General features: G+C 38.4%; 51 protein-coding genes (1 of these 51 running past the window's edge). 18 read left to right on the forward strand and 33 right to left on the reverse strand.

What is annotated here, in order from left to right; genetic code table 11:
• Positions 1 to 137: 137 nt before the first annotated feature.
• The 4 genes from WAA15_RS21810 to WAA15_RS21825 form a co-directional block, all read right to left on the reverse strand.
• Entirely contained in the window at positions 138 to 776 is a 639-nt protein-coding gene (locus WAA15_RS21810) for a hypothetical protein (RefSeq protein WP_337044965.1), read from the reverse strand.
• Positions 777 to 940: 164 nt separating this feature from the next.
• Positions 941 to 1,840, reverse strand: a complete 900-nt coding sequence (locus WAA15_RS21815; RefSeq protein WP_337044966.1) for a hypothetical protein — start codon at positions 1,838 to 1,840, stop codon at positions 941 to 943.
• 453 nt (positions 1,841 to 2,293) lie between these two features.
• Positions 2,294 to 3,004 carry a hypothetical protein gene (locus WAA15_RS21820; RefSeq protein WP_337044967.1) on the reverse strand — a complete coding sequence of 237 codons (711 nt, stop codon included), beginning with the start codon at positions 3,002 to 3,004 and terminating at the stop codon, positions 2,294 to 2,296.
• A gap of 2 nt (positions 3,005 to 3,006) precedes the next feature.
• Entirely contained in the window at positions 3,007 to 3,579 is a 573-nt protein-coding gene (locus tag WAA15_RS21825; RefSeq protein WP_337044968.1) for an RNA polymerase sigma factor, read from the reverse strand.
• Between the two features lie 696 nt (positions 3,580 to 4,275).
• Here WAA15_RS21825 and WAA15_RS21830 point away from each other — a divergent pair.
• From WAA15_RS21830 to WAA15_RS21840, 3 genes are read left to right on the forward strand one after another with little or no spacing between them, the layout of a single operon-like run.
• The gene (locus WAA15_RS21830; RefSeq protein ID WP_337044969.1) at positions 4,276 to 4,716 is read left to right on the forward strand and encodes a response regulator; all 441 of its coding nucleotides are present in this window, start codon (positions 4,276 to 4,278) and stop codon (positions 4,714 to 4,716) included.
• 40 nt (positions 4,717 to 4,756) lie between these two features.
• A complete protein-coding gene (locus WAA15_RS21835; protein ID WP_337044970.1) occupies positions 4,757 to 5,362 on the forward strand; it encodes a biliverdin-producing heme oxygenase in 606 nt (201 codons plus the stop codon).
• The gene (locus WAA15_RS21840; protein ID WP_337044971.1) at positions 5,340 to 7,598 is read left to right on the forward strand and encodes an ATP-binding protein; all 2,259 of its coding nucleotides are present in this window, start codon (positions 5,340 to 5,342) and stop codon (positions 7,596 to 7,598) included. The genes WAA15_RS21835 and WAA15_RS21840 overlap by 23 nt, the downstream gene beginning before the upstream one ends.
• A gap of 80 nt (positions 7,599 to 7,678) precedes the next feature.
• Here the strand turns inward: WAA15_RS21840 and WAA15_RS21845 are convergent, their stop codons facing one another.
• The 3 genes from WAA15_RS21845 to WAA15_RS21855 form a co-directional block, all read right to left on the reverse strand.
• The gene (locus WAA15_RS21845) at positions 7,679 to 10,141 is read right to left on the reverse strand and encodes an outer membrane beta-barrel family protein (protein WP_337044972.1); all 2,463 of its coding nucleotides are present in this window, start codon (positions 10,139 to 10,141) and stop codon (positions 7,679 to 7,681) included.
• Between the two features lie 39 nt (positions 10,142 to 10,180).
• Positions 10,181 to 11,035 (reverse strand): SMP-30/gluconolactonase/LRE family protein, encoded by an 855-nt coding sequence (locus WAA15_RS21850; protein WP_337044973.1) that lies wholly within the window; start codon positions 11,033 to 11,035, stop codon positions 10,181 to 10,183.
• Positions 11,036 to 11,102: 67 nt separating this feature from the next.
• Positions 11,103 to 11,285, reverse strand: a complete 183-nt coding sequence (locus tag WAA15_RS21855; protein ID WP_337044974.1) for a hypothetical protein — start codon at positions 11,283 to 11,285, stop codon at positions 11,103 to 11,105.
• A 78-nt stretch (positions 11,286 to 11,363) separates the two neighbouring features.
• Between WAA15_RS21855 and WAA15_RS21860 the strand changes: the two genes are divergently transcribed.
• On the forward strand, positions 11,364 to 11,921 hold the full coding sequence (locus WAA15_RS21860) for a hypothetical protein (protein WP_337044975.1): 558 nt from the start codon (positions 11,364 to 11,366) through the stop codon (positions 11,919 to 11,921).
• A 66-nt stretch (positions 11,922 to 11,987) separates the two neighbouring features.
• On the opposite strand, the gene WAA15_RS21865 is transcribed toward WAA15_RS21860, so the two are convergent.
• From WAA15_RS21865 to WAA15_RS21915, 11 genes are all read right to left on the reverse strand, one after another.
• Positions 11,988 to 13,649 carry a L,D-transpeptidase family protein gene (locus WAA15_RS21865; RefSeq protein ID WP_337044976.1) on the reverse strand — a complete coding sequence of 554 codons (1,662 nt, stop codon included), beginning with the start codon at positions 13,647 to 13,649 and terminating at the stop codon, positions 11,988 to 11,990.
• Positions 13,636 to 14,331 carry a murein L,D-transpeptidase catalytic domain family protein gene (locus WAA15_RS21870; RefSeq protein ID WP_337044977.1) on the reverse strand — a complete coding sequence of 232 codons (696 nt, stop codon included), beginning with the start codon at positions 14,329 to 14,331 and terminating at the stop codon, positions 13,636 to 13,638. The genes WAA15_RS21865 and WAA15_RS21870 overlap by 14 nt, the downstream gene beginning before the upstream one ends.
• Positions 14,332 to 14,615: 284 nt before the next feature.
• Positions 14,616 to 15,263, reverse strand: a complete 648-nt coding sequence (locus WAA15_RS21875; RefSeq protein ID WP_337044978.1) for a hypothetical protein — start codon at positions 15,261 to 15,263, stop codon at positions 14,616 to 14,618.
• Between the two features lie 108 nt (positions 15,264 to 15,371).
• Positions 15,372 to 16,814 (reverse strand): RagB/SusD family nutrient uptake outer membrane protein, encoded by a 1,443-nt coding sequence (locus tag WAA15_RS21880; RefSeq protein ID WP_337044979.1) that lies wholly within the window; start codon positions 16,812 to 16,814, stop codon positions 15,372 to 15,374.
• A 20-nt stretch (positions 16,815 to 16,834) separates the two neighbouring features.
• The gene (locus tag WAA15_RS21885; protein WP_337044980.1) at positions 16,835 to 19,990 is read right to left on the reverse strand and encodes a SusC/RagA family TonB-linked outer membrane protein; all 3,156 of its coding nucleotides are present in this window, start codon (positions 19,988 to 19,990) and stop codon (positions 16,835 to 16,837) included.
• Positions 19,991 to 20,229: 239 nt separating this feature from the next.
• Positions 20,230 to 20,520, reverse strand: a complete 291-nt coding sequence (locus WAA15_RS21890) for a YciI family protein (protein ID WP_337044981.1) — start codon at positions 20,518 to 20,520, stop codon at positions 20,230 to 20,232.
• Positions 20,521 to 20,539: 19 nt separating this feature from the next.
• Positions 20,540 to 21,211: a carbohydrate-binding protein gene (locus WAA15_RS21895; protein ID WP_337044982.1), complete on the reverse strand. Its 672-nt coding sequence runs from the start codon at positions 21,209 to 21,211 to the stop codon at positions 20,540 to 20,542.
• A gap of 664 nt (positions 21,212 to 21,875) precedes the next feature.
• Complete coding sequence (locus WAA15_RS21900; RefSeq protein WP_337044983.1) at positions 21,876 to 22,580, reverse strand: hypothetical protein; 705 nt, start codon at positions 22,578 to 22,580, stop codon at positions 21,876 to 21,878.
• A gap of 24 nt (positions 22,581 to 22,604) precedes the next feature.
• Positions 22,605 to 23,384, reverse strand: coding sequence for a DUF4097 family beta strand repeat-containing protein (locus WAA15_RS21905; RefSeq protein WP_337044984.1), 780 nt, complete (start codon positions 23,382 to 23,384; stop codon positions 22,605 to 22,607).
• A 133-nt stretch (positions 23,385 to 23,517) separates the two neighbouring features.
• Positions 23,518 to 24,267 (reverse strand): HEAT repeat domain-containing protein, encoded by a 750-nt coding sequence (locus WAA15_RS21910; RefSeq protein WP_337044985.1) that lies wholly within the window; start codon positions 24,265 to 24,267, stop codon positions 23,518 to 23,520.
• Entirely contained in the window at positions 24,251 to 24,769 is a 519-nt protein-coding gene (locus tag WAA15_RS21915) for an RNA polymerase sigma factor (RefSeq protein WP_337044986.1), read from the reverse strand. Before WAA15_RS21915 ends, WAA15_RS21910 begins: the two co-directional genes overlap by 17 nt.
• A gap of 401 nt (positions 24,770 to 25,170) precedes the next feature.
• Here WAA15_RS21915 and WAA15_RS21920 point away from each other — a divergent pair, with 401 nt between their 5' ends.
• Positions 25,171 to 25,491: a DUF2975 domain-containing protein gene (locus tag WAA15_RS21920; RefSeq protein WP_337044987.1), complete on the forward strand. Its 321-nt coding sequence runs from the start codon at positions 25,171 to 25,173 to the stop codon at positions 25,489 to 25,491.
• 3 nt (positions 25,492 to 25,494) lie between these two features.
• Positions 25,495 to 25,719 (forward strand): helix-turn-helix domain-containing protein, encoded by a 225-nt coding sequence (locus tag WAA15_RS21925; RefSeq protein ID WP_337044988.1) that lies wholly within the window; start codon positions 25,495 to 25,497, stop codon positions 25,717 to 25,719.
• Between the two features lie 54 nt (positions 25,720 to 25,773).
• On the opposite strand, the gene WAA15_RS21930 is transcribed toward WAA15_RS21925, so the two are convergent.
• Genes WAA15_RS21930 through WAA15_RS21940 form a run of 3 tightly spaced genes read right to left on the reverse strand, consistent with a single transcriptional unit; the run spans position 25,774 to position 29,281 of the window.
• Entirely contained in the window at positions 25,774 to 27,681 is a 1,908-nt protein-coding gene (locus tag WAA15_RS21930) for a hypothetical protein (protein WP_337044989.1), read from the reverse strand.
• Between the two features lie 36 nt (positions 27,682 to 27,717).
• A complete protein-coding gene (locus WAA15_RS21935) occupies positions 27,718 to 28,620 on the reverse strand; it encodes a DUF58 domain-containing protein (RefSeq protein ID WP_442892821.1) in 903 nt (300 codons plus the stop codon).
• Between the two features lie 13 nt (positions 28,621 to 28,633).
• Positions 28,634 to 29,281, reverse strand: a complete 648-nt coding sequence (locus WAA15_RS21940; protein WP_337044990.1) for a septal ring lytic transglycosylase RlpA family protein — start codon at positions 29,279 to 29,281, stop codon at positions 28,634 to 28,636.
• 231 nt (positions 29,282 to 29,512) lie between these two features.
• Here WAA15_RS21940 and WAA15_RS21945 point away from each other — a divergent pair, with 231 nt between their 5' ends.
• Positions 29,513 to 29,863 carry a DUF3276 family protein gene (locus WAA15_RS21945; RefSeq protein ID WP_337044991.1) on the forward strand — a complete coding sequence of 117 codons (351 nt, stop codon included), beginning with the start codon at positions 29,513 to 29,515 and terminating at the stop codon, positions 29,861 to 29,863.
• A 507-nt stretch (positions 29,864 to 30,370) separates the two neighbouring features.
• A complete protein-coding gene (gene ychF, locus WAA15_RS21950; protein WP_337044992.1) occupies positions 30,371 to 31,474 on the forward strand; it encodes a redox-regulated ATPase YchF in 1,104 nt (367 codons plus the stop codon).
• Between the two features lie 67 nt (positions 31,475 to 31,541).
• Here the strand turns inward: ychF and WAA15_RS21955 are convergent, their stop codons facing one another.
• Positions 31,542 to 32,744, reverse strand: coding sequence for a carboxypeptidase-like regulatory domain-containing protein (locus WAA15_RS21955; protein ID WP_337044993.1), 1,203 nt, complete (start codon positions 32,742 to 32,744; stop codon positions 31,542 to 31,544).
• 122 nt (positions 32,745 to 32,866) lie between these two features.
• On the opposite strand from WAA15_RS21955, the gene WAA15_RS21960 reads away from it, so the two are divergent.
• Positions 32,867 to 33,403 carry a hypothetical protein gene (locus WAA15_RS21960; protein WP_337044994.1) on the forward strand — a complete coding sequence of 179 codons (537 nt, stop codon included), beginning with the start codon at positions 32,867 to 32,869 and terminating at the stop codon, positions 33,401 to 33,403.
• A 57-nt stretch (positions 33,404 to 33,460) separates the two neighbouring features.
• Here WAA15_RS21960 and mog read toward each other — a convergent pair whose 3' ends face one another.
• From mog to WAA15_RS21985, 5 genes are all read right to left on the reverse strand, one after another.
• Positions 33,461 to 33,985 carry a molybdopterin adenylyltransferase gene (gene mog, locus WAA15_RS21965; RefSeq protein WP_337045062.1) on the reverse strand — a complete coding sequence of 175 codons (525 nt, stop codon included), beginning with the start codon at positions 33,983 to 33,985 and terminating at the stop codon, positions 33,461 to 33,463.
• 106 nt (positions 33,986 to 34,091) lie between these two features.
• Positions 34,092 to 34,610, reverse strand: coding sequence for a DUF421 domain-containing protein (locus WAA15_RS21970; RefSeq protein ID WP_337044995.1), 519 nt, complete (start codon positions 34,608 to 34,610; stop codon positions 34,092 to 34,094).
• A gap of 47 nt (positions 34,611 to 34,657) precedes the next feature.
• Positions 34,658 to 36,172 carry an MFS transporter gene (locus tag WAA15_RS21975; protein ID WP_337044996.1) on the reverse strand — a complete coding sequence of 505 codons (1,515 nt, stop codon included), beginning with the start codon at positions 36,170 to 36,172 and terminating at the stop codon, positions 34,658 to 34,660.
• Between the two features lie 27 nt (positions 36,173 to 36,199).
• Entirely contained in the window at positions 36,200 to 37,045 is an 846-nt protein-coding gene (locus WAA15_RS21980) for an SDR family oxidoreductase (RefSeq protein ID WP_337044997.1), read from the reverse strand.
• A 101-nt stretch (positions 37,046 to 37,146) separates the two neighbouring features.
• On the reverse strand, positions 37,147 to 38,625 hold the full coding sequence (locus tag WAA15_RS21985) for an alpha-amylase (RefSeq protein WP_337044998.1): 1,479 nt from the start codon (positions 38,623 to 38,625) through the stop codon (positions 37,147 to 37,149).
• A 426-nt stretch (positions 38,626 to 39,051) separates the two neighbouring features.
• Here WAA15_RS21985 and WAA15_RS21990 point away from each other — a divergent pair, with 426 nt between their 5' ends.
• From WAA15_RS21990 to WAA15_RS22005, 4 genes are all read left to right on the forward strand, one after another.
• The gene (locus WAA15_RS21990; RefSeq protein ID WP_337044999.1) at positions 39,052 to 40,032 is read left to right on the forward strand and encodes a YihY/virulence factor BrkB family protein; all 981 of its coding nucleotides are present in this window, start codon (positions 39,052 to 39,054) and stop codon (positions 40,030 to 40,032) included.
• 22 nt (positions 40,033 to 40,054) lie between these two features.
• The gene (locus tag WAA15_RS21995) at positions 40,055 to 41,248 is read left to right on the forward strand and encodes a DUF748 domain-containing protein (protein ID WP_337045000.1); all 1,194 of its coding nucleotides are present in this window, start codon (positions 40,055 to 40,057) and stop codon (positions 41,246 to 41,248) included.
• A 33-nt stretch (positions 41,249 to 41,281) separates the two neighbouring features.
• On the forward strand, positions 41,282 to 43,432 hold the full coding sequence (locus WAA15_RS22000) for a catalase (protein ID WP_337045001.1): 2,151 nt from the start codon (positions 41,282 to 41,284) through the stop codon (positions 43,430 to 43,432).
• A 178-nt stretch (positions 43,433 to 43,610) separates the two neighbouring features.
• Positions 43,611 to 44,522 carry an SMP-30/gluconolactonase/LRE family protein gene (locus WAA15_RS22005; protein WP_442892822.1) on the forward strand — a complete coding sequence of 304 codons (912 nt, stop codon included), beginning with the start codon at positions 43,611 to 43,613 and terminating at the stop codon, positions 44,520 to 44,522.
• Positions 44,523 to 44,594: 72 nt separating this feature from the next.
• Here WAA15_RS22005 and WAA15_RS22010 read toward each other — a convergent pair whose 3' ends face one another.
• Both WAA15_RS22010 and WAA15_RS22015 read right to left on the reverse strand, forming a co-directional pair.
• Entirely contained in the window at positions 44,595 to 45,938 is a 1,344-nt protein-coding gene (locus WAA15_RS22010; RefSeq protein WP_337045002.1) for a RagB/SusD family nutrient uptake outer membrane protein, read from the reverse strand.
• A gap of 72 nt (positions 45,939 to 46,010) precedes the next feature.
• Positions 46,011 to 49,088, reverse strand: coding sequence for a SusC/RagA family TonB-linked outer membrane protein (locus tag WAA15_RS22015; protein WP_337045003.1), 3,078 nt, complete (start codon positions 49,086 to 49,088; stop codon positions 46,011 to 46,013).
• An 831-nt stretch (positions 49,089 to 49,919) separates the two neighbouring features.
• Between WAA15_RS22015 and WAA15_RS22020 the strand changes: the two genes are divergently transcribed.
• Positions 49,920 to 50,552 (forward strand): 4'-phosphopantetheinyl transferase family protein, encoded by a 633-nt coding sequence (locus tag WAA15_RS22020; protein ID WP_337045004.1) that lies wholly within the window; start codon positions 49,920 to 49,922, stop codon positions 50,550 to 50,552.
• A gap of 1 nt (position 50,553) precedes the next feature.
• On the opposite strand, the gene WAA15_RS22025 is transcribed toward WAA15_RS22020, so the two are convergent.
• Positions 50,554 to 51,390, reverse strand: coding sequence for a transglutaminase-like domain-containing protein (locus tag WAA15_RS22025; RefSeq protein WP_337045005.1), 837 nt, complete (start codon positions 51,388 to 51,390; stop codon positions 50,554 to 50,556).
• A gap of 182 nt (positions 51,391 to 51,572) precedes the next feature.
• Between WAA15_RS22025 and galE the strand changes: the two genes are divergently transcribed.
• Both galE and rfbB read left to right on the forward strand, forming a co-directional pair.
• The gene (galE, locus tag WAA15_RS22030) at positions 51,573 to 52,586 is read left to right on the forward strand and encodes a UDP-glucose 4-epimerase GalE (protein WP_337045006.1); all 1,014 of its coding nucleotides are present in this window, start codon (positions 51,573 to 51,575) and stop codon (positions 52,584 to 52,586) included.
• Positions 52,587 to 52,621: 35 nt separating this feature from the next.
• Positions 52,622 to 53,686 (forward strand): dTDP-glucose 4,6-dehydratase, encoded by a 1,065-nt coding sequence (rfbB, locus tag WAA15_RS22035; RefSeq protein WP_337045007.1) that lies wholly within the window; start codon positions 52,622 to 52,624, stop codon positions 53,684 to 53,686.
• Positions 53,687 to 53,784: 98 nt separating this feature from the next.
• Here rfbB and WAA15_RS22040 read toward each other — a convergent pair whose 3' ends face one another.
• The 3 genes from WAA15_RS22040 to rpsU form a co-directional block, all read right to left on the reverse strand.
• On the reverse strand, positions 53,785 to 54,705 hold the full coding sequence (locus tag WAA15_RS22040; RefSeq protein WP_337045008.1) for a bile acid:sodium symporter family protein: 921 nt from the start codon (positions 54,703 to 54,705) through the stop codon (positions 53,785 to 53,787).
• 55 nt (positions 54,706 to 54,760) lie between these two features.
• Positions 54,761 to 55,645, reverse strand: coding sequence for a tyrosine-type recombinase/integrase (locus WAA15_RS22045; RefSeq protein WP_337045009.1), 885 nt, complete (start codon positions 55,643 to 55,645; stop codon positions 54,761 to 54,763).
• A gap of 111 nt (positions 55,646 to 55,756) precedes the next feature.
• On the reverse strand, positions 55,757 to 55,951 hold the full coding sequence (rpsU, locus tag WAA15_RS22050; RefSeq protein ID WP_337045010.1) for a 30S ribosomal protein S21: 195 nt from the start codon (positions 55,949 to 55,951) through the stop codon (positions 55,757 to 55,759).
• A gap of 162 nt (positions 55,952 to 56,113) precedes the next feature.
• On the opposite strand from rpsU, the gene WAA15_RS22055 reads away from it, so the two are divergent.
• Positions 56,114 to 57,037 carry a Ppx/GppA phosphatase family protein gene (locus WAA15_RS22055; RefSeq protein WP_337045011.1) on the forward strand — a complete coding sequence of 308 codons (924 nt, stop codon included), beginning with the start codon at positions 56,114 to 56,116 and terminating at the stop codon, positions 57,035 to 57,037.
• A 213-nt stretch (positions 57,038 to 57,250) separates the two neighbouring features.
• Positions 57,251 to 57,671, forward strand: the 5' portion of a protein-coding gene (locus WAA15_RS22060) for an SDR family oxidoreductase (RefSeq protein WP_337045012.1). The gene runs 386 nt beyond the window's last position; the window shows 421 of its 807 coding nt (coding positions 1-421); the start codon lies at positions 57,251 to 57,253; its stop codon lies off the right edge, out of view.

The following is a 57,671-nucleotide window of genomic DNA, read 5'->3' on the forward strand; positions in this document are numbered from 1 at the left end:
CAGTTCATCTTCCCCTTTTTTTTACAAAGATAGCTACAGCATTACATTTATACGACTACCAAAAACTAATGGGTGCCTAGTTTTATGCTAAGCACCCATGAATTTATTTTGTTTTTTATAATTATCAATATTTTTTTTTATTCAGTTGGCGGCGGAGGTGTTTTGGGGCCGCTTGTGCCAGGGGTCGGGTTGCCCCCAAAGCCATCAGAACGGCTGTGAGAAGTGCCTTTTTGACCAAGTATCTGTAAACTTCTTACATCAAAGAATGATTTTTCGGCATACTTTTGGGTCTCGTCAACTACAAGTGTTATTTTTATTTGTGTTACGCCGCCTAAGACATTATAATTTTCGTCCGAAACGGGTTTGAGGGTAATTCTAACTGGAGAATTAGTTTCTTGGCTATCAAAGGTGAGAATGGGCACTATAATATTATAGAGATTTTTGCTGTTGAGGGTATCGCTCACTTGAGCCGGATTCCCGAAAAGCTGATAATGCAGCCAGAAATTGTTGTGGCTGTTATGAATACTGATAAAGGCATTATCAAACTGGTTGATAAATAACTTTACATCGGCTGAAATAATGATGCTAGAAAAAAGATTGGTGAAGTTTAAATCTGCCAGTTCGTTTATAAGCGGTGAACTTAACGAATAGGCAACCATGGGGTTGTCTTGGTCTGACATCCTGAGAACGCCATCTTTTAAAGAGACTACATCTTTAAAGTGTTGAGGTCTTTCGATTTTCCAATTTTCAAAATCGGCTTTCCAGATTTGTTCCATTTTTTAAGGGTTTAGCGTTTATAAATTTTATTTACTCAATTGAGCCTAAGTGGTTGGGCATAGAAAAAAACAAACTTATAACCGGCAAATTTTCTTTGTCGGGTTAATTTAAAAATAGTTTGATTATTGAAAACAGACATTACAGTTTCTGACTGGAGCAGTTTTTAGGTTCTTGCACTAACTTTTTCGATAGCAGACGGAGTAACTCTGAACAAACCTAAGAAGTGTTTGTAACGCCCGGTATCACATTGCATAATGTTGGTAATAATGCTGCCAGAGAAATCCAGATTACTTACGTTGCATTGTCCGTTCTTGTGTGACCACACACCTGACGAATCGCGTCTGAAAAAATGATAATCATTGATTTTATTAGCAGAAATATCAGAAAGCGGTGAAGCCGAAAACAAAGCGATGCAGTATTCTGTACTATAATCAGAGATGGCTTGAATTACTTGTAGGCCATCTTGCAGGCAGTTGTAAATGATGTTGCCGAAGGGAGTCCGGTTTGGGTCGGTTCCATAAGGCTTACTCATTCCTTTAATATTCAGAGCATAAGTATAGCAATTGTTGTTAGTCAGCAATTGCAGGTTATTGTTCCATGTTTCGGGTTCAAAAGTGGGAGCCGATAAAAAGTCTGTTGAAGTGTTAGCAGGAACACTGTTAAAATTAAGAGCAGGCAGGTTTTGGTGTGAGGTATACTTGGCCTTTATACCAGCTTCTTGGTGCTTTAAAGAATGGTTTTGAAAGGGAGGTTGACTAATAAAATAATTAATTTGTTCGGTCTCAAAATGCTTGTTTATGATAGACCAGCTAATGTTATTGTTATAACCATTTGCGGCAATACCTTGTTTGATAACTATGTAGTCGGGTAGGTTTTCGTAGCTACCTTCCAGTATAGTAACTGACATACCGTTGTAACCTGTTATACAAACAAACGGGAGAGAGGTGTCTTTTTTGTCGGTCTTTTTCCTTAGAGATTCCAATGTGCTTATAGCCTCTTTTTCAATTAATTCGTACGACTTAATTTTATTAAAAAGAGCAATAGAAATTTTTATTCTTAACATACTTCTAAACAGGTCTTGGTCAAATGCTTATTTAAAATTGTGGGGAGGGTATAAAGCCTCAGTACTGTAAAGAAACGTTCTTTACAGTACTTATTTCATAAAGCTGACAATCGTTTAGACAAATACTACCACAATGGTATTTTATACCCTTATGGCTGGTTTAATAATCGGCACAGCAATGGCTAATAAGCGTTTAACTAAGTCTCACTAATTGTAAAAATTCTAGCAAAGTCGTATAAGGGCTACATCAGAATTAGATTTCTGTTATACGCTCTATTAGTCGTACATGTTAGGAGATAGGTAAACATAAATTTCAAAAAAAATTAAAAGAATATTTTTTACACCTGTATTGTATAAAATATCAGCGAAGTTTGAAAAGAATACATACAAAAATGCCACAAACAAAATATATGTTTGTGGCAAAGTGGCACACAAAGGTGCTATAAAAGGCTTTTACAAATGACGTTTTTCTAATTCCTGCCAGCCTTCCAGTTTTTCGGCTTTTATTTTTTCAACTAGCTTTTGCGCTTCATTGAGGTCATTGCCTTGTTTACGTTGTAGTAATGCAAGAGCATGATAAAAAACTCCCGGATTCGACTGCAAAGTTTGTTGCTCAAGGGTTGTAAAGCGTTCAATAGCAGTGTTATAGTTTTGTAGTCGTAAGTAGGCAATACCCGCATATTTTAAAGCATCGGTGTTGTTATGCTGGGCAAGGCTGTCGAATATAACGCTGGCTTTTTCGATTTCACCTTCGTTAAAGAGGCCTATGGCACGTTGTAGGTCGTCTTTTTCTGTCGACATCGTGCTACTTAGAATCATGAAGTTCTCACGAATGTAGGTATCTGCCAGTTCCTGCAAATCCGGTTTCGAGAAGTACCACAAGCTAAGGGCAAAAATAAAAACCGCGGCCACTGCCGACAACCAGTAGGTTGCCTGTTTTCGTTGCACCAAAAAATGCTGTTTGGGTTTTCTGCGTAATTTTTCAAACTCGGCCTTGCGCTGATTTCTATGAATCTGCATAAATCCATACTTTGTTTTTACATACAAGGCTACTTCTTCCGCAAATGCTTTGTCGGTAGCACATCTTTGTTCAAATTCCAGCCGCTCCTGAGTATTTAATTCATTATTAAAAAAGCTTTCAATGTAAGCTAATTCGTGTTTCATGGCTAAAAAATTTTTCTAAGTTTGTCGATACACCTCATACGGCTCACCTTTACTACATCGACAGAGTTATAAGATAATCTGGCCATGATTTCTTTGTCTGAAAAGCCATTGGCCCAAAGCAATAGTGATTCCTTACATTTTTCGCCTACTGATTCCAATCTTTGTAGTAACTTATCTTCTTCTTCTTCTTCAATAATTTGCTGAATAATATTTTGGGTATTATCACTCATCATAAACATTATTTCGGAAAGCAAAACGGTGTCGTAAGTTGGAGATGCTTTGTTAGTCGTCTTTTTTCTGAAAAAGTTAACACATTGATTAGAAAAAATCTGATATATATATGTTTTCAGAGAAGAACGTCCTTCGAAGCGTTGTTGTACAATATGGTCAATCACAGTTAAAACTGCATCTGAATAAACAGAGGCCGCTTCATCTTCTTCTAGATTATGTTTCCTAACACCTTCGTTAATTAAATATGAATATTTTTCGTAGAGCTTGTTCTCATGTTTTTGCCTTTCTCTCCCCCCTTGTAAGATGCCTTCAATGATATTTGAGTCATCAGCATTATTAAACATAATCAAATACTTATAAAATGGCTAAATGAATTCCCTTTAAAGATAAAAGATTATTATGGATAAATCCAAGACATTAAATAATTAAAGCAAATCGTCTCTGGTGCGCAAATGGTAAATACAACAAAGCTATTGTTATTGTTAAATCGGTACGATGACGAGCATTCTATTAACTTAAATCTCTTCATGAATCCCTAAAAGCCTCTGAAAAACAAAAAATATGATGGAAAACACATTGACCAAATCATAAGGGTTGCGCTTCTGAAAATAACACTAACAGGCTATGAAATACTGTTGGCGAACAGTGAGGCGTTTAGCTTATATCAATCAAATAGCTTTTAGAAACTTTAACAACATTTTGTAGCAACTTTTGTTATATAGCTTACGGCCCTTTATTAATTGCTGGCTTTTAAGGGTTTTTCCTGATTATTTTCGTATCATACGGTATAGCTTAACAAAGGTGTTCAAAAGTATTAGTGCAGGGTGTGTGATAGTAAAACCATGCTTTTATAGAAATATTGAAAAGAGCGTAATTGGTATAGGAAATCATAGTTTTGGACTATTTTTTCGGTGGTTTACAGGCTATTGATAGGAATTTTAAAATTAAAATTTATAACTTACGTATGATTCTTTAGTAAGGTATAATAATATTCTGAATCAGTATTAAGTTTTATTAGTATTGCCTCGTTTTTTTACTCCATGAAAACCAAAAACTATAAGATTTTTTATACAGATGACGATACTGACGATAAAGAAATTTTCAGAGAAATCATCAGTGAGATTCATCCTGACTCTTCCATTGAGTTCCAGAACGATGGGTCTGAATTATTAAGCCTCCTGAATAAAGAACCCATAAATCCTGATATTTTGTTTCTTGACCTTAACCTGCCTCAGACCGACGGCTTTCAGGTTTTAAGTGAAATCAGGAGGGATACCAAGAATAAAAACCTGCCAATCGTGATTATTTCTACCTCTAATGATATAGATTCTATCATGAAAGCAAGAGAATCAGGGGCAACTTTATATATTTGTAAACCTAATTCTTACAGTCAGCTTAAAACTATTCTTGCAGAATTGCTTAGTTTTAACTGGACATCATATTTAGGTTCACAGCATTTTAAAGAATTTGTTTATTGTTAGAGCAAATTCTTTCTGACTCTTAACAATGAAATAGTTGTTTATGAACCAAGAAGAAAATATTATTACTAAAATCCGAATTCACACAGCGCAACTTCATTCAGAACTGGAAAAAACATCTTTGTCGGCCTCGTTAATGGCTGAAAACGTATCTCAGCAAGACTACATCGCTTATCTGCAACGAATGAGAGAAGTAGTAGCTTTTTATGAAAAGAATGTATTTCCGGTTTTATCTGACACGCTGAACGATTTTCCTCGTCGGGAAAAACTGGTACTAATCGAGCAAGACCTCAATTATTTTTTGTCTCAGAGTACTGTTTTTAATACATTTACTGCACAAACTGTCATTCATGACTCTGTTCCTTATGCTTTAGGCTGTATGTATGTAATGGAAGGCTCTACGCTAGGAGGGAAAATAATACTGAAGCACATCAATAAAACCTTAGGTATAGCTCAGGCAGCAGGTGGAACTTATTTTACAGGCTACGGAGATAATACCGGGTATTTCTGGAAAACATTTTTACAAACATTAAGCGATTATTCGATGCAGAATGCTTGTGACGAAGAAATAATAAAAGGTGCTAAAGATACTTTTACAGCAATTAAAAATTACTTTGAGCAAGCGCATGAAGTTGAAAGATATAGTTAATCGTGAACTTGTAAACCTGACCAATTGCGAGCAGGAACCTATCCATATTCCGGGAAGTATTCAGCCGCATGGTTTCCTGATTGGCTTCACTAACGACTTCATTATAAGATATTGTAGTGAGAATATTAAGGTATTTATAGACCTTAATATTGAGGATGTGCTACAAAAACCTGTTGAATTTATTATAGGTGCTAATCAGTTACCCGAATTTCAGCATTATATCAAGAACCTGGAAAATAAGTTAACTACGCCTTTTATTCTTACTTTAGGTAATACCCAGTTTCAGTGTGTAATAAGCCAGAGTAATGATTTATTGATTGGTGAGTTTGAACCTGTTTCTGAACACATACCCCGCGTTTCGACGGTTTATGACCAAGCCATTAATTTTGCTAAATACATGAGTCAGGCCATGACCTTACAGCAGTTATGCCATAGTGTAGCGGCTGAAATCAGGTCATTAACGGGCTATGACCGCGTAATGGTTTACAGGTTTGATAAAGATTATAACGGCGAAATCTTTGCCGAAAGTAAAACCGATGAGCATGAGCCGTTTTTGGGTTTGCATTATCCGCACACCGATATTCCGATACAAGCAAGGCAACTGTATATCAAAAATTTGCTCAGGCTTATTGTAGACGTTAATTACTCGCCAGTACCGATTTTTACCAGAGAAAACACCGATAACAGTGGTTTAGACCTGAGTTACGCAACCTTACGAAGTGTGTCGCCAATTCATATCGAATACCTGAAAAATATGGGTGTGAGTGCTACGCTTACTATTTCGTTGCTGCATAATGGCCGACTATGGGGGCTTATAGCCTGCCACCATTACTCTGCCAAATATATTGACCACTACACCCGTGTAGCTGCTCAATTGCAGGGGCATTTTCTTACATCCCAGATTCAGGTGCGCGAAATGGCCGAAGAATATGCCGTATCGGCCAATATTAATAGGTCACTCGAAGCACTCCTTAACCAGACATTTGAGCCTAAAAGAGAGTCGTTGCAGGAATTAGTGCAACAACCGCAAATACTGGAAATTTGCCATGCTAGTGGGGTTGCAGTTATATTGAATGATGTGGTGTATAAAGCGGGTAAAACCCCTGACAATGCCTCTATTTTAGCAATTTCAGAATGGGCCGAAAAACAGGCATCTGCCGGAACTTTTGTAACGAGTGTTTTGCCTGATTCTTTGCCGGAAGCAGAAGCATACTGCGATACCGCCTCTGGTATTTTGTATTATCAGCTTGGAACCATCTATAACGAAACCATTATCTGGTTCCGCCCCGAAAGTTTGGAAGAAATTAACTGGAGTGGTGACCCCGAAAAAGCAATCGTGAAAGATATTAATGGCTTATCGCCAAGAAAATCTTTTGAAAAATATAGGCAGATTGTCAAATGCCGTTCTTATGACTGGACAAAAACAGAAATAACGGCTGCGGCTTCTTTTTCTTATTCGTTACAGAAGTTTATTACGCTTATATTACTTACTGAAGAAGAAAACCGACAAAAAGAATTAGCTAATCAATTAAGAGAGTCGAATCTTGAATTAGAAAACATTAGTTGGATAAGTACGCACGATTTGAAAGAACCTCTGCGGAAAATACAAATGTTTTCGTCGAGGTTGCTTGATTTGGAAAAAGATATATCGCCAACAGTGAGTAATACACTGAAAAAAATGAACGCTTCTGCCAACAGAATGCAAAAACTCATTTCTGATATTACTGATTACTCAAAAATCAGGCATTCAGATAAGTCATTTGAAAAAATAAATCTGGCTGAAATTGTCGGAAAAGTGCTGCAGGAATTTCAGGAAGAAATCGAAGAAAAACAGGTGGAAATCATTACTGAAAATCTCTCTGAAATTGCGGGTATTCCTGTAATTATCTATCAGCTTTTTAGTAATTTAATAGGTAACTCGTTAAAATTCAGCCAAGATAAAATACCTTCGCGCATAGTTATTAGTCAAGAACAGGCCCCTGTAATTGCTCCGCAAGTTGACGACCCCCGTTTATATACTAAAATTACAATTGCTGATAATGGCATTGGCTTTGAAAATGAATTCAATGACAGAATCTTTAAAATTTTTACTCGCTTGCACAATACCGATAAATATGAAGGTACAGGTATAGGGCTAGCTCTATGTAAAAAAATTATGCAACTACATAATGGGTACATTTTGGCAAAAGGCGTTAAAAATCAGGGTGCTACTTTTACCTTATATTTTCCTGCCTGATTGCATTTATATTCTATAAAAAACGCTGTTTGACTACAACTCAAACAGCGTTTTTTATTGTTTGCTATAATGTATAACTATTAAAATTCACCCTCGGCAGGCTCTTTGGTTTTTTTCTTGGCCTGATGTAAACGATAATTAAAAGTGAGGTTTATTTGTCTTAAACGCCCTTGACCTGAGCTTTCAGTAATAAAATTATCACCAATAGTAACCGAACGGTAAATTCTTGAATTAAAAACGTCGGTCACGTTAAGGGTAATAGTTGCATTGTTTTTCAATATATCTTTACTTACGGCCAAATCCATTACGGCAATTGCTTTACGACGGCCTTGTGGCGTTTGTTGTGGGGCCTCATAATTACCTCGTATCTGAAAATCTGTGTTTTGCCAGAAAGTAAAACGGGATGTCAGGCGTGTAAACCAGCTATATGTATCGCTTTGTAAACTGGCATCGAAATTGGTTCCGTTAGTAATAGCACGGAAAAAGTTAAAGCTGCCATCTATTTTCCACCATTTGTATGGGGTCAGTGATGAAGTAAACTCATACCCGAACGAGTTTTCGGTAGCCAGATTTTCAGGTCTTGTAAATGAATTACCTGCCCCATCAAGCCTACGAATACGTACAATCTTGCCATCAGTATATCGGTAATACAATGAAGAACTAATTGAGCCTTTCTCAAAATATTTAATATGCCCCAATTCATAAACATCTGTAAATTCAGGATTAAGGTCAGGATTGCCACTCCAGAAGTTACGGCTATCGCTGAAAGTCGAAAATGGGCTAAGGTCGTTGTAAGTTGGGCGACGAATACGGCGGCTATAACTGATTTGTACTGCGTTTTGTCTGGCAAAGTCGTAGGTAATATGTGCGCTCGGAAACAAGTTGTTGTAATTTCTTGGGTTTACCTCATTGGTTTTGCGCAGGGTAGTGGTTACGTTTGTCCATTCGGCACGTACACCCACCTGATACGAAAACTTGTTTGCTTTATTGCCTATAATGCCATACGCTGCATTGATGTTTTCTTCGTAGAGGAAATCATTTGTAAAACCAGCAATCGGAAACCATTCGCCATTTGTGCCTCTTTGCGTTAGCGCAAAATCGTTGGTCATGTCTCTTGAGCTACTTCTGGCTCCAAGTTCAAATTTCCCGTCTTTGCCAAATGGATGGGTATAGTCTACCTGAAACAGCAATTGTTTTTCTGTTTCATAGTTTAACGAGCGTTGTAGTATGGCAGGCACATCAGAAGCCGTGCCGTCGGGCTTGAAAGAAGCCTGATTATAATATTGGTCAGAGTCCTCCCAGTTATCCAGATACCTCACATCGGCAGTTAATTCATGACCTTTTCTTTCAAACTTACGTTTGTAAGTAAGGGCATACTCTGCGTTGGGTTCGGTTTCGGTTTCATCCTGCGTGCGGTTGGTAAGCCCCGTCGGATTATTGAGGCTATTGAGGTAGTCGCGGTATCTGATGTCAGAAAAACGCTTTCCTTTACTGATTCGCCATAAATAAGAACCTGTCAGAATATTGTTATCATTAAAGTAATAATCAATTCCGGCTCTGGCACTATTGTTCTGGCCTTTTAAATGATGCGTTGAGTTCTGTTGGGTAAGAAAAGTAGAATCGTTACGATAAAACTCCTGATAAAGCGAGTTTCTGCCCGGTGTATTCCGATACGAAGCGGTATAATTAACAAAGAAATTCAGGTTTTTGCGTCGATAATTCACGTTGGCAGCCACACCAAAATTAGTAGGATACCCCGTAATTATATCAAACGAACCATTAAAGCCTTCTTTTCGCTCTTTTTTCAGAATAATATTGATAATACCCCCCATGCCTTCTGCTTCATAGCGTGCCGAAGGGTTCGTAATAATTTCAATGCGTTCAATACTGCTTCCTTGTAGTTGTTGCAGGCCGCTTCCTCCTTTGATACTTACCAGACCTGAGGGTTTGCCATCGACCAGAATTCTAACGTTATTACTTCCGCGAAGGCTTACGTTGCCATCTACATCAACCGACACAGACGGCACATTGGTAAGAATATCAACGGCTGTGCCACCGGCGTTTGCCAAGTCTTTGCCTACATTAAATACACGTTTATCTAGCGACATCTCCATCGAGCTTTTTTCTGCGCGTACTTCTACTTCTTCCAGCGCACTGCTTGAGGTTGCTACTTTAAGTGTGCCTAAATCGAGCGGAGAATTGCTTGTTGTTAAAGCAATAGGGGGTGTCTTGGTTGGCTTATAGCCTATAAATTCGATTAGTGCATAATAACTACCCGTAGGGGCATCAATAGTAAAATCGCCTGTGTCGTTAGTAATATTACCAGCCACAAAAGTACTATCAGCTATTTTAAATAATCGTACACTTGCATAGGGTAGAGGGGTGCTTGTTTGTGCATCTACTATTTTTCCTTTCAGTTTAAGTTTGGCTGTATTCTGAGCCAATGAAACATCTGAAAGCACAAACGTAATCAGGAAATAAACAATAAAAGAGAATATTTTTTTGTTTAAAGGTATGGGTGTAAATTTTTGAAAGGTATTCATGAAACGGATTAATAAGTAAGGTAAGAAGCTACTTTCTGTTTAGTTCACTTTATATGCCACCACTTTGTTTTTCAGGAAAGTAGGAACTAATAACATTTTCTTAGCTGGAATATATTCAATGTCGGCTGTATTCATAGGTTTATCAACGGTATCAAGCAATAAACTGGTTTTGCCATCGGGGCTTACATGCCATATTTTCCCGCGCCATTCCGTAACAAAGTAGCCTTTCTTCCCATCAGATTCAATTCCGTCAATACCGCTTTTATCGGTTCCCATGCCTTCGGCAAATTTGCTCAGGTTTTTGGTTTTGGTATCATAGCTGAACAGAATACCCTCACCATTGCCAATCAGTAATTTGCCATTTTCAAAAAATAAACCATTCGGATTTTTTAAAGGTGCGCCATCCAGAATTTTTTCAAGTTTGCCTTGTTGTAGTTTCCATACACTATTAGCGCGCATATCGGTTACGTACACTATCTGGTTTTTCTCATCAACAGTAATATCATTCAGCATTTTAGCTTCGGGTACTTCATATTTGTTAACTACTTTGTTGGTAGTTAAATTAATTTCTGCCAGCGCGAAGAAACCCGCCACATAAAGTTTGTTACCCAGAATACCCATTCCCTTAATGGCGTTTAGGCCACTAGTCATGATTCTTTGCTGAATTTTTCCGTCTAGGCCTACTTTTGCCACAAAACTCTCCTGATTTTCGGGTACAGATTTACCATTGATACATGATACATACAGCACATTATTTCTGGAGTCATAAAGAACCGATTCGGGCGTAGTAAGGGTGGTATCGGTCTCCCATATTTGTGTTAATGTTGGCGTTTGAGCCTTTGCTGCGAAAACCACTATGCAGCAAATGGCTAAGGACGTAAACAAATTTTTCATAAAAATAGAGGTTAAATAGTCGTTTAAAATAGGCTTTTAAATGGGAATATTACAAATTATTTGCTGCTTAACCAAGAAATCTATCAGTAAAGTAGACTTCTGATAGCTTTAAATCGACCAACTTCTTTAACCATCCGAAAAACAGATTATGATTGTTTGATTTCTTAAAATCTCCAGAATCGTAATCACTTACCATTTTCTTACATGAGATTATTTGTGGTTTCCACAATGTGAGTATGTTCTTACTCATGTTTAATGAGTAGCCTGTAATGGAACAGGATTTTTACTTATAACATCATGCTATTTTAAATAACTAAATTATAAAGATATGAAAGACCACACAGAAAATAACTTTTATAGTCAGGATGACATAAAAGAGACAGATACTAACTCAAATCAGGAAAAAAACTGGGATGGCCCTCTGGCAGAACAAGCAAGAGAGGAAGAAAAAAAACAACAGGATATTGATAATCGTCTGGCTGATATAGCCGACCAGAATCAAGGTTCTGATAACCCTCCTTTACGAACTGAGCTTGACCCGCCAACCGCACCGGAGATTATCCCTGACCGTTCGCCGGACGAAATTAATTACCCGGGTAAACAGGGGTTTCCTACAATTGACCCGCCCGAGGCTACTTCATCGATAGGTAATGAAGATGGCAGAGAAGAAAAAGGAGATGAAGCACAAGAAGCACAAATGAAAGAAGAAGAGGACAGACAAGATAAAATAAAAGAAAAAGAGGCAGAACTGAGAGAGGCCCGTGAAGGACGCGAAGAAAGTATCAGGAAGTCAGAAGAGGGAAATATTACTGATAATCGGGGATATAACGAAATTCGTGAAAACTCACCCGTAAGTAGCGACCGAGATAAAGAGTTCCTGAATTAAGAAGTAATATAACCCAAAATATAAAGCCTTGAAAACCAATCTGTTTTCAAGGCTTTTATTGTGGTGCTATTGCCCAAAAATTTCGGTTGATAATCGGGCATCCAAGCCATATAAATCATTTCTGAAATTAAGCTGCCCGTTGGTATCTACCCATGCAGTAAAGTAAACAATATAAACAGGAATAGTAGGTTGTACACGAATACCCGTTTCTTTGTCGGTCTTTAATACTTCATCTACTTTTGTAACATCCCAAGCCGGATTATTCCTGAGTAAATACAGGGCCAGTCTTTTAGGGTCTGATAACCTGATACAACCGTGGCTGAACGCTCTTTTCGAATCGTTGAAATGCCCTTTTGATGGGGTGTCGTGCAGGTAAATATTAAAGTTATTCGGAAACAAAAACTTCATTTTTCCTAAAGAGTTTTTGTTGCCGGGTTTTTGCCTGATAACATAAGGAATCCCCGAAGTGTAAGAACTCCAGTTAATAGTAGAAGGATTGATAACTTTATTGCCCGAAACTACCTCCATGTTGTTTCTGGATAAATAACCCGTACCACGTTTTAGCTGAGGAAGAATTTCGTTACGAATGATACTTGGCGGAATAATCCAATACGGATTTAACACTATTTGCGATAAATTACCTTTAAAAATGGTTGTTTGTGAAGCAGTTTTGCCTACTACTACATTCATGGCCAATACCTGCCGTTGATTCTCAAAAACATGTAACATAAATTCAGGAATGTTTATGAGCAGATAGTCTTTTTCTAATTCAACCGGAACCCACCGTAAACGCTCCATATTAACCATCATTTGTCTGATTCGATACTCAATTGGTTGGTTAAGCTCCTTTAAAGTAGCCAAATCAATTTTACCACTTTCTTTTAAACCCATGCGGTGTTGAAAACGAATTACGGCATTTTTTAATGAGTCAGTAAATGTCAGAGAGGTATCAGCTTGTTTTAAATCGCCAGTTAAAAATAAATGTTGCTTAGCCCTGAAAAGGCAAGTGTCACGGTCACCAACCGACAATTGTTTCTGGCTGGTAAGCACTTTTGGCAAGCCTCCCTTGCGTTCAATATTGCGGTATTGCCTTAGTTTTTCCTTTAAGCGTATGTAGTAAATATTAACAGGCTCTCTTACTTTTTCACCCTGTGAAATCGAAACAAGCGAATCAAGTAATGATTGATAGTTTTTCTTTTTGCGAGGAATAAACCACTCCAAATCAAGTGGATTTTTAGTAACTCCGCCATAAGCCTTTTCGGCAAACTCAAAGAAAGTAGTAGTAAGCAGTAACTCTAGCCTTTGTACCTGTCTGGTTTCTTTAAGAAAACCCTTTTCGTCTGCTTCGGCTTCCTGAATCAGTTTATCCAGTTCAGGATTCTTAAAGGTGGTGTCGGCAAAATCATACGCATAGCTTTGAAGTTGATTGTAAAAATTTTGTGCAGCATGGCTCATGCCTTGTTTGGTAAACCATGCCGACTGGTAGCCTCGGCGCATATAAAACTCAGAGACTTCGTTCTGAACAGTATCAAGTACCTGATAGTTGCTGAAAAATGCGTTAACAGCCGTACTGTCGAGCATAATATCAGTGAAATTCTGTGTAGAATAAATACTGGAGTCGGGTAAAACACTCCGTTGTTTTTTCTTTCCTTTTTTGCAGCTTGTAATGTTGATAATAATTGATAAAACTCCTAAGAGAACAATAATGAATTTTTTACTTTTTTGCATAAACAGACGGTGGATTTTCACGGTGGATATATAATAAACTGCCGTTGGCAATAACGGGTACTACTTTAGGTATTAATTCGTTAGGCAAAGCCGGGCAGCCGAAACTACGCCCCAAGCGGCCAAACTGCCTTATGAATGACTCGCTCACATAAGCCGCCCCATGAATAATGATTTCACGACGACGAGCATTGTCGTTGATACCTTTCTGTAAACCAGCCAGCAACAAAGCCAAGCCGTGTTTAGGACTTTGAATGGTTTGCCCAACCAGATAAAACCCTAAACTACTCTGGTGCGAGTTTAATTGATTAGAAAAATAGTGTGCCACGTTATCGCCAGATTTTTGTCCGTGTGCCACCAGCGACGAAAAAAGTAATTTTTTCTGAATAATATCTATTACAAAAAACCTTTCCTGCGTTGAAGGAAGATTAAAATCAATAATAGTAATAACGGGTTTAGCCGGACGATACGCCTCATAACCAGCCATTGACTCCTTGAAGGCAGCATAACTCACTACACCTTCAAGGTGGCAGTCGTTATATAAGTTCTGAATGGTATTACTAAGGCTCTTTTTCTCGGAAACAATATATTTTTTGGAAGAGTTTTCGGTTGAATTTGTATTGATTGAGGGTAATGCCACTATAAGGCTATACAAAAAATAAGCTAAATTAAAGAAGCTGAACATGAGATAATTATTTTTTGGTACTTTCACATTAACACCTTTTTAGGCAAAATCATTTCATCAAGGCTTATTTATTGTCTTGGCTATGAGGTAATTCAGGGTTGTATTCTGATAAATGAGTGTGTATTTTATGAAGGCTTAATCTGGAGCAATGTATTAAAACGGGCTACTTATCGGGCCTGTAAAGCGTAATAAAGAAATTTTTAAATAATGTTTACCGTCTGAAATAAAATGCCCATTCCTTCATTGAAAATTAATAAAGGAATGGGCACACAGAACATTTTATGTTAGAGAGTATTGTAGTACTGAAAAACGCGAATCAGGTCATTTTCGGTTTTAGTACTAAGTTTTTCTTTCTTAATAAATTCCTCTATTTCAGTTGTCTTTGTAGCCATTAATGCTAAAACAGATTTTTTATCGGTTTTAATTTTGGTAAGTTGAGCAAGGTCACCTACATAGTAAGTAATGTTATTTAGTACGTTTCTTTGGAGGGTAGCCGAGCCGTAGGGCTTTTCATCAATCAAAGATTTATGGTTTTTTTTCCATAAAGTTAAATTACCTGTAACTACTTTTTCATAAAAAATGCCGTCTGTTCCTCGTTCAAATTTGTGCGTGTTAGCATCTTTGCCAATAACGAATGAAGCAATGGGCTGATTAAATGCCTTTGTGCTTCCGTCGGTATCTTTAAAAATAATCTGATTGGTTACTTGGTCGAACATCAAGTCGAGGTTATCAAATTTTTTGCCTGAGGCCATGGTTACACTGCCTTTCTCCCAAGATTCAAAAAGATACGGAGAGCCTTTTACATTCATATATGACTGCCCCGCCATGGGTGTGCCACCTAGCGGGTCTCCTGAAACGGCTATCTGGCAGGTAGCATTAAAGGGACTCCAGCATAAGCAAGTTACTAGAAATAGCTTTTTTAAGTTTTTCATATTTGACAGTAAAGAGTTAGAGGTATTTAAAAATAATGGGTTGTCTTTAATTCTGAATCAAGAATAAGACAACCCATCATAGGGAAAAACAAAACCAGTAGGTATTAATTAGTTACCAATACCTGGGTTAGTTTGAGTTTCTGCAAGAGGTATACCAAAGATATATCTGGTTTCGCTTGGCTGAATCATTGCACCAGCACCAAATGAGTTGATAGGCTCGCCTCTTCTTAGAATATCGTTAGTTCTGAAACCTTCAGCCAATAATTCAATACGTCTTTCAGTCAGGATAGCTTTTACTAAGCCCGCTTTATCAAGTGTACCGAAATCATAACCTTTGTCCGAACGCTCGTGAACAGCTTTCAATAAAGCTAATGCACGTGTTTGGTTACCAGCTTCAGCTTCAGCTTCTGCAAGGTTCAATAGTACTTCAGCATAACGGATGTTTGGAACGAAGTCGATATAAGGAGATACACCGCTGAATTTTGTTACTGACGGGAACGCCGCTACACTTGTAGTAGGTACTGTCAATTTAGTTTTACGGTCATCAACAGCTCTGAACTGAGGGTTGGCATAAATACCGCTTCCACTTGGATTCAGGTAATATTCTACGTTACCAGCGTTGAAATAATAACCTAACTGGTTTTGAGTACCAGGGGCGTTAGTTTCAGCCATTGGGAATGAGAAAATCGATTCTACCGAAGTATATGGAGCTTTGAACACCGACGAAACATCTGATTGTAGTTCATGTGCTACACGGTTAGCTGATTTGAAAGGAGCAGACGCCGAAACAATTTTATTTGCTTCTGTAATTACACCTGCGTAGTCTTTTTTAGCTAATAGTACACGAGTTTTTAACGCAATAGCTGTGTTTTTGTGCGCTCTTGTAGTGCGTAACAAAGCAGAGCTATAATTGTCAGGTAGTTCGTTTTCAGCTTCGTTCAAATCTTTAATAACTTGGTCATAGATTTGAGCAACTGTACTTCTGGCTAAGTTGTTGTTAGCTGAGGTAACTTCACCTTTTAATCTTAATGGTAAACCCGGAGATGCACCGTTATCTAGCGCATAAGGTTTAGCAAAGAACTGAACCAGAGAGAAATAAGTAAGAGCTCTTAAAAATTTAGCTTCACCACGATAGTTAGCTGCTAAAGCTGTGCTAACCGAGTTCGGATTAGCAGTAAGCCCTTCAAGGAACAAGTTAATTCTGTTGATAGTCAGATAACCTTGCGTCCAGAAAGCAGCAATGTAAGTATCTGAGGGGTCTTGGTTACCTTGATAAGTAGAGTAACCAGTTACAGAGTTTGTTGTACGGTTGATAAACTCTTCTGCGCGGATGTCGCTATAAATCAAGTAACGACCGCCAAAAAGGCTACCAGATTTTGCAGAACCGTATAAACCAACTACTTGTGACTCAACACGTGCTGGTGTAGAGAAAACAGTAGCATCAGACAAGCTTAGTTCTGGGATGGCCTCCAGAAAATCTTCTTTGCAAGAAGAAAGGCTCATAGCCAAAGCCAGTGTTAAGATTCCTATTTTTTTATTAACCATTTTCATAAAATCAATGTCATTTAAAATTAAAAACTTAAGTTAAGACCAAGAGTGAATTGTCTACCTTGTGGAATGGTATTACGCTCAATACCAGAGGCAAGGTTTGAATCTCCGTTTGTTGAGATTTCAGGGTCAACACCGGTATATTTGGTTAAAAGGAAGGCATTGTTCACCTGAGCATAAATTCTTAGTGAAGAGATACCTGTTTTGCCAAATGTACTTGGAACACGATAACCTAAAGTTGCGGTTTGTAATCTTAAGAAATCACCTTTTTCTACGTTTTCAGAGATAAGGAATGATGAACCGTTAGATACGTTGTCACCATATACTGGTCTTGGAATATCAGTAACGTCACCAGTTTGTTTCCATGAGTTCAGTACATCAACAGAGTTGTTCCAAACACGTTGGTCTCTTAAACCAGCTTTGCTACCATTGTAGATATAGTTACCACCCGAGAACGTAAAGTTCAAGCCTAAGTCAAATCCTTTGTATTTTAAAGTATTGTTAAATCCACCATACCAAGTTGGAATAGTACCACCAAGAATTTGTTGTTGAGAAGATGGTGAAACAGTTTGAGTTCCGTCAAGGAATGTCCATGCGTTAGGGCCACCCAAGTGTAGGTATTGTACTTCTTTACCATCGCGTGTTACGAAGATACGACGACCATTAGCTGGGTTAACACCGTGTGTTACTACACCATAGATTTGTGCTGCTGAGTAACCAACTTTAGTAATACTTGTAGCTTCAAGGCCAGAAGTAGTAGTAAGAATTGGCGTATTAGCATCAACAAGGGCTGTAACCATGTTTTTGTTAGTAGAGAAGTTGATGTTGGTTGACCATGTGAAACCTCCTTTGTTAACAGGCACAGCAGTAACCGAGAACTCCCAACCTCTGTTGTACATTGAACCAACGTTCGCAAGAATTGTGTTGTTCGGAATACCTTTTGAAGGTGCTTGTGGTACGTCCAAAATCAAGTTATTGATGTTTTTGTTATACCAGTTAGCTTCAAGCGTGATACGGTCGTTAAGGAAGCTAAGGTCTAAACCAATGTTAGTTTGTTCACTTGTTTCCCATTTCAAATCTTTGTTACCAGCTTGGTTAAACGCTAGCGTAGCGGCTGAACCATAAAGGCCTGAACCAAAAGTTGAGTATGAACCATAAGCGTTGTTTACGTTACCATTACCAACTTTACCCCAGCTAGCCTTCAAACGTAATGATGAAATTTTGTTGCCTAAGCCCAGATTTTTGAAGAACTCTTCTTCTGAGATAGTCCAACCAGCAGACACCCCACCAAAATTACCCCAACGGTTTTCAGCAGAAAGTGCCGAGTTTCCATCACGACGGTAGTTACCGCTAATGAAATATTTGTTAGCGAAGTTATAGCTAAGGCTACCTAAATATGCCTCATAAGCTACTTGTGTAATACCATTTCCGGCAGCAAGGTTAGTGCTGTAGTTACCTTGGAAGTCAGTAAAGAAGAAGTCAGCTAGACCTTGACGTTCAGCACCCCAGTTAGTAGTTCTTCTTTTTTGAACATCAGAACCCAATACTACTGAAAGATTGTGTTTACCACCAAAAGTTTTCAGGTATTGTAAAGTGTTAATCCAGTTCCAGTTATCTGCACGGGCAGTATTGTTGTAGGCATCACCGATTGACGACCAACCATCACCGTTATATGGGTTCCAGAAACGAATGTTTTCTGTATTTCTTCTATCCCAAGAGTAAGTAGTTTTGAAAGTCAAACCTTCGTATAATTTCACTTCAGCACCTAAGTTTGCAATTAAACGGGTGTTTTCTGAAATGTTTTTATCTAAATCTCTTAATACAGCCGCATTCGGGAACTGTGCAGGCAATAGGTTGTTTTTACGACCTACTGTGTTGTTTTCGATGTTGTAAGTTCCATCTTCGTTGTAAGCAGGCAAGTTAGGAACTTGTGCAACTGCAATACGACCTAAACCTGAAGTAGCGAAAGCACCACCAGCATACGAACCACTGTTAGGTGATTTGTTGATTGAGTTGGTAAAGTTGAAGTTAGCCGTTAACTTTAACCAGTTTGTAGCTTGGTGGTCCATGTTGAAACGACCTGAACGACGTTGGAAAGTGTTTGCTTTCAAGAAACCATCTTGGTCTGAGAAACCTGCCGAGAAATAATAGTTGGTTTTTTCTGTACCACCTTGTACTGTCAGGTTATGGTTTTGAGAGAAACCTGTTTGATATACCTCTTTGTACCAGTCTGTATCGATTAATGAACCGTCAGCACGGTAAGCAGGTAAGAACGATTGGTTTTTATCATTACGTTGAGACGCAGGAATCGCATTCGGGTTGATTGATAAAGCATTGGCAATAGCAAGGTTTTTGTGGTCCATGTATTGTTGTGCATTTAATACGTCTGGCAAACGCACTGCATTACTTACACCAGCCCAGCTATCAATAGAAACTTTTGCTTTACCTGTTTTACCACGTTTAGTAGTGATTAACAAAACCCCAGCAGCAGCACGAGAACCGTAAATAGCGGCCGAAGCAGCATCTTTCAATACGTCGATAGACTCAATGTCAGCAGGGTTAATATCACCTAGCGGGTTGTTAGTACTCGCGTTAGCTGATACGTTATCTGTCGAGATAGGTATACCGTCAATTACAACTAATGGGAAAGAGCTCAATGAAAGTGAGCTAAGACCACGTACACGAATAACAGGAGGGTTGTTTAACAAACCGTTAGGTTGTGTAATATTTACCCCTGAGGCTTGTCCTGTTAAACCTTGTGAGAAACTTTGTACAGGGCGTTCGGCAATTGCATTTGCTTTAATAGTAGATGCCGCTCCTGTAAACTCTGCCTTTTTCTGGGTACCATACCCCACAACTACTACTTCACTTAATTGTTTGTTGTCTGCCGCTAATTGTACATCTACAATTGTGCGGGTTCCTACTGCCACCTCTTGTGAGATTGTACCAATAAAAGTAAATACCAAAGTTGGGTTGCCAGATACGTTTATTTTATAAACACCTGAAGCATCTGTTTGTGTACCTTGTTTTGTTCCTTTTACTGTAACACTCACACCTGGCAGGGGTGAACCATCTTCTGAAGCCGTTACCTTACCGGAAATTGTTCTTTCTTGTGCAGCAGCCTGCCACCCAGTAAAGATAACCCCCAGCATGAAGAGAAGTAATAATTGTTTTCTCATTTTTTGTAGGTTTGTTTAGTTTGTTAAAAAAATTGACACACAGTTGAAAAAATTAGGACTGTAAAATTATTAAAATCTGATTAAAAAAAAAATCTACAATAAAATCATGTTATTTTTAGTACTTTATGAGCTTGCTATTTGGGTTAATTTGTCGATAAAATGCCAATAAATGTAGATTTTTTGGTTTTAATTAGCGACTTAATAATTTATTAAAATTGTCATGGCTCATATTAGAATAGTTATACATTGGCTACTTTGAAAGGTTTGATTTCAATTGACTCCCACACGTTTTCATTAATGTATGGTTCGTTGGCATACCATTCTTTCATCTGTTCTTCGGTTTCGAACTGTACTATCATTACTGAACCTGCCATTTGTCCGGCTTCGTCAAGAATAGCCCCACCAATTACAAAGTTGTTGTTGGTTTTTAAGGCTTTTGCTCCTGCCAAGTGGCGGGGTCGGGCTGCCATTCGTCGGTTTATTGCATCAGCGTCGGTGCCATCTCTAGCAATTATGACATATTGATTCATATCGTTTAATTAATCTTCTTTAAATCTTTTTGAACTCCAGATAATCGTAGTTCATATTCCCATGTGCTACGGTATGCAAGGTAAGTGTATGTATACCTTTGCTTAATACAACTTTAGCTATTGTTTCTGACTTGTTCCAATGATGCCATTGCCGCCATGCTACGGGGTCGTTAGCGTCATAAGTCGAAATTACTTTCAGTTCTTTTGCCAGAGGTTTGCCATCAATATCAAGGCCGATTACACCGTCACCATTGGCGGTATACATCAGGTTAATGGCATAGGTAGCGGTCTCTTTTACTTTAACGGTATAGTTTATCCATTCGCCTGGTTCTGTCCAGCCCACATAAAACTTGTTCATTTCTGGGGCTACTTTATTGTAAGGCGTATTGTCTATATCATTTTGTTTTGTGTAGGAGATGTCGACCGCTTCTTTCATTCTGAACTCATTGAGGAAATTACCATTAGGCGGATTCAGCTTACCACTACCATTATTAATGGCATCGGTATCATGATAGGCAACACCCTCGCCACCATTGTTGTAATATTCACATTCTATTTTGCCCGGAATTTCTTGTATGGTATTCATCCATGCTTGCCCTGATAGCCTCGAAGTGGCTGTTTTGGAGCAAGCAGTAAAACCTGCCAGTAAAGCAACAAAAAGATAAAACCTCATGATATACTTTTGCTTCATACATTGTATGAATGGCTTCAAACGGAGACAGAAGCTACATAATTAATTAAAACTTGCTGTAATTGGAAGAATAACTGCCCGGATAGAGCAATTATTGGGCTTTGAGTTTTTTATACAATTCAGTTAAAGTTTTACTATTAATTAGGTCTGTTACGTAAATATGGTTAGTAATACGTTTGTGAGCCGATGAAGTCTCATTTATATCTTACAAGACGTAACAACAAATGCCAACGCTGTGAATAATTTAGATTTTGGCAAAAAAAATTTTAAAAATCTTTCAATCAGCCATATAATTATGAATAGGTATGTTTATAAAGCCTAATATTCTTTGTAAACTATTTTGTAATCTAACATACATAGCAGTATTGGTGGTTGATAAAATTTGTTGATAGGTATTTAATGAGGTGCAAGAGTTTTTGTGCCTATTTTTTAAGTTTCGACCAAATAATCAGGATAACGCTAAACTGTGGATAAAGACAGCAACTGGGAAGCCAGAAACACATTTTAATGGATATAACACGTAATTTTTGAAAGCTGTGTGCAAATTATATGCTAAAAACAAATTGGCTAAAAAGCAGTGGAAAGAAACAAATAAATAAAATCGATAACCGATAGAGCTACTATCTGGATACCGATTTTATAAAACATACATTATAATTACAAATTACTTTTTACTTCTTACATAAACATTGTTACTGATTGATTCCAGTTGTATTTCTGGCCCACCACCATTAACTGTGCCTTCCAATAAATATCCGACTATCGGGTTTTTCTGTTTTTTGGTTTTAAGAGCAATGTCTAAATCAGAATATACTTCGCCGGTAACAGTTTTCATGCCTAGGTTTCCACCCTTACCTTTGGGCCAGCTTACATCCAGAAATCCGCTGATGGTTTTGGCTTTAACTGCACTGGTTACATTGCTTAGCCAGATATTGCCGTTGATGGTTTCAAGACTTAATTCGGCCTGTTTAGGCAGAAAAACCTCATAATTGATTTTACTGCATACAAAGTAATTGCGCCCGTTTTTACTCCACGAAGAATGATGTCTTTCTGGGTCATTAGGGCAATCTTCCGCTTTGCCTGTCAGGATTAACTCTTGGTCAAAATCTGTTTTTATGTTAATTTCATTCGTAGTGTTTTTGGCATCAACCAGAAGAGCATCGTTCAGTTTACCCGAATTAATTTCGACTTCAATTTTTACATAAACTTCGGCTTTATCCCAGTATTGTACTTTAATGTCATCGGCAAATTTCATGTTAAGATTTACCTTCTGATTAGCCGAGAAAGGGATTTTCTTTTCAATTATTTTCTGAGCCGTAGCTAAGTAATGGCAAGCGCCAAGTAAGAGTAATGTTAATAGCTTTTTCATAATTTTTATATAGGACAAAGGTTGTTATTTCGCCTTGCGGACGTAGATATTGCTGCTGATAGTATTCAGTTGAAGATTTACTCCACCACCGTTCAAATTACCATTGATATTGTGTCCACCACCTACTCTCGACATTCCATCTTTTCCTGATTTTAAATTCAAATCTAAATCAGAGTAGATTTCTCCTGAGATAGATTTCATCGATAGTGTAGCCTTAGCCGTAGCAGGAAGAGTTATATCTAAGTCCCCGCTTATCAAAGAGATAGAAGAAGGGGTAGACTGATTCAATGAAGAGAAAACCGCAGTTAATTTGCCACTGATACTATTGGCTACAATAGGTCCGGTTACATTTGTAAGTTTTATATCGGAATTATTGGTTTTTATTTCCAGATCTCCGTCAATATTATTGAAGCTAACAGGTGAGCCACCTTGCCAATTAATCTGCGTATACATAATACTTGCCTTGTTAGGAACCATTATCGTATATTTTGATGATTTTCTTGAAGCTTTCTCAATTCTCAAAACACCACCTTCCATATTAACAGCCAGCCCCAGACCCGTATTATCAACATTGGTATTGTAGAGCGGTTTCAAACCTTTGGCTTGTTCCGGTAGGGGTTCAGTGCTACCACCTTTAATGATTACCTCATCTCCGGCATATCCTTCAATTTTAAGGTTTTCAGCATCGAGTTCAATTAATATTTTGCTGTCTTTAGTATTGGCTAATTTTGTCTTGAAATCCTGTGCTTGCGTGTAGACAGCAGTCAATAAGAGGCAAGCGAGTACGAACATATTCTTTTTCATTGTAATGTGCTTTTTAATAATTATGAACTTGATTTGTAAATAAGATGCTCAGAGAATAAGGCCTTGACTTCTCCGAAAATCTGTGTTTTGTTTATCTATTGATTTTTTGAATACACTTGTGTTTTCCTTCTTACTACAACGTAATCAAAGTAGCCGCACCCTCTTCTGCTTTCATACGCACCACATCCATCACGGCTTTATCTTTTGAAAGCTGCTCCAGCGTTTGCGAAGCACGTTTTTCTTTCATCATCACCAGTAATTCGATGAGCGTTATCTGAATAGTTGGGTCTGTCTGAATTTTGAGAGATTGCATAAGGCCCTCTCTTACGGCAGGTTCAGTTTCGAAACGAGCCAGTGCCTGACAAGCAGCCAGACGCACATTCACGTTATCGTCGAAATTCAATGTATTAATTAAAAGTTGTATTAATTCTTTGTCCAATTCTTCCAGTTTTAAGCTCTGGTTTACGGCATCAATCCTTTCACTGGCCGATGTCAGATTCACCTGTTGAAACTGCAAGGTTTCTCTCATTGCCCTTTCCGGCGTACTCTGTGCAATCGGTATCTCGCCACCTTTATCATTATAAATATATCCTGCGGCAAAACTTCCTATTACTAAAGCCACGCCTGCTGCAATTCTCAGGCTCAATGCTCTGAACTGAATGATTCTGCCTTTCTTTTCAATTTTGCCAAGAATTGCTTCATTCAGGTTTTTTGAGGGTGTTTCCTGTGCAGCTTGTCTGTAATAAGCAAACTCTGCTATATGTTGTTGCAAATGCGCAGGTATATCACTTTTGCTAAAAAACTCTTTGATGTACTTTTCTTCCTGGAGTGTGGTTTCACCCTCGTAGTATTTTTCCAGAAGTTTTTCAATTTCCTGATACATAACTGTTTACTTTTAAATAACTATCTCTCACACTTTTGCGCGCTCTCGACAATATTACTCTGATATTATTGATGGTTTGCCCGGTTATTTCTTCAATTTCTTCAAATGAGTATTCTTCTACATCGCGCAAGTGAAGAATAGTCTTCTGAAGCTCAGGCAAGTTATCAATGATACTTTTCAATAACTGATTACTGTCTGATAATTCGGTCTGTTCATGAGGTGTACGAGCCAACTCTTTCACTTCGACAGTATCTGGCATTGCCTCAGTTTTGGTATAGGCATGAGACTTTAATTTATCCAGACAAAGGTTTTTCGTCATCTGAACAGCCAGAGCTTCCACACTCTGGTAATGGTCTAGCTGCTGTCTCTTGTCCCACAGTTTTAAAAGAATTTCCTGTACAGTATCTTCTGCTTCTTCGTTGTTTCGAAGAAAGAGTTTCGCTACCCGAAACAAACGAGCCTGATGCGATAAAACTGCTTGTGTAAATACCTTTAAATCCATTTCAATTACATAGACGACCAGCCCTAAGAAACATTACAAATTTTTTTTATTTTTTTTTATTCATCATAAATAATTGCTAAAAATGTTATGATTGTAAAGACGTTTGTCGGGAAATTAGTGGTGTTATAAATGAAAAAAAACAATATGTAGTTATCGTAAAACAGTAATTAATTATTATTTTTACAATATATTTAAAAAAATGAATGATGAAAAAAGTAAAACTTGTATCCAGCATACTATTTTATATTACGCGCCTGCTTGCAGTTTCTTATTTTGTTACAACTGTTTATTCTGCGTTTTGCCTGTTAACGGGGTTGAATCTGAATTTTAGAGAAGGTGGTAAATATTTTCAGGTGTTGTATCCGTTCACACAAAAACCTTTTTTGAATGGAGATTATAATATGCCTTATATTGTATTCGATTTTTTGTCACCTTTAGGGCTATATGGATTGTTTTTTTTGTTATCGAGTAATGTTTTTAAGGTGTTTTTTCAGCCAAAATTATTTTCTCAATGGGGTGTAAGGCAATTACAACTATTTTATGTGGCAAATCTGTGCCTTCCGGCATTAACAATTATGTTGGCAAGTATTTTTTCTTTAGTTGACGATATTGCTATAATTTTAATTGTTTTGCATTTTATTTTAGGCGTTTTTGCTTATTTCCTATCTGCAATTTTTAAACAAGGCTTAAAACTGCAAAATGAACAAGACTTATTTATTTGAACTATGCCAATTATTGTAAACGTTGATGTGATGCTTGCGAAGCGCAAGATGCAAAGTAAAGAATTGGCAGAAAAAATAGGAATCACACCTGCCAATTTATCTGTGTTGAAAACCGGAAAAGCTAAAGGGATTCGGTTTGATACCCTTGAAGCTATCTGCAAAATACTAAACTGCCAACCCGGTGATGTACTGGAGTATGTAGATGAATCGGTAATGCAGGCAAGCTAGTGAGAGGGGCAAGTCATACACAGGAGACAAAGATACAGACAAGGTTGCCTTTTATCAGGAAAGGGTTTCTCCTCGGCCATTTACTTTCTTTAGCCCACCCTTAACCGGATTCGTATATTCAATGTAAATGTCCTGTGCATTGTATTTTCCGGCAGGTAACACAACTAGCTCATTAAGTACGGCTTTGGCAGCAATAGTTTTAGTGAACACCGCATTATTTTGCGTGTTTTTAATTTGTATTTGAAAACTTTCTCCGATTTCAAGTTTTGATTCTACGCCACTAATCTTAAGAATATTGCCTTGAAGCCTGCCAATGGCCGGAAATTGGCCGTTAATAATCTGCTCAGGATGCGCAAAACATAGAATTTTATCTGTCTTCTGCCATAAACCATAAACCCGATTCTCGGCCTGCATCTGATACATTTTGGCAGCCCACTGGCGATAATTACCCAAGTGTCCTTCTTTTTTGGGTTTTCCGGCACCATCTCCAAAGTACTCTTTTGCAAACGGTGTGCCTTCTTGCGTAGAAACATGAAGGTCTGGGATGAAATTGCCATTTAACCATGCCCCGCGTAAAGTAAGGCCGATATTCCCGCCGGTTACGTTTGTCCAGATAAGTAAATTGTTGAGTAGGGTGTAAACCAATGTAGCGTGCCATTCGGCTGTAACGCGGTCAATGGGCCTGAACAAATTCGTGAACGGGTTCGATTCCAAATCATGCCTTAATACGCCCACAGTCTGATACGGATTATTGATGGCATGAATATTCTGGAAATCATTTTTAAGCCCACATTCATTGGCAAGCATCTGGAGCCTGAAAAAGATTTCAGAAAAATAACCGCCAAACTGATTAATGCCATGATACAGTTCAGATTTAAGCCTGTACTCACCAAAGTTATGACCTTCTGCCACCGAAATATCAGACCGCTTGCCGGCTTCCGAAAAATTAATTAATTCGCCTCGCTGATTTTCCTGAAAAGTATCTTCTCTTAAAATACGGTCGCCTTTTTTATCAAGTATAAAACGATTGTTGGCGTCTTTCTGATACATAGGCGTAGTGAGCGGCAGGTTTACTTTCGGATAACTCACCATTATATTGTAGAGCAGGTCTTTTCCGCGAAAGTAATTATTAATGATGCCAGACGAAACTTTAGCTTTATTTTCATTATAAGAGTGTTTGCTGTAAGGAAAAAACTTTTCGTCTTGCGATACGTTATCGCCATCATAATAATAGCCACTTTGCCAATAGGTGAACCCCCTGTTTGGGGCATAACTATAAAGAATAACTACGTGTTTAGGATTTTCGGCTTTGGCGGCTGTGTAATAACCTTTCAGGAAAGAGCTTATTTTTGAAAAATCAGTTACGCCTGCTTCAATGTCGAGCATGGTATAAGAAAAAGGAACCTTTTTTCCATTTGAATCCATAGACTGATACGACATGGCTACATAGTTTTCGGCACCGAGTTTTTCCAGTTCGGTATGACTTTTTTGCCAGAACATAAAGTCGCTGAAAATCGTCCATTTATACCGGTGTTCGCCCGGCACACCTTTGAGAGTGTTTAAAAACGAGTTGTCGAACCCCGTAGCCAAACCTTTTGAAAGGCCAATAGGAGGGGTGTCTCCGCTATGATTCAGAAACTCAACGCCGTTTCCCCATAAAAATTTACTGTTAAAATTTGAGGTAGGTTGGCCGTTAACATTCGGGAACACCTCGAAACCCAACTTGTTTTTGCCATTTATGTCGTTTGTACCGCTTATGAGTGCGGGCAATTCGTTGGTTTCAAAAGGGGTAAATGTACCTCGTTGAATTATTTCCGTAGGCGTAGCTGGCACCGATGTGTCGGCTAGCTGTGCAGCACTTAGGGGTGATTTAATAGGTTCGCCACCGAAGATACGGCGGTAAATCAGGTAAAAAAAGCCTGTAATAGAAGTGCCAAGAAAAAAACGCCTGCTGTTATTCATGCGCTTAAAAGTTTATGGATGTCAAGCAATGAAATACTATTTCATTTTTCCTCTTTTCACCAGAAAAGCAGAAAGAATCTGATCGAAGCCCTGTGCAATATCCGCTTCTACAAAATCAATTTTATATTGTCCGCATTTTAGTTTCAGGTTATGGTAAAACTCTTTAATGGCAGCCTGATAATGCGTTTTAACTTGCGAAGGTTGTACTTTTACACGCTCGCCCGACTCTAAATCTATAAATTCGTAGGGGCGTTCTTCAAAATTAAATTCTTCTTCGGTGTTTTTATCGGTCACATGAAACAACAGTACTTCGTGCAGGTTATGGCGTAAATGTTGCATAGCCGAAAACAGCCTGTCGGTGTTTTCGATGTCATCAAACATATCGCTGAAAATAATTACCAGCGAACGTTTATGTATTTTTTCGGCAATTTCATGTAGGGTATCAACAACGGAGGTTTTTTTATTAGGCTTAGGTTTTTCGAGTAGCGACTCTAAATCCAGAAATATTTTATGAATATGCGAAGCCGTCGACTTAATAGGCGTTTGTATTTCAATGCCTTCTGAGAAAGTTGTCAGGCTTACGGCATCGCGTTGTTTTTGCAAGGTGTAAGCCAAAGCCCCTGCCGCCATGATACTGAATGTTATTTTTCCGGCCGATTTTTCGGGGTAATACATCGATGAAGACGTATCAATTAGCAAATGGCAACGTAAGTTAGTTTCTTCTTCGTATCGTTTTACATAGAGGCGGTCAGTTTTACCAAATACTTTCCAGTCGATATATCTTGTACTTTCGCCAGTATTGTATAAGCGGTGCTCGGCAAACTCAACAGAAAACCCATGAAACGGCGATTTATGTAGCCCCGTAATAAAGCCTTCTACCAGTTGTTTGGCAAGAAACTCAATATTCCCGTATTCCCGTATTTTTACTAAATCTAACATAATGGCAATGTTATCACTTTTTTACTTTTGCTTGTGGTTTACTTGGGCTTTTAGCTTTTGCCTGAGGCTTGCTTGGGCTTTTAGCCTTGGCTTGTGGCTTCGTGGGTGCTGTTTTTTTACGCCTGTTTGCTCGTTTTTTGAGTAGCGACTTTGACGGTTTCCGTCTGACAGTCTTGGGTTTTGGTTTTAATGGTACCGCTACTTCGTCTTCTATGGGTTCATCTACAATCAGGTCGGCAGCACTTTTAATCAACGAATTGGGTGTTTCAATATAAATGGTATCGTTTTCGCCTACTACGGTCAGTTTTACTTTCACAATGCCGTGGTTAAACATCGAAAGTTGCTTGGCTGCCACATGAGACAAGTCGAGAATCCGGCCTTTTTTAAAAGGTCCTCTATCATTAACCCTAACTATACAAGATTTATTGTTTGCCAGATTAGTTACTTCAATCATTGTACCAAAAGGGAAACTCGGATGCGCACAACTTAGCACATTTTTTTTCAGGATTTCGCCACTAGCAGTTTTACGACCATAGAATTTACTTTCATAATAAGATGCTTTTCCGAACATTTCGACTCCTAAAAGAGCCGATTGGCAAGCTACTGGGATGGGTTTAAATAGAATGAATAAACATAAAAAAGTTACTATTTTTAAGGTCATTCGAGGTTAAAATTTGATTTCTAACTGCATAGATACGAAAATTTCGCCAAGTGCAAAAACAATCAAAAATTTTGTGTAAAAAACATAAATAAAATATTTATGTTGAATTTTTCTCATTTGAAATGAAAATAACATTATTTTTGTTAGAAAATCCTAATAAAATATTTTGCATAAACTAATAAAAACCTATATTTGAAAATCATTCTAAACCTCTAAAACTTAAAAAGGATTGTGGAAAGAGAAGACAGAGACAAAATTTACTCTAAACGCGTGAGAGCGGGTAAGCGTACTTATTTTTTCGATGTAAGAAGCACTCGTTCAAGTGACTACTACCTGACTATCACAGAAAGCCGTCGTTTTCAGAAAGATGGTGGATTTGTTTTTGAAAAAAGCAAGATGTTTGTTTACAAAGAAGACTTTAACAAATTTCTTGAGGCTTTACAGGAAACAATTGACCATATCAAAACTGAATTGATGCCCGACTTCGATTTTGACCAGTACAAAAACGAGCAGGTTCCTGTCTCGAATGATGACACCGACGACTATGCGGCTGGTGGTGGTTCTGACTTAAAATGGGAGTAGTAGCTGCCAACGTATCAATTATCAATTTTTGCTGCTGATTCGCAGGACCATCTGAACCGGAATCTGAACTAACCTTTATTCATTGATAATTGCTGGTTGAGTAAGAAACTAAGACATTCAGCCTTTGGGATGCACTCAAAGGCTTTGCTATTATAGGCTTGCCTCAACAAAATGCTATTTTACCTATCTAGCTTAACGGGTATATAAAACTTCTGAACAAACCTAAGGCTTACTTGTTATTCAGGGTAAATTACCTGAGCAGCTTTTCTGTGCTAATGGCTGTAAGAAAAAGCTAAAATCTGTATGCCTTTCTGGGGTTAAATCATAGGTTAAAAAACAAACACTTCTTTAAAACCTGTTATTCTGGCGGTTAAACCGTCAGGAAAACCTATTTATCAGGCATAAATAAGTCGGGTATTGCCTTCTTTCGATTTACTTTTGCCTTTCTCCTGTTTTTGGCGTAATTTTGCGCGAAATTCTTATTCAGACTAAAGTTTAATCATTAATATGCCTTTACAAGCCGGAATTGTAGGACTGCCCAACGTTGGAAAATCAACGCTTTTTAATGCTGTATCGAATAGTGCTAAGGCACAAGCCAGTAATTATCGTTTCTGTACTATCGACCCTAACGTGGGGCTAGTAGATGTACCCGACGAGAGACTAACAAAACTGGCCGAATTAGTAAAGCCTAACAAATTAGTACCTACTCAAATCGAGATTGTTGACATCGCAGGTTTAGTAAGAGGTGCCAGTAAAGGCGAAGGTTTAGGAAACAAGTTCCTCGGCAATATCAGAGAAGTAGATGCCATTATTCATGTTATCAGATGCTTTGAAGATGAAAATATTTTAAGAGAAGAAGGGGAGATTAACCCCGTTGGTGATAAAGAAATTATTGATACCGAGCTTCAGTTAAAAGATTTGGAGAGTGTTGAGAAGAAAATTCAGAAAATAGAAAAACAAGCCAGAGTAGGCGGAGATGCTAAAGCAAAAGCCGAGTTTGATGTGCTTAAACGTTGTCAGGATTGGTTGTTGCAAGGTAAGAATATCCGCGAACTGGGTTTAGCTAAAGAAGATTTACCCGCAATTGCCGATTTGTTTTTACTTACTATCAAGCCTGTATTGTATGTAGCTAATGTTGATGAGGCTTCGATGCACACTGGCAATAAATATTCGGAAATATTACAGAAAGTAGCAAATGCCGAAAATGCTCAGATGATAGTGCTCAACAACTCTATTGAAGCACAGATTACCGAAATGGAAGACCCTGACGATAAAGCCATGTTTCTGGATGAATATGGTTTAACCGAGCCGGGTTTGAACCGTCTAATCAGGGCAGCCTATAAATTATTAAATCTTCGTACTTATTTTACAGCAGGTGTACAGGAGGTAAGAGCATGGACAATTCAGGAAGGTTGGAAAGCCCCACAGGCAGCAGGGGTAATTCATACAGACTTTGAAAAGGGCTTTATTAAAGCTGAAGTAATTGCTTATAGCGACTACGTAAAATATGGCTCGGAAGCTGCTTGCAGAGAAGCCGGCCGACTAAGAATAGAAGGAAAAGAATATGTAGTAGCCGACGGAGACGTAATGCACTTCAGATTCAACGTATAGTATAATGCAATGGTATTGTAAGTTTTCTGTGTATTTGCCTGAAACTTACAATACCATTGTGTAAAATTTATTTCTTAACTCCAATTTTATCGGCTATTTCAAGCATGGCTGGGGTCGGGAGCAAATGATTACTTTGCACCCAGAATTTCTCTTCATATTTACCCCCCTTCGGGAAATCGTTAGTCGTAAGCAGTTCGTCATCAAATTTTATGGCACTTCGCCCCATTTTCAGACTTTCATTAGCCATAAACTGAACCGTCATGGTGGCTTCTGTGGCAAATTTCTTTTCCAGTTTATCTTCAAATTCGGCTACAAAAACCAGTTTACTATCCTGTAAATGCCATTTGCCATCTAAAGGCAAAAACTGGGTATAACCTTTTACACTTTTACCTACTTTCTTGGTGTTATCTACAAAACTTCCTCCTATTACATCTTTTACGCCCTCTGGCGTCATTTCGTATTCTATCCTGACAATGGCCTGATTATTTACATTAAGCCAGATTTTGCCATTGCGTGCAGCCTTTACCCGTTTGTTAACAGGCCAGAAACTCATCGAATATACCAGACTATCGTTAAAATAGGTCATTAATGAATCAATCTTGAAATTATAGTCGTGAATATTCCCTTTGTCGAGGTAATCAGGAATACCCCCTTCCAGCGAACGGGTTACAATGGCTGCTCCATTCATAAAGCCCCAGCCATCAAGTTTGGCAGTTTGGCCTGTCCATTCATATTTTCGTCCTTTCAGGAGTTTTACTTTTTCAATGCCTGTTTGTTTGGCTGTATGCGGGCGTTCAACCCTTAGTATGCCTTCATTGATTTTTACGAAACCAAGTTTTGCCATTTCTATGGTTTCGAGGTAAAAGCCTATCTGATACATAGGCGACGACGGATTGTTTTTCTTCACCAAAGCAAAGGCTTCTTTTAAAAGGGTTTTGGGGTCTCCACCCTGTACGGATGCCAGTAATTCGGCACGTTCGAGCGCAATAACATTGGTAGAATCAAACTCCGAAGCCTTTTTGATAAAGTTTTTATAGCCAATAGCTGCAATAACAATATTGGAGTCAAGGTCTATTTTAGGAAAGAAAAACTTAAATTCACCCATGGCGTTGGTCTGGCTCGAAAAGCCTTTTTCGGGTATGCTCAGGTAAGCATTTGATAGGGGTTGTTGGGTCTCTTTGTCAATTATTTTTCCTGAAATAGAGCTATATCCTTGTGAAAAAACCAGAAAAGGAAACAGGAACAGAATTAAAATGGAATTAATTCGCATAAGTTTTAATAAATGAATCTAATATTAATAACGTCAAACATTAAATTTTACTTAAAAGGCTTGCATTTTTTTTTATAGTTTGTATACATTTGATGTAATATTAACTAAAACTACCGAATACAATGAAAAAAGTAATCATGCTATTATTTATGGGTTTATTGAGTTTTTCAGTACTTGATTTAGCTGCTCAAACAGAACCTAAAAGCAAAGGTAAATCAAAAGAAAAAGCAGAAAAAACAGATAAGAAAGAAAAGGCTGATAAAAAAGATGTAGCCGACAAAAAAGAGAAAAAAGAAACCGCCGACAAAAAAGAAAAAGCGGATAAAAAAGAAAAGGCTGACAAAAAAGATGTAGCCGACAAAAAAGAGAAAAAAGAAACCGCCGATAAAAAGGAAAAAGCGGATAAAAAAGAAACGGCTGATAAAAAAGAGAAGAAAGCAGCCGATAAAGACAATTCAATTAAGCCTGCGCCAAAACCTAATACTAAAGACGATGGCAAAGAAGCCGATACAAATACTCGTAAGAAAGTAGCAGGTGCAGACAAACAAGTGGGTAAAGACGACAAAGGCCGTACAATCTACGAAGGCCCTCGTGGTGGACAATACTACATCAATTCAAATGGTAACAAAACTTATCTGAAAGCAGATGGTAAATTGTAATCTGATTCAGATTGTCTGATTGATACCAGAGCCTCAGCCAAAACTGAGGCTTTTTATTTAGCTCTTAGGTCGAAATTCTTTCATTACATCCTGATTACACACCAGATAAGGCCCTCCGATTAAATCTATACAATAGGGAACCGCAGGAAATACGGCATCAAGGCATTGCCTGATAGCCTTTGGCTTACCAGGAAGATTAATAATTAAAGTACCGTTCCGAATGCCAGCTGTTTGTCTGGATAAAATAGCCGTAGGAACATACTTTAGACTTTCAAGCCGCATGAGTTCTCCAAATCCGGGCATCATTTTCTGGCATACAGCCTCGGTAGCTTCGGGTGTTACATCTCTTGGGGCGGGGCCTGTTCCGCCGGTCGTGACTACAAAACAGCATCCATGCATATCAGCCATTTCAATTAAGGTCTGAGAAATAAGCTCCTGTTCGTCAGGTATAACCCTATATACCGTCTCAAATTCAGAAATTAAATATTCTTTCAGCGTTTCTACCACAGCTTTACCGGGTATGTCTTCATAAATACCCGCACTTGCTCGGTCCGAAACATTAATAATACCTATTTTTATCATCATCAAATTAATGAGTTTAAACTAACCCAAAAGTATTAATAAAATTGTTTAGTCAACCATTTACTACAACGATTTGAGCAATCTTTATCAAACGGTATCTCGGTAATTACGTATGTTCAGCTACTGATGGTTTTATCTGAATTTTTTTTATCAGACTTATTTCGCCATTGTGTTCCAGATATATTTTATCAATATCTTCGATGCTGTCGAGTAAAGTAGCCTTCCTGACACCCTGCATGATGTCTTCTTCACGCACAAGCCCTCGTTTCATATTCTCTTTAAGAAATTTTCCGTTTGCGTAAAGTATAATTTTTTCTCCTTCTACCATTCGCCCAAAACTTTCGTAATGTGTAAACAGCCAGCCAAAAATACGATGTAACACGCAAAGAATAAAACTAGCAAATATAATAGGAATAAAAGGGGAAGAGCCAACAACGGCACGGCTCAGGATAGCCCCTAATAAAATTACAATAATATTATCAATAGGTGTGCGGATACCGAACGAACGCCTGCCCGCTACCCGTATTAATATAAAAGCGATAAAAAAAATAGCTGTGGCACGGCAAGCCATCTGCAGGGCTGTTAGCTCTGTTTCCAGACTAAATATTTCCTGTAAGGTTTCCATGTTCAATATTGATGTTTGTCGGCTTGCTTGTTAAAGAAATTCATTTATCAGCCTGAGCTGAAATCAGGCTCTTTGGGTATATCTTTGGTTATAACTTCTGGCTTCTTACGCTTTATAACAGCCATCATGTGGCTATGCCAGTTAAGGAGGTTGCCAACTACGAAATAGTCTTTCAGGTTGTTTCTGATACTACTACGCATAATTTTCACTACCAGATTCTTCTCTACTTCTCCTACTTCTTTTACCCTGAATAAAAATTCTAATGAAATTAGAGCCAGAAAAGCCCCTATAATAAAAAGGAAGTTCCATTGGTTGAGCGATAAAATACGGAAAACCTTATCAAGGTTAGGGCTTGTCCATTCTATACGAATATTCAGGTGGCGATTGGTAAAATAATCGGCAAGATACCCACCCACCAACGGCCCGATAGAAGAAAAAATAGCAGTGATTACATTTTTGACCGACAGATAAGCAATGGCCTCTCTGCGAGGAGCCAGTTTCAGCCCAATATTGGTTAACGAAAGGTTGATACCTGCCGTAGCTGCACCCATTAAGGCATAAATAATAACCAGAAGCGCAAAATTTGACGAAAAATTAGTGTAAATTCCTACAAATGACCATGCCCCAATACAGATAATATAAATAGGCGCACAAATAGACAAAATGGTTTTATTGCTGTAACGGTCGGCAAATATGCCCCAGCTACGAATGGTAGCAATGCTACATAACTGGCTGATAATAGTTAATGTAATAATATAGGAGATAGAATAATTAAGGTGTTTCATCAGAAAAACCGTAAAGAAAGGTGTAGCTATACTTAACGAAAACACCCAAAAAGAATTAAATATAAGAAGCCGTAAAAAATTGTTATCTTTTAATGGCAAGGCAAATAGTTTAAATATGTTTTCATCGCCCAGATAAGCCTTAGGCTCAGGTATACGTGAAAGCAAGAAAACACCAACTATGCCTATGATTCCGCCCACGATAAACATACTACCATAAGAATCTAGCTCAAGATTGGGGTAATGTTTTTTTATATAATCAATTGCTAAAGCCACAACCAAGCTCAAAGAGGCATTAAGCGTTTGCGTGTAGCTACTTCTTCTCGAAAAATAAGTGCCTAATATTTGTTCTGGTATTAAATCTTTCATCCACGCGTTCCAGCTAAGCCCTGCCATGGAAGCAAAAAAGAAGTTGAAAAACAGAAAAAGAATTATAAACTCAATAGAAATCCTGTTCGGAAACAGCAAGGCGATAAACCCTATCACCAGTATCGGAAGGCGGGCCAGAATAGAAAAAATCACGCTAAGTGCGCGCCTGTTATTGTAGCGTTTTACTAACCAGATAGTTAGTAACTGAGATACATTTGAGAACGCTGGAAGCGAAGCGATAAGCCCAATTTGTAGATTTGAGGCACCTAATAACAAACTCAGGGCTATCAAAAAAGCACCGCTTGTAAGCACCGTCATGGTTTCGGTGGCTAAGCCTTCTTTAATACCTAAACTTAAGCCACATTGTATCTCTTTTTCTGTCAGTATTTCTTTGGGTTTCAGATTTACCATGGCAAACTTTTTCTGATTCAAATAGTTTTAACCGTTTACAATTTCACCGCCGTTTACATGAATTACCTGCCCTGTAATATAACTGGCATCTTCTGAGGCAAGAAATACATAAGCAGGGGCTACTTCGGCAGGTTGGCCTGCACGCTGCATGGGTGTATCTTTCCCGAAAGTATCTAACGATTCATCGGGGAAGGTTGAGATAATCAGGGGTGTCCAGATAGGCCCAGGGGCTACTGCATTTACCCTGATTTTTTTACCATTGAGTATACCCGACAACGAGCGTGTGAACGAAACAATGGCTCCTTTTGTAGCCGAATAGTCGAGCAGAAATGGATTCCCCTTATAGGCTGTTACAGAAGTAGTATTAATAATAGAGCTGCCTTCTTTTAGGTAAGGCAAAGCCGCCTGAACCAAAAAGAATTGTGAAAAAATATTGGTTCTGAAAGTCTGTATCAGTTGTTTCTCTTTAATGTTTTCAATTTCAGTTTGTGGATACTGTACCGCCGCATTATTTACCAGAATATCTAATCTGCCCCAAGTTTTTATAACTTTTTGCACAATTTTCTGGCAGTTTTTCTCAATACTGATATCGGCACTAACAATAATAGCCTTGCTGCCTTTTTCCTCAACCAGTTTTTTGGTTTCTTTGGCATCAACACTGTCTTTTCTATAAACGATGGCTACGCTAGCTCCTTCACGGGCAAAAGCCACACAAATAGCCCTGCCTATACCGCTGTCACCACCTGTAACAATAGCCACTTTATTAGCCAGTTTTTTATCTTGTCGGTCGTAGGCTCTTTCAAAAATAGGCTTTTGAGCCATACCTTGCTCATCTGAAGCCGTAGAGTCAATTTTTTTTATTGAAGATTTCATGTGTGGGGTATTTTTAATTGCTAAGTAATTATTTACTCAATTGGCATACATTACCAGTTATGGCTAATCTGCCAGACTTTATTCTTGTTCAGCATTACCAGCTATTCTTTAGGAACCCAGACCGAAACCGAACCAGCCCCTGCCTGAAATTTACCGATGCCATCCTGATTTAGCCATACCTCTGATGCTTGTAAACCCAGCAAATCGATAAAACACTTTCCGGCATATTGTTTGCCTATCTGCATTTCTTTTTCGGCGGCTTCGCCATTACTCATGATAACTGCACAAGGTTTGTGGGAGCCATCTCCTTCACGAACCCAGCCTATACAGTTAGGATGGTCAAAATAATCGTATTGCTTTCCCCATCCATATTCTTTGCGTGCCATGAGTAGTTTTTCGAGTGAAGAAATTATAGGCATAGTTACTTGCTGTATGGTGCCATCCAGTAATTTTTCTGTGTAACAACTTCCGTATAAATCACAATAAAATACACAGGGAAGCCCCTCTTGCCTGAGCAAAATAAGGGCGTATGCCAATGGTTTAAACCACGGGTCAACGGCCGATTCTAAGCTCTGAAATGGTTGGGTGTCATGGTTTTCTACAAAAGTAACGGCTAAGTCAGGGCGAACACCAACCAGTGTATTATTAAAGATAGTTCTCATGTCGAACTCTTTCCCTGCTTTGGAGGCATTATGAAAATGATAATGCAGCGGAACATCAAATAAATGTATCCGCGATTCCGTAGCCTTTATGTATTCCAGTAAGACATCTATATTATCAGGAAACCAGCATTCGCCTATAACCAATAAATCGTGTTTTACGTGGGTACGCATATAATCGAGCCATTCGTTGTAGAAATCCGGCGAAATATGTTTAAGCGCATCAAGCCGTATGCCATCAAAACCAGCGGTTTCAAAATACCATTTTCCCCATCGTTTAAGCTCTTCTCTTACAGCAGGGTTTCTGAATTCAATATCTGAAAACATCAGATAATCATAGTTACCCTTTTCTTCTCCGATTACCTCTTCCCAACTTTCGCCATAGTCATTAACAAGGGTATAGATACATTTTTCATCTATTCCTTTTGCGCAGTCAACCCCCGTAAAACAATTGTAGTCCCATTCAAAAGCGGAGTATTTCTTTTTCCGGTTCGGGTATGTAAACCTTGTATTGGCTTCTATTTCAAAAGGAGTGCTGGTAAATTGGTTACGGTTTTCAGGGTCTACCTTTCTGGCCATAACCTTTTCAGTTTCATCAGCCCCACCCAAATGGTTTAATACAATATCGGCGTAGACTTTAATATTTTGTTGTTGGAGTGTCCGTATTGCATGAATATATTCTTGTTTAGTGCCATATTTTGTTCTGACACTTCCTTTCTGGTCGAACTCTCCTAAATCGTAGAGGTCGTATACATCATAGCCTTCTGAGTTTATCCCGCGTGAACCTTTAAAAGCAGGGGGAAGCCAAACAGCCGAAATACCAGCATTTTTGAGAAATGCTGCCTCTTCGCTTACTTTTTTCCAGAGTGTTCCGTCTACCGGATAATACCATTCAAAAAATTGAATTATTACTTCATTCATAGCTGTGTGTATTTAACAGTTTTATGTTTGACACAAGTAATTAGTTCAATAGTTGTGTATGATAATGTATAAAATCAAATAATGTGTCTGGGTTTAATGTTTAAAAATCTATGCAAAGCCGTAATAACGAAAAATACACATTCAGAATAAAACAGAATTTTTTTGTGATTACAGTTAAAATTCATGTTTGTTAGGCTTTTTTCGGGTTGTTATGAGGTGTAAATTACTGAAATCAACAGAAGTAGGCATGGGGGAAGTTTTTCTAGCTTGTAGATTTTTTTACGATTTATACCAGTAAAATTCTTGGAATATGCGCAAGCAATTCCACAATAAGGGTATGGACTAAAATTTTAGCATAAGGGTACGTATAGTAGTAAAAACTCATTGTGAGGTTACTAGCCAAAACAATTTAAACCCATTACTATTATGAGTAATTCAAAGTTCAGTCCCCGAAATTTATGGCTTATTACCAAGAAGTCGTTCACGGCATGGAATGCCGCTGACCCTTTCCGCCAAAGTGCTATTATAGCTTATTATGCCATTTTTTCTATTCCATCATTACTAGTAATTATAATTGCTTTTGCAGGCTTTGTTTTTGGTCGTGAGGCAGTTCAAGGCGAAGTATCAAACCAGATTGCCTCTATTATGGGAACTGATACTGCCAAACAGATAGAAAGTATTATTGCTAAAGCCGGCGAACAAAAAAACTCAATATGGGCTACTATAATAGGTATAATATCTCTTATACTAGGTGCTATTGGGGTTTTTCTGCAACTACAAACCTCATTGAATCAAATTTGGGAAGTAAAAGTAAAACCTGAGCTAAAAGGCAAAGCCAAATGGTTAAAACTTATAAAGGACCGTCTTTTCTCATTTGGTTTAATATTATCGATAGGCTTTTTATTATTAGTCTCTTTGATACTTACAACGGCGTTGGCCGCATTCGGAACTTGGATAAAAGCACACCTGCCCGACGTAATACTCTTCTTGTTTCAGTTTATCAATTTTGTTATTTCGTTTGTCATCATCACGGTTCTGTTTGCCTTGATGTATAAAATATTGCCCGATGCCAAAATTAAGTGGAAAGATGTCTGGATAGGTGCAATGGTAACCACACTGCTATTTACTATCGGTAAATATGCTTTAGGAATCTATTTCGGGAAAGCCGAGCCGGGCTCAACTTATGGGGCAGCGGGTTCAATAATTCTGGTAATGCTATGGGTATCGTACTCCTGTATGATTGTGTTTTTCGGAGCCGAATTTACCAAACAGTTTGCTACTCATTTTGGTCGTGGTATTGAGCCAAGCAAAGATGCTATTCTTATAGAACTGTCAGAAGAAGAAGAGTTACTGATAGATAAAAGTATAGAAAAGAGGTCGAAAATACGGGAACATCAGAAGCATTAAGCACCACAAAACTTTAATTACAATGAAAGATAACACAACTATAACACCACAGAAAAAACATAGCCCTGTATCGAAACCCCATCGAAAACGTAAACTTGTAATAATACTTGGTAGCATTATAGGCGTTTTACTTATTGTGCGTCTGGCGTTGCCTTATATTGTATTAAAGTATGTGAACAGAACTTTATCAGAAATGGAACAATATTATGGCCATGTAAATGACATTGATATTGCTTTAATCAGAGGGGCCTATGTAATCAAAGATATTAAAATAGACCGTATTGATAGTGAAAGCAAGCAACGCCGTGATACGATTCCGTTTTTTAAAAGTCCTGAAATTGACCTTTCGGTACAATGGAAGGCTATTTTTAAAGGTTCGTTGGTAGGCGAAATCTATGTCGAGCATCCGGTGCTGAATTTTGTAAAAGGAAAACACAAAGGCGAAAGTGTTAAAACCGATACTTCTGATTTCAGAGAGCTTATCAGAGATTTAATGCCACTGAAAGTGAATCATTTTGAAATAAACAATGGGCAGATACACTACATAGATAAAAATAAAACCCCACTGATAGATGTCTCTCTCAAAAAGATTTATGCCGTTGCCGAAAACCTTACCAATGTAAACGATAGCACTAAATTATTGCCAGGCCGATTGGTAGCCACAGGCGAAGCATACGAAGGCAAGTTTGAACTTAATGTTAACCTGAACCCGTTGGAACGGCAACCTACTTTCGATTTGAATGCCAAAATTATCAATGTAAATATGGTGTTGCTCAACGATTTCTTCAGAGCTTATGGCAATTTCGATGTCAATAGAGGGAGCTTTGGCTTATATACAGAGTTTGCAGCTAAAGACGGAGCTTTTAACGGTTATGTAAAACCGCTCATAAAAGACCTCGACATTGTAGAATTTAACAAAGAAGAAGGCAATATAGGGCAGATACTGTGGGAGTCTTTGATTGGTGCCGTGGCAGAAATATTCAAGAATCACCCCAAAGACCAACTGGCAACCAAATTGCCAATTAGAGGTAGGTTTGAAGAACCTGACCCTAATTTATGGACGGCCATCAGCTATGTATTAAGAAATGCTTTTGTGTATGCCCTCAAGCCATCGGTCGATAATACCATCAGTATAGGTAATGTGCAATCTCCGCCCGAAAAAAAGACCTTACTACAAAAGATTTTCGGAGGTAAAAAAGACAAAAAAAATAAATAAACATTTATCGCTAACAATTTAACAGGAATAGCCATGAAAAAAAAAGAAAATGCAGGAGTAGACAAGAAATCGAGCGATTTGAGTGTAAATACCCAAAATGCAGCAGGGCAGTTGCTTACCAGTAATCAGGGAGTGCCTGTGAATGATGACCAGAATTCTCTGAAAACGGGCGAACGTGGAGGTACCTTACTGGAAGATTTTCTTTTGAGAGAAAAAATAACTCATTTTGACCATGAGCGTATTCCTGAGCGTGTAGTACATGCCAGAGGCGCAGCAGCTCATGGTTATTTTCAGGTGTATGAGTCAATGGCTAAATATACCAAAGCCCATTTTTTGCAAGACCCCTCTTTGCAAACGCCTGTATTTGTACGTTTCTCAACAGTGGCTGGCTCGCGCGGGTCAACCGACCTCGCCAGAGATGTACGGGGCTTTTCTGTTAAATTTTATACAGAACAAGGCGTTTATGACCTTGTAGGGAACAATATGCCTGTGTTTTTTATACAGGATGCTATCAAGTTTCCCGATTTAATACATGCCGTGAAGCCAGAACCGCATAACGAAATACCTCAGGCCGCTTCTGCACATGATACTTTCTGGGATTTTATTTCTTTAATGCCCGAAAGTATGCACATGATTATGTGGCTCATGAGCGACAGGGCAATTCCGAGAAGCTATCGGATGATGGAGGGCTTTGGCGTACATACATTCCGGTTTATTAATGCCGAAGGAAAATCTCATTTTGTGAAATTCCATTGGAAACCACTTTTAGGAGTACATTCTGTTTGCTGGGACGAAGCTCAGAAAATTTCAGGAAAAGACCCTGATTTTCATCGTAGAGATTTGTGGGAGGCTATCGAGAATGGGGCATATCCCGAATGGGAGCTAGGCGTGCAGATAGTAGCCGATGAAGATGAATTTAAGTTTGAATTTGATTTGCTAGACCCTACCAAGTTAATTCCTGAAGAAATTGTGCCGGTGCAGCGTATTGGTAAAATGGTACTGAACCGTAATCCTGACAACTTCTTTGCAGAAACCGAGCAGGTGGCTTTTCATCCGGGTAATGTGGTATCAGGTATAGATTTTACGAATGACCCACTCTTGCAGGGACGGCTATTTTCTTATACCGACACTCAGTTGATACGCTTAGGTGGGCCAAATTTTCATGAAATCCCGATTAACAGGTCTATTGCCCCAGTCCATAACAACCAACGAGATGGCTATATGCGCCAGACGATTAATCAGGGAAGGGCAAGTTATCACCCTAATTCGCTTGGAGGCGGTTGCCCTTTTCAGGCCAAAACCATCGAAGGTGGTTTTAGAAGTTATACCGAACGTATAGATAGCAAAACAATACGGGGGCGTAGCAAAAGTTTTCTTGACCATTTTAGTCAGGCAACATTGTTTTATGAGAGTCAGTCTGAGGCTGAAAAGCAACACCTGACCGATGCACTACGGTTTGAATTGGGTAAAGTTGAAACCGTAGAGATAAGACAGCGAATGATAGGCTTATTATCTCAAATAAATAAGGAACTAGCTCAGAATGTAGCTGATGCTTTGGGCTTAACGGTTCCTGAAGCATTAATGTACCCTATTAATCATTCTGTACCAGCTAATGAAGACCCGCAAGACTATCAGCCTATTTATATAAAACAGTCTATCGAGAAATCGGAGGCACTAAGCATGAATCATACGAGTAAAAATAGTATTCGTACGCGGCAGATAGCCTTTCTATTGGCCGACGGATTTGAAATGGAACCGCTTGAAACCATGAAAAAAGCACTCGAAAAAGAAGGAGCTATGATAAAAATAATTGCACCTAAACTTGGCGAAATTACCAGTAGTAAAGGAGAAAAGATAAAAGTAGACCAAAGTTTACTTACCAGTGCCTCTGTTCTTTTTGATGCCCTATTTGTTTGTTCAGGCAAAGAATGTGTCGAAACATTAGTAAACGAACCCGATGCCATCGGGTTTATAGAAGAAGCCTATAAGCATTATAAGCCCATAGCCACAGAAAGTAATGGGGTTGATTTACTCAAAAATTCAAGCAGAATTAAAAAAGAACTAGTTAAAGAAACACACGGGTTAATTGGTTTAGTAGTTGATAAATCGCCTCAAGAGTTTATTAGTGCCATAGCGCAACATCGGTTCTGGGAAAGAGAAAAAAAAGATAAACATTTAGGTTAAGTATAGATAATCATGCTTCTTAACGATTGTTGCCTCATGGCTTGGAAGGGGTAAACAAACTGCTTATTGAAATTGTAATTTAGGATAATATATTAAAATTCGATTATTGGGCCTTGATTATACGTAGTAATTTATATTTTTACGTTATCTATTCAATTATCAATTTTAATCATAGACAATGAAAAGTAATGCAAAAAGAAGCATGGTTATAGGAATGTTACTCGTAACAGGTATAGCTATGAAGGGGGTAAGCCAACAGTCGGGTATTATTGCAGAGGGTGCTAAACCACAACTGATATCTAATCAGTTTACGTTTACAGAAGGGCCCGCGGTAGATAAAAAAGGCAATGTATACTTTACCGACCAGCCCAATAATAAAATATGGAAGTTTGATATTGATGGCAAACTTTCAGAATTTATGGATAAATCAGGGCGTTCGAACGGAATGTATTTTGATAAAAGTGGGAACCTGATTACCTGCGCCGATGAGCATAACGAAATGTGGTCGATTGCACCTGATGGAAAAGTAACAGTTTTATTAAAAAACTATAACGGACACAAGTTTAATGGGCCTAACGATTTGTGGATTGATGCCAAAGGAGGTATTTATTTTACAGACCCATATTACCAGAGAGATTATTGGGAAAGAAAAAGCCCAGACCCTGAGATAAAAGGAGAAAAACTTTATTATTTGCCTAAAGGAAAAAAAGAGGCGATTCTGGTTGACCCTGAAATTAAGAAACCAAATGGCTTGATTGGTACACCTGATAATAAGCATTTATATGTGTCAGACATGGGCATTCGCACAATTTTGCGCTATGACATTAATGCAGATGGCTCACTAAGCAATAAGCAGGAGTTTGCCAAAGACCTTTCGGACGGTATGACTATCGACAACAAAGGAAACGTATATCTGGCTGGCCGAGGCGTAACGGTGTATAACCCTGAAGGGAAAAAAATAGAACAGATTGATGTTCCAGCCAAATGGACGGCTAATGTTTGCTTTGGCGGTAAAAACAAAGATATGCTGTTTATTACAGCTTCCGAATCGGTTTTTATTCTACCAATGAAAGTGAAAGGAGTTAACTAGTTCAAGTACAGAAATCAACAAAAAAGGAGAAGCGTTACACTTCTCCTTTTTTGTTGATGGCAATTCCCGTAATTAATATCCGGGATTTTGTACAAGAGATTTATTGGTATCTATTTCACGTTGTGGAATAGGAATAACCAGTTTGTTATCACTAAATGCCAACGTACCTACATTTCTCTTCAAACGTTTCGCATCATGAATTTGCTGACCTTCAAACGCTAATTCTAATTTACGCTCGGCTAATACATCGTTAAGTGTAACAGTACTTAGCAATGGCGCATTAGCTCTTGCTCTGATACGGTTAACATCACTTAGCGGAGTAGCTCCGGTGGTAGTACTTAAACGCAGATTTGCTTCTGCACGAATCAGATACATTTCGGCTAAACGTACCACTATAACATCGCCGTATTGGTCAAGATATTTAGCAGTATAAGTATTGTTCGACGCTCTTACAAAGAAAGAACCTCTTTGGTCGCCTGGTGAATAAAGGTTCAAATGTTTTGTCTGAACACGAATATCACCACGGCCCTGATACGTAGAAGGTGCATAGTAAGTATTCATATCATTAGCACCATCTTGGTCGGTTACAATCATTTTAAAGATAATTTCAGGGTCATTTGTTTCGTCAGAGAATGCTTCTGCGAAAGTACTTGTTAAAGCAAACTGAGCTCCTGTAATTACTTTGTTGGCCGCGTCGCGGGCAGCAGCATAGTTGCCTTGTTGTAGGTAAACTCTTGCCAGAATAGCCTGTGCCGCACTTTTTGACGCAAAACCTGAAGTATAGCTATTGCCTAAAAGAGATTCAGCCTTTGTTAAGTCTTCAAGAACTTGTGCATATACGGCAGCAACGGTTGCTCTTGAGCGATAATCAGCGTCACTTACTCCACGGGTTGGAGTAGTAACCAAAGGTACACCCAGATTAGTGTTGTTATCACCATCGCCCCAAGCTTTTCCCCAGAAACGAACTAAGTCAAAATACACTAGTCCACGAATAAATCGGGCTTCACCCTCAACTCTGCCTTTACTCACTTCTTCTACCTTATCAAGCGAGGCCAGAACGTTGTTAGTAATATTAATGGTGTTATAAGCCTGCAACCACGTTAACTGGGTTTGTCCGTTTGTGGTTGTAAAGGTTTTACGCCATAGTTCATCAAGCGTGGTGAAAGTTCCGGCAAATCTTACTTCTGCGTCATCGCCCAGTAAATCGCCTGAATACTGAATGGCACCGCCATATAGGTTAATACTACTCAAGGCATCATAAGCTCCGGTAAGTGTTACTTCTACTGCCTGCGAGGTACTAAGCGCGTCTGATTCTTCGATATATGCTGTCGGTTTTACGTCTAACTGTTTGTCACAGCTAGTCATAAATGCCACAATAGCACCTGTAAATAACCAATTTTTTATATTTTTATTCATTTTGTCTAATTGCTTTAAATATTTAACTAAATAATTACTGTTTTCTGAATCATTAAGTGCATGAAGCAGAAATTAGAAGCTGATATTTAAACCACCCATGATTGTTCTCGCTTGAGGTGTCGTATAAAAATCATAGCCCAAAGCAATATTTGATACAACGTCATCGGCATTTACTTCAGGGTCCCAACCAGAATACTTAGTGAAAGTCAATAGGTTTTGTCCTGTTACATAGAATCTTACGTTGCTTAGTTTTACTTTGTTAACAAGAGATTTTGGTAAATTATAAGCAAGGGTTACATTACGTAAACGAACAAATGACCCATCTTCAATGAAACGGCTTGATGCCTGCGCGCCATTATTAAAGAATAAACGAGCCTGAGGTACTCTTGTATTTGGGTTTTCAGGAGTCCAGGCAGCTAACTGGTTAACTGTTTGGTTATCTTCATAACGACCGTTAGCAGACGAGAAACGACCTACACCGTAGAAATTTAGTTTATTGCCAAACACACCATTAAAGAACACACTTAGTTCAAGCCCTTTGTAGCTGAATGTATTTGTGATACCACCAATCCATTTTGGAAGTGGGCTACCTACTACTACACGTTGCGCCTGTGAATAAACATTGGTAGTTTCTCTGTTTAACGAGCCATCGCTGTTTTTGGTATTTTTATAGAAAAGGGCATCTCCATTAGCAGGGTCAACACCTGCATACTCAACTGTGTAGAACACACCAAGTGGCTGGCCTTCAACGGCGCGGCTCATGTTGCTCAAGCCACCTTCAATTACCTGACCTTGAAGGTTAGTAATTTTGTTGGTATTTGTTGAAGCATTAATGCTTGTTTTCCATTTAAACTGGCCAACAAGGTTGTCGGTATTTAACACAAATTCAAAACCTTTATTGGTTAATGAACCTACGTTTTTATACTGTGTAGCAAAACCAGTTGTACCCGGAACATTCACTCTAAGTAATAAACCTGTTGTATTTTTTTCGTAGTAGTCAATTTCACCGTTGATACGGTTTTTCAAAATTCCGAAGTCGATACCTACGTCAACTTGTTGAGTTGTTTCCCATCCCAGATTTGGGTTAGCTAACTGGTAAGGGCGTTGACCCGGTTGTGCATTGTAACCAGCATCACCTGCAAATAAACCTAAAGGACCAAAGTTGTCAATTTCGGCGTTACCTGTTTTACCCCAGCTTGCACGCACTTTCAGGAAGCTGATAAGTTCGATGTTTTTCAGGAAGTTTTCTTCTGAGAGAATCCAGCCGGCAGATACCGCAGGGAAGAACCCATAACGGTTTGACTTACCAAAGCGTGAAGACGCATCGGTACGCGCACTTAACCCTAACAAATATTTTTCGTTAAACTTATAGTTCACACGTGCAAAATAAGAAAGGAAGTCGTAGTCTGATTGTGTTGAGCTTGCATCTGTTTTACGAGCCGCGCTGATAATCATGCGGTACGCATCAGACGGGAAATCTCTACCTTCGGCTGCATTGGTTTTAGTTTGATAATGCTGGAACGACATCCCCGCTGTTGCGTCAAACGAGTGTACGCCAATAGTTTTGTCATATACCAGATAGTTATTGGTATTGTAGTTTTCTACCCTTACAAAACGGTTATAGCCGTAGCCTAGTGGTGCGCCAAAGTTACGTTGGGTTTTGCTGTTATAATATTGTTCTTCCTGTTGATTCAATAAATCAACGGCTAATTCTGTACGGAAACGTAAACCCTTAAAGAAAGTGTACTCGCCAAATACATTGCTGATATTACGGTGTACTGTTGTATTGTAATAGGCGTTACCAATATTGATTAAGCCATTATAATACACAGGAATTGAAATATCACCCGGAGGCGTACCTGTTGGTAAGCCAGTTTCAGGGTCAGTAGCTGGTGTCATAGGAGGTAAAGCTACTAGCTGTTGCGGGTTGTCAAACTGACGGTCGCCCGATACACGTTCGTTCAACGAACGCGCCATGCTCATGTTCATACCTACGGTTATGCGGTCGCTAACTTTGTGTGTAAGGTTCATACGACCCGACATACGGTTAAAGGCATTACCTACCAGAATACCCTTTTGGTCTAATAACTGACCTGATAAGAAAATAGTAGTTTTATCTGAACCGCCGCTAATATTAAGGTCATATTGTTGAGAAGGTGCATCCTGATAAGCAAGGTTACCCCATTTGGTATCAGCTTGTTTAGCTGTGCCTAAGGTTCCTAAACTTTGTGTAATAAAGAAACCTTCCATATATGAAGTATATGAATCTGGGTCGGCAGGGTCATAACCATCGATGGCATCTGAATTAGCAGCAGCCATTCGATAAAAATCCATGTATTGTTTGGTATTTAAAAACTGCAATATGTTTGTTGGCTTGCTTTTACCATATTGCATACTGAAAGTGATTTTGCTTTTACCTGATTTACCTTTTTTGGTGGTAATCAGTACCACACCATTTGCCGCACGCGCTCCGTAGATAGCACCTGCTGAGGCATCTTTCAGAATTTCGATTGATTCAATGTCTTGTGGGTTAATATCAACCAATGGGTTGGTTTTACCACCCGAAATAGAAAGGTCAGCTTGTATTAACGGAATACCATCTAATACATATAGAGGTTCGTTAGAAGCACTAACCGACGACTGCCCGCGCACACGCACCTGAATACCCTGAGCTAATTTACCAGTACCCTGATTAATTTGTACTCCGGCAGCTTTACCCTGAATACTTTGCTCAAAAGTAGTAACAGGCATATCCTGTACTTCACTTGCTTTTATCTTAACGATATTTCCGGTTAAATCACGTTTAATTTGAGAACCATAACCTGTTACAACCACCTCGTTAAGGGTTTGTGTGGCCGGAACAAGTAAAAAGTCAACAATGCTACGGTTATTAACGGTTTGTTCCTGAGCAGTGAACCCAATAAAACTGGCTTGAATTACACTATTGGCCGGAACAGAAATCTTGTAGCTTCCATCAATATTAGTTGTAGTCCCTTTCGAACTACCCTTCACTGTAATAGAAACCCCCGGTAGTGGGGAACCGTCCTCTGTTGATGTAACTTTCCCTGTTACTTCAACGTCTTGTGCATTTCCCAAAAACGAAATAAAGAGAAACAGACAACTTAATGAAACCTGTAAAAGTTTGTTCATTCGCATTTTAGTTTGTTATAGGATTAATTAAAGAAATTAAAATTAAATTAAAGTTAAATAATTACCTCGCATATTGAAGTAAAATTATTAGAAACGGCAATAAAAAGTATTTAGATACAAAAGAAACTTGTAATAATTCAAAAAAAGATAATTAAGACTTTAATGAAAAAGAACGCTAAATGGCAGATATTATATTCATGGCAGCCCGGTTCGTTTAAACAAAAATAATGTTTTTTTTAATTTATAGATTAAGGTTAGTTTTTTTTTCTTACAAAAAATGTGCTTTATTTCTTCACAATTTAGATATATAACCTAAAAATGAGTACCAAAAAGCAAATCGTCTAGACAAAAGACGAGAAAAAAAGCTTTAGCGCTGTGTTTTTTACTTATAATTTTTCATTTTTAGGTATTTGTGTGGGTATTTATTTCTAATTTATAGTAGTTTATACTCAGTTTTAGTTTGTGCTTATCTTAAAAATATCTACAAAAATTAAAGATATGGTATTCTCTTGCTAACTAAACATCATTAAACGCGAATGCAAAAATTACTTTCCAAGAGGTATAAAAGAACCCCCAAAAGTTTTTTTTAATTGTATTATTCTCATAATAATCCAGTATCCTTAATGATACTTACAAATTCTAGCCTATATAGTGTTAGTAATTATCTTAGATAAAAAGAGGCTGCCTGTTGCCATAAAATGATGAATAAGAGTAGAAAGCCAAATTTCTGGAAACAGAAAAAATCTGATTCAGGTGGGGTATCGATAATAATTACTTTTATTTGCATATTCATGCAGCCCAATAGTATATGGGCTGAAATTTATTGTTGATATGCCCGTTATTATTGAGAAAACATACAAAAATCAACTATTTATAGCAGTCTGGGAAATAACAGAGTCGCATAACGAATTACAAGCCATGCTGCCTTCTGAAATTCTGACAGATGCAGAGCTGGCAAGTATACATCACCCACAAAAGCAGACAGAATTTTTTTGTAGCCGCCTTACCATTAAATATCTGGCTAATCAATTGGGTATCACATATCTGGGTATTAAAAAAGACGAATACGGAAAACCATATCTTGTGGGGTCAGACTGGCAGTTTTCATTAACACATACCGCTAATTATATAGCCGTAGCCATGCACCCGAACAAACCACTAGGGATAGATATGGAAAAACCTAACGAAACCCTCAGACGCATTGCCCATAAATTTCTATCTGAAACAGAAAGAGACGCCGCCGGTAATGATTTAGATAAACTTTGTATTTACTGGTCGGCTAAAGAAGCCCTATATAAACTCTACGGAAAGCGTAAGGTGATATTTATTGATAACCTGATGGTATATCCGTTCGAGAAGAACCAACAGGTTATCAGCGGAAGAATAAAAATGAGTAGCATTGATGAGCAATATCAATTACTTGTCGAAAAAATAGATAACTATTATCTGGTAACAGTCTGTTAGTCTATTCCATCATAAGTTTAAGTATTTTCTCAACTTCCTGCACTCGTTCAAGGTCTGATACTTTTTCAAAGGATACTATCAGGTTTCTTAACACCCTGCATATAATTTCCAGATTGGTGCAAGGCTGATAAAAGCTATCCTGAGGTACAAGGTGCATTTGTTTGATATAATTACTGATGTCAATTTTTGAGAAAATAAGCCCCCTGTTAAATACATTTATATAGAATTGTATCTGCGGATTCTTGTATGTCAAGACAAATAAGCTAGGCAGATTTACACCACTTACGGGCATTCCCAGTCGTTTGGCAATAAGCATATAAATTACACATAACGAAATAGGATTACCTTTTTTCTGCTCAAAAACCTGATTGAGCATCGAATTAGCCGGAGAGTGAAAATTCTTGGTATTTGATACAAACTTATACTTCTCGAAAAACACCTGATTCAGGATTCTTACTTGGTCGTGCGGGTGCAAATCATCTCTGAACTCGAGCCATACATCAAAATAAATATCGTTAATACTCTGGCGTAGTTTCTCCAGGCTCAGGTCAGGGTACTGATACGTAGCTATGAGCCACATACCTTCCAGCAAATCCTGATGGCCATCGTTTTTCCATGCTAACAGGCGGCTCGTTACCAGATTATACTGCAAGTCATGAATTAAGTCTTCTATTTTTTTTTGCAGCAAAGGGTTTAAACCGTTTTCCTGCCAATGGTCTTCTAGCATCGGAATAACCGCCCCACCTATATTTCGTAATTGCTTTTCTACGTGTTGTACTACCTCAATGTCATCATCATCAAGTAGTGTTACTAGAGCCTTTATTTCTGATTCCTTCATAGCTTTCCTCTATCTTGTTTATAAATGGCTGATTGTCAGTCTTTTAAATTTAAAGTGTCTGCCACGCCAAAACTTCAAAGCGCAAATTTTGTTAATTACACCTCTAAATTCATACTTTTGTCAAAAAAACAAGCAGTTTTGGTAAAACTTTTTTTTTAACCTTTAATAGTAGATTTTAGCTTATGAGAATTTTAGTTACAGGCGGAGCCGGCTTTATCGGTTCACATACGGTTGTAGAGCTGGTTAACGCAGGCTATGAGCCTGTTATTATTGATAATTTCAATAACTCTGAAAAAACTGTGCTAAAAGGATTGCGCAAAATCTTGAAGCGTCCTGTTAAATGTTATGAAAAAGATTGTAACGATGTAAAGGCACTCGAACAAATCTGTAAGAAAGAAAACATTGAAGGAGTAATTCATTTTGCTGCTTACAAAGCGGTAGGGGAGTCTGTTGAAAAACCTCTGAAATACTACGAAAACAATATAGGCTCTACCCTTAAAGTGCTAGAAGTAATGATGAAACTAGGTATTAAAAATCTGGTATTCTCTTCTTCTTGCACTGTATATGGCCAGCCCGATGCTATTCCGGTTACAGAAGATACCCCTCGTAAGCCTGCGGCCTCGCCTTATGGCAATACCAAAACTATCTGTGAGGATATCTTGCGCGATACCATAACAGCGGGTAATCCGTTAAAAATTATTGCTTTACGTTATTTTAACCCTATCGGAGCGCACCCTTCGGCGCACATTGGCGAACTACCCAGAGGTGTGCCAAGTAATTTGGTTCCTTTTATTACGCAAACAGCTATTGGTATCAGACCAAAGCTGACCGTATTTGGTAATGATTATAATACGCCTGATGGTACAAACGTCAGAGACTTTATTCATGTAGTTGATTTAGCCAAAGCGCACGTTTCGGCATTAAAATTGCTCGCTAATCAGCAAGATAACTATTATGATGTGTTCAATGTAGGAACAGGCCGCGGAAATACCGTTTTGGAAATTATCAAAGCCTTTGAGAAAGTTAACAAACTGAAACTCAACTATGAAATTGGCCCTCGTAGACCGGGCGATGTTGAAAAGATTTACGGAAGTGTAGAAAAAGCCGAGCAGATAATGGGCTGGAAAACTGAAAAAACGTTAGAAGATAGCGTAAAAGATGCTTGGAGATGGGAAAAGAAAATAGCTAAAAAATAATAATAGTGATAATTAACAGCGAAAGAAAATAAAAGATGCAATCGAAACACATATTAATTACTGGTGGTGCTGGCTTTATAGGGTCTCATGTTGTGCGTTTATTTGTAAACAAGTACCCCGATTATCAGATAGTTAATCTTGATAAACTCACTTATGCAGGTAACCTTGAGAATTTAAAAGATATTGAGCATTTACCGAATTATACCTTTGAAAAAGGTGATATTGTTGATGCCGATTTCCTGAAAGGGCTTTTTCAGAAATATAATTTTGATGGCGTTATTCATCTGGCAGCCGAGTCACACGTTGACAGGTCTATTTCTGACCCAATGGCATTTGTCATGACCAACGTAATCGGAACCGTGAATCTGCTTAATGCCGCCCGTGAAGCATGGAAACAAAGCAATTATGAAGGCAAACGCTTCTACCATGTTTCGACCGACGAGGTATATGGCGAATTACATGACCCTAAGGAGTTTTTCCTCGAAACAACGAGTTATGACCCGCGTTCGCCTTATTCGGCATCAAAGGCATCGTCAGACCATTTTGTGCGAGCTTACCACAATACGTACAAACTTCCGGTAGTGGTGTCTAATTGCTCAAACAACTATGGGCCTAATCATTTCCCTGAGAAGCTGATTCCGCTCATGATTAACAATATTATTCATAATTTGCCCCTACCCGTTTATGGCAAAGGCGAAAACGTGCGCGACTGGCTTTATGTAAAAGACCACGCACGTGCCATTGATGTAATTTTTCATAATGGGATAAACGGCGAAACTTATAACATCGGCGGATTTAATGAGTGGAAAAACATTGATTTGGTACACTTGTTATGCAAAATAATGGATGAGAAGCTCGGTCGCCCAGAAGGAACTTCCGCTAAACTTATTACCTACGTTCAGGACCGCGCAGGGCATGACCTCAGATACGCCATTGATGCAACAAAACTAATGAACGAGTTAGGCTGGCAGCCATCTTTGCAGTTTGAAGAAGGGCTTACCAATACAGTAGAATGGTATTTGTCTAATACAGAATGGTTAACACACGTTACCAGTGGCGATTACCTCAATTACTACGAGAGCATGTATACTAACAGGTAAATAAATTAGTTATTTATAAAACAAATGCCGTAGGTTATTAATCTACGGCATTTGTTTTATGATTTAATTCAAACAGCTTTATGATAGATAAAAGCTAGCTAATCGACTGATTTTTTACTCCAGAAACTAGCTAGTAAGGAGCCATTGATATTCATAATAGGCCCGAAAAGTGCCGGTGCTACGCCAACCGTAGCCAGTTTTCCCATGGCTTTGGCCAGCCCCGAGGCTAATCCGGCATTTTGCAGCCCTACCTCAATGGCCACCGTCCGGCAATCCTGTTCTGATAATCTGCATAGGCGCGCACTCCAGTAACCTAACAAAAATCCTCCAATATTATGTAATATCGTAGCTAGTACTAAAGCCAGCCCCACACTTTGTAGTGATTTTTGCCCCGTTGCGGTTATAATAGTAATAATAACCACAATGCCTCCCATCGAAATAAATGGTAATATTTTATGCAGCCATACGCTTTGTTTCTTTAAGAAACGGTTAATTAAAAAACCGATAATAATAGGAATGATAATCATTTTGATGATGTCGGTCATCATCGACCAGAAATCAATAGAAATAAATTGCCCGCCCAGTAGTTTCATCAGAAAAGGCGTTAGCAGCGGGGCCAGTATAGTAGCTAACGAGGTAATGGTTATTGATAAAGCCACATTAGCCTTTGAAATATACGAAATTACATTTGAGGCCAAGCCACTTGGCGAGCAGCCCACCAAAATAACCCCCGCCGCAATTTCTGGCGGAAAACTAAATGTTTTGGCAATAGCAAAGCCTAAAAATGGCATAATAGTAAACTGGCATACCAAACCCACTACAACAGCTTTAGGCATTTTAATAACTCCCAGAAAATCTTCGTAGGTCATGGTTGTTCCCATGCCGAACATAATTATCTGTAAAAGCGGAATAATTAATTCTTTTAACTGAAATCCACTGATTTCAATAAAGTACTGTGGAAAAAAATAGGCTAACGAAACTGCCACAATCAGGCAGAGCGTGTAAAGGTGGTTTTTCATTAATTGTTATAGTTTTAGGTTGAATGTCTGGTGTGTAGAGGCTTATACGCCCTACTCAGGCCTTAGGGTGTGCCTGTTGAAAAACCTTCTTGAGTTTTTCAATGGTGTTGTGGGTATACACCTGCGTGGCAGCCAAACTGGTATGACCCAATAAGTCTTTAATAGCATTGAGGTCGGCACCGCGGTTAAGCAGGTGGGTAGCAAAAGTATGCCGAAGCACGTGTGGGCTTCGTTGCTCAAGAGAGGTAACCAGCGATAAGTACTTTTTTACTAAGCGTTGAATAAACATCGGATACGCCTGTGTACCATTATCGGTAATTATCAGATATGGAATAGCCGAATCACTCTCAACTATTTCTTCTCTGTGTTTCAGATAGTTTGTAAGGGCCTCAACCAGTGTTTTATTGATAGGTATAACCCTGTGTTTGTTGCGTTTGCCTAATACAACCAGCGTATGATTATAAAAATTAATGTCAGATACCTTTAAGCCAATAAGCTCGGCAAGCCGCATACCCGTGCCATAAAGCAGTTCTAGCACCAGTTTGTCGCGCAGCCCTGCAAAATCATTTTCAAATGCTACTTCATCGAGCATGGTTTGCATGGGTTTTTCTTCAACAAATCGGGGTAAACTACGGTCAGTTTTAAGGGCTTTAATTTTGAGCATAGGGTCGGCGTCAATAGCTTTCCGACGAAGTAAAAAATTATAGAAACTTCGTAAAGTAGCAATTTTGCGGTTAATGCTGCGGTTGTCGAGTTTTTCTTCTGCCAGACTGGCAATCCATGAGCGTATCATCTGCGTGTCGGCCTTTTCTGGCGTTTGCAGTTCATACTGAAAGGCAAGGTATAGCGAAAACTGCTTCATGTCATTTTCATAAGCCGTAATGGTATGATGACTGAGCCGTTTTTCGTATTGGATGTATTGTAGAAAATAAGAAACCATACTAGCAGTAAACAATTGGCTATAAGCTATTGAACTGCTAATATGGCTTAAAATATATCAAGATACAATTAACAAACGAACTTTTATTGTTCAGAGTCGATTGCCAATTGATTAAATTTCTTCACTGTTTCTTAACTGGCTAACATAACGAGCATGAATAATTTCGTTACGGCGAGCTACTGAAGGTTTCTCGAAAGACTGACGTTTACGCAACTGACGCAATACACCTGTTTTCTCAAATTTTTTCTTAAAACGTTTTAACGCTTTATCGATAGATTCGTTTTCTTTTACGTTTACTACTAACATATAAATACACCTCCTTTTGTTTGGGGATGCAAAGGTAGAAAGAATAGTTTTATTTATCAAGTATTCGCCTGATTTTAAAGAAATTAAATTAAGTGTAATTCCTTTTGAACCTTTTTTAATAGTAGCTTTGCAGTAGTTATTATTTTTATTGAATATTTCTGCATGAAAATCGCCGTTATTGATTTAGGTACCAATACATTTCATTTACTAATTGTTGAAAACAAACAAACCCTTTACAGAGAATCGATTCCCGCTAAAATTGGAAAAGGGGGTATCAGTCAGGGCATTATTTCAGAAGAAGGTATCCTGAGGGCCTTAAATGTACTGAAACATTTCAAACAGGTAATTGAGGCGCAGCACATAGACCCTGCACAGATTTTTGCTATTGGTACAAGTGCTATCAGAAATGCAGCTAACAAAGAAGAATTTATTCAGAGGGTAAACACAGAAACCGGTTTACAGATACAGGTTATTTCTGGCGATAAAGAGGCAGAACTCATTTACTACGGAGTAAGAGAAGCCGTGCAAATAACAGAACCTTCGATGATTGTAGATATCGGAGGTGGAAGCGTAGAGTTCATTATCTGTTCTGACAATAAAGTTTTCTGGAAACAAAGTTTTGAAATAGGAGGGCAGCGGCTAATGGATAAGTTCATGAAAAATGACCCTATTTCGATGCGTTCGGTGCAGCAGATGGATGATTTTTTCCGTGAAAAACTGCTGCCGTTGGCCAATGCCTGCCACCAATATGCACCTAAAACGCTTATTGGCTCATCGGGGTCGTTCGATACATTGGTAGATATGTTTTTTATGCGGGAAAAAGGTGAGTTCCCGCCTGTCGAGCAAGTTAGTTTTGAGTATCCTCTGCCAGAATTTTACCGTGCCTATGACGAACTGATTTTTAAAAATCATGCTGAACGAATGGCAGTTCCCGGAATGATTGAGTTACGGGTAGATATGATAGTAGTGGCCGTTTGCCTTATTAAATACCTTATTCAAACCTTTGAAATAAGCCATGTAAGGGTATCAGCGTATGCACTCAAAGAAGGCATTCTGGCTAAAATTATGTCAGATAATTCGCTCTGAAATATTCCAGAAATATATCACAAATGTGGGTTTGGTATTGTCAGAAATAGCATTTTAACGGTGCTTTAATCTGATTTCAATATTTTTTTTATTTTTCTCTCCTTACTTTGCTCCAACAAGATACCAGCTATTTTTGTTAAATATAGTAAAAGAAGTAGCTAATGAGCTTCTTCTGGGGTGTTACCCATTCAATTCATTTTAACAGAATCCATCATGGCAGAAAAAAAACTAGCAGGCCAGTCGGCACTTGTCACAGGGGCAAGTTCAGGTATTGGTGAGGGCGTAGCTTTAGCTTTGGGCGAAGCAGGAGCCAATGTAGTAGTTAATTATAATTCTAACCCCGATGCAGCTAATGCAGTAGTTGAAAAAATCAGGGCATTTGGTAGTAAAGCAATTGCAGTTCAGGCAGATGTGAGTAAGGAAGAAGCCGTGCAGGATATGTTCAAGCAGATGTTTGAGGCTTTTGGTACGATTGATATTCTGGTAAACAACGCAGGTTTACAGAAAGATGCCAAGTTCGACGAAATGACCCTAACCCAATGGCAAACAGTAATAGATATTAACCTGACGGGCCAGTTTTTGTGTGCCAGAGAAGCCATTCGGGAATTTCTTCGTCGTGGCCCTGTGCCGGAGC

This window comes from Emticicia sp. 17c, from assembly GCF_037153985.1.
GTDB lineage: Bacteria > Bacteroidota > Bacteroidia > Cytophagales > Spirosomataceae > Emticicia.

What these genes read in the sequence shown, in the direction of transcription:
- WAA15_RS21810 (WP_337044965.1), bottom strand. Translation starts at nt 776, where the DNA reads ATGGAACAAATCTGGAAAGCCGATTTTGAAAATTGGAAAATCGAAAGA.
- WAA15_RS21815 (WP_337044966.1), bottom strand. Translation starts at nt 1,840, where the DNA reads ATGTTAAGAATAAAAATTTCTATTGCTCTTTTTAATAAAATTAAGTCG.
- WAA15_RS21820 (WP_337044967.1), bottom strand. Translation starts at nt 3,004, where the DNA reads ATGAAACACGAATTAGCTTACATTGAAAGCTTTTTTAATAATGAATTA.
- WAA15_RS21825 (WP_337044968.1), bottom strand. Translation starts at nt 3,579, where the DNA reads ATGTTTAATAATGCTGATGACTCAAATATCATTGAAGGCATCTTACAA.
- WAA15_RS21830 (WP_337044969.1), top strand. Translation starts at nt 4,276, where the DNA reads ATGAAAACCAAAAACTATAAGATTTTTTATACAGATGACGATACTGAC.
- WAA15_RS21835 (WP_337044970.1), top strand. Translation starts at nt 4,757, where the DNA reads ATGAACCAAGAAGAAAATATTATTACTAAAATCCGAATTCACACAGCG.
- WAA15_RS21840 (WP_337044971.1), top strand. Translation starts at nt 5,340, where the DNA reads ATGAAGTTGAAAGATATAGTTAATCGTGAACTTGTAAACCTGACCAAT.
- WAA15_RS21845 (WP_337044972.1), bottom strand. Translation starts at nt 10,141, where the DNA reads ATGAATACCTTTCAAAAATTTACACCCATACCTTTAAACAAAAAAATA.
- WAA15_RS21850 (WP_337044973.1), bottom strand. Translation starts at nt 11,035, where the DNA reads ATGAAAAATTTGTTTACGTCCTTAGCCATTTGCTGCATAGTGGTTTTC.
- WAA15_RS21855 (WP_337044974.1), bottom strand. Translation starts at nt 11,285, where the DNA reads ATGAGTAAGAACATACTCACATTGTGGAAACCACAAATAATCTCATGT.
- WAA15_RS21860 (WP_337044975.1), top strand. Translation starts at nt 11,364, where the DNA reads ATGAAAGACCACACAGAAAATAACTTTTATAGTCAGGATGACATAAAA.
- WAA15_RS21865 (WP_337044976.1), bottom strand. Translation starts at nt 13,649, where the DNA reads ATGCAAAAAAGTAAAAAATTCATTATTGTTCTCTTAGGAGTTTTATCA.
- WAA15_RS21870 (WP_337044977.1), bottom strand. Translation starts at nt 14,331, where the DNA reads ATGTTCAGCTTCTTTAATTTAGCTTATTTTTTGTATAGCCTTATAGTG.
- WAA15_RS21875 (WP_337044978.1), bottom strand. Translation starts at nt 15,263, where the DNA reads ATGAAAAACTTAAAAAAGCTATTTCTAGTAACTTGCTTATGCTGGAGT.
- WAA15_RS21880 (WP_337044979.1), bottom strand. Translation starts at nt 16,814, where the DNA reads ATGAAAATGGTTAATAAAAAAATAGGAATCTTAACACTGGCTTTGGCT.
- WAA15_RS21885 (WP_337044980.1), bottom strand. Translation starts at nt 19,990, where the DNA reads ATGAGAAAACAATTATTACTTCTCTTCATGCTGGGGGTTATCTTTACT.
- WAA15_RS21890 (WP_337044981.1), bottom strand. Translation starts at nt 20,520, where the DNA reads ATGAATCAATATGTCATAATTGCTAGAGATGGCACCGACGCTGATGCA.
- WAA15_RS21895 (WP_337044982.1), bottom strand. Translation starts at nt 21,211, where the DNA reads ATGAAGCAAAAGTATATCATGAGGTTTTATCTTTTTGTTGCTTTACTG.
- WAA15_RS21900 (WP_337044983.1), bottom strand. Translation starts at nt 22,580, where the DNA reads ATGAAAAAGCTATTAACATTACTCTTACTTGGCGCTTGCCATTACTTA.
- WAA15_RS21905 (WP_337044984.1), bottom strand. Translation starts at nt 23,384, where the DNA reads ATGAAAAAGAATATGTTCGTACTCGCTTGCCTCTTATTGACTGCTGTC.
- WAA15_RS21910 (WP_337044985.1), bottom strand. Translation starts at nt 24,267, where the DNA reads ATGTATCAGGAAATTGAAAAACTTCTGGAAAAATACTACGAGGGTGAA.
- WAA15_RS21915 (WP_337044986.1), bottom strand. Translation starts at nt 24,769, where the DNA reads ATGGATTTAAAGGTATTTACACAAGCAGTTTTATCGCATCAGGCTCGT.
- WAA15_RS21920 (WP_337044987.1), top strand. Translation starts at nt 25,171, where the DNA reads ATGCCTTATATTGTATTCGATTTTTTGTCACCTTTAGGGCTATATGGA.
- WAA15_RS21925 (WP_337044988.1), top strand. Translation starts at nt 25,495, where the DNA reads ATGCCAATTATTGTAAACGTTGATGTGATGCTTGCGAAGCGCAAGATG.
- WAA15_RS21930 (WP_337044989.1), bottom strand. Translation starts at nt 27,681, where the DNA reads ATGAATAACAGCAGGCGTTTTTTTCTTGGCACTTCTATTACAGGCTTT.
- WAA15_RS21935 (WP_442892821.1), bottom strand. Translation starts at nt 28,620, where the DNA reads ATGTTAGATTTAGTAAAAATACGGGAATACGGGAATATTGAGTTTCTT.
- WAA15_RS21940 (WP_337044990.1), bottom strand. Translation starts at nt 29,281, where the DNA reads ATGACCTTAAAAATAGTAACTTTTTTATGTTTATTCATTCTATTTAAA.
- ychF (WP_337044992.1), top strand. Translation starts at nt 30,371, where the DNA reads ATGCCTTTACAAGCCGGAATTGTAGGACTGCCCAACGTTGGAAAATCA.
- WAA15_RS21955 (WP_337044993.1), bottom strand. Translation starts at nt 32,744, where the DNA reads ATGCGAATTAATTCCATTTTAATTCTGTTCCTGTTTCCTTTTCTGGTT.
- WAA15_RS21960 (WP_337044994.1), top strand. Translation starts at nt 32,867, where the DNA reads ATGAAAAAAGTAATCATGCTATTATTTATGGGTTTATTGAGTTTTTCA.
- mog (WP_337045062.1), bottom strand. Translation starts at nt 33,985, where the DNA reads ATGATAAAAATAGGTATTATTAATGTTTCGGACCGAGCAAGTGCGGGT.
- WAA15_RS21970 (WP_337044995.1), bottom strand. Translation starts at nt 34,610, where the DNA reads ATGGAAACCTTACAGGAAATATTTAGTCTGGAAACAGAGCTAACAGCC.
- WAA15_RS21975 (WP_337044996.1), bottom strand. Translation starts at nt 36,172, where the DNA reads ATGGTAAATCTGAAACCCAAAGAAATACTGACAGAAAAAGAGATACAA.
- WAA15_RS21980 (WP_337044997.1), bottom strand. Translation starts at nt 37,045, where the DNA reads ATGAAATCTTCAATAAAAAAAATTGACTCTACGGCTTCAGATGAGCAA.
- WAA15_RS21985 (WP_337044998.1), bottom strand. Translation starts at nt 38,625, where the DNA reads ATGAATGAAGTAATAATTCAATTTTTTGAATGGTATTATCCGGTAGAC.
- WAA15_RS21990 (WP_337044999.1), top strand. Translation starts at nt 39,052, where the DNA reads ATGAGTAATTCAAAGTTCAGTCCCCGAAATTTATGGCTTATTACCAAG.
- WAA15_RS21995 (WP_337045000.1), top strand. Translation starts at nt 40,055, where the DNA reads ATGAAAGATAACACAACTATAACACCACAGAAAAAACATAGCCCTGTA.
- WAA15_RS22000 (WP_337045001.1), top strand. Translation starts at nt 41,282, where the DNA reads ATGAAAAAAAAAGAAAATGCAGGAGTAGACAAGAAATCGAGCGATTTG.
- WAA15_RS22005 (WP_442892822.1), top strand. Translation starts at nt 43,611, where the DNA reads ATGAAAAGTAATGCAAAAAGAAGCATGGTTATAGGAATGTTACTCGTA.
- WAA15_RS22010 (WP_337045002.1), bottom strand. Translation starts at nt 45,938, where the DNA reads ATGAATAAAAATATAAAAAATTGGTTATTTACAGGTGCTATTGTGGCA.
- WAA15_RS22015 (WP_337045003.1), bottom strand. Translation starts at nt 49,088, where the DNA reads ATGAACAAACTTTTACAGGTTTCATTAAGTTGTCTGTTTCTCTTTATT.
- WAA15_RS22020 (WP_337045004.1), top strand. Translation starts at nt 49,920, where the DNA reads ATGCCCGTTATTATTGAGAAAACATACAAAAATCAACTATTTATAGCA.
- WAA15_RS22025 (WP_337045005.1), bottom strand. Translation starts at nt 51,390, where the DNA reads ATGAAGGAATCAGAAATAAAGGCTCTAGTAACACTACTTGATGATGAT.
- galE (WP_337045006.1), top strand. Translation starts at nt 51,573, where the DNA reads ATGAGAATTTTAGTTACAGGCGGAGCCGGCTTTATCGGTTCACATACG.
- rfbB (WP_337045007.1), top strand. Translation starts at nt 52,622, where the DNA reads ATGCAATCGAAACACATATTAATTACTGGTGGTGCTGGCTTTATAGGG.
- WAA15_RS22040 (WP_337045008.1), bottom strand. Translation starts at nt 54,705, where the DNA reads ATGAAAAACCACCTTTACACGCTCTGCCTGATTGTGGCAGTTTCGTTA.
- WAA15_RS22045 (WP_337045009.1), bottom strand. Translation starts at nt 55,645, where the DNA reads ATGGTTTCTTATTTTCTACAATACATCCAATACGAAAAACGGCTCAGT.
- rpsU (WP_337045010.1), bottom strand. Translation starts at nt 55,951, where the DNA reads ATGTTAGTAGTAAACGTAAAAGAAAACGAATCTATCGATAAAGCGTTA.
- WAA15_RS22055 (WP_337045011.1), top strand. Translation starts at nt 56,114, where the DNA reads ATGAAAATCGCCGTTATTGATTTAGGTACCAATACATTTCATTTACTA.